Here is a 56,673-nt window from a genome sequence, read left to right as displayed (position 1 = left end):
CGACCTGCAGGTCGCGCATGATGCGCAGTGCACCGCGGGCGCCGGCGTGCAGCGGCGTGACGGCGACCGGGGGCTCCATCACCGACGCCGCGGTGAGCACGCGCGTGCGGTCGACATCCTGCACGAACTGCGCGACGTAGTCGTTGGCCGGGTCGGTGAGGATCTCTTCTGGCGTGCCGTTCTGCACGATGCGACCGTCGCGCATCACCGCGATGCGGTCGCCGAGGAACATGGCCTCGTTGAGGTCGTGGGTGATGAAGACGATGGTGCGGCCGAGCTCCTGCTGCAGCTCGATGAGCTGCTCCTGCATCTCGCGGCGGATGAGCGGGTCGAGTGCCGAGAAGGCCTCGTCCATGAGCATGATGTCGGTGCCGGCGGTCAGGGCGCGGGCCAGCCCCACGCGCTGCTTCATGCCGCCGGAGAGCTCGTCGGGCATCGCCTCGGCGCGGTCGCCGAGGCCCACCTTCTCGAGGATCTCCTGCGCCTTCGCCCGGCGCTCATCGCGGCCGACGCCCTGGATCTCCAGCGCGTAGGCGGCGTTGTCGATGACCGTGCGGTGCGGCAGGAGAGCGAAGTGCTGGAAGACCATCGAGATCGAGCTGCGGCGGATCCGGCGCAGCTCGGCGTCGGAGGCCTTCGTCACGCTCTGCCCCTGCACGAGCACGTCTCCGGCGGTGGGCTCGAGGAGTCCGTTGAGCATGCGGATGATGGTCGACTTGCCCGAGCCGGAGAGGCCCATGATCACGAAGATCTCGCCGGGCCTCACGTCGAAGCCGGCGTCGATGACCGCGGCCGTCGCACCCTGCGCCGCGACCTCGGATCGACTCGCACCGTTCTTCAGTTTGTCCACTGCTCCGCGCGCGTTGCGCCCGAAGACTTTGAAGAGGCCTTTCGCCTCGATGGCTAGATCGGATGTCACGTTCGTACCTCAGCGACCGCGCGGTCGGTGCCCACGCATCGGCTTTCGGTTACGTCCGGGTGACGGTCATCGGCGCAGAGCGCAGTACAAGGAGCACCTGCGCAACCGGCGACTCACATCGGGTTCGTCACCAAGACCGTCGACCATACGCTCTGCGCGGGGATTCCCCAGGAATCGACCTGCGCCGACCGCGGACTGGTCGTCATCGGGGCACGAGGCCCGACAAACAGCCTAACCCCAGCCCCCGGGGTGGGGCAAAGTCGAACAGCAGAAGGTAACCCCATCGTTATTGACAGGTCACCTCAATCTGTTGCATGGTTAGTTAGTCAACTAATGAACCGAGGGGGCGCAAGTGATCGAAGAAGGCAGGGCGCTGTTCCTGCAGATCGCGGAGAGCGTCGAAGACTCCATCGTCGACGGCAGCCTTCCCGAAGAGGGGCGGGCGCCGTCGACGAACGAGCTCGCCGCCTTCTACCGCATCAATCCGGCCACCGCCGCGAAAGGAGTGAACATGCTCGTCGACAAAGGGGTGCTCCACAAGCGCCGCGGAATCGGCATGTTCGTCGCGCCCGGAGCCCGCGAACGGCTCCTCGACGAGCGCCGCACCGCCTTCGCGGACCGTTACGTCGAACCGCTCCTCGTCGAGGCGCGCAAGCTCGGCCTCGGGCCCGACGACCTCGGCCGGCTCGTGCGCGAGCGAGCCGCCGCATCCGACCAGACCATCGCGACCGACCGAACCGAAACAGGGGGAACCACACCATGACCGCCGTGATCGAGGTCAACGGCCTCACGAAGCGCTATCGCGACACCGTCGCGGTCGACGACGTGAGCTTCACCATCGAGAAGGACACCATCTACGGGCTCCTGGGCCGCAACGGCGCGGGAAAGACGACGGTGATGTCGATCCTCACCGCGCAGAACTTCGCCACGTCGGGTGACGTGACCGTGTTCGGCCAGCAGCCCTACGAGAATGCGCACGTGCTTCAGCGCATGTGCTTCGTGCGCGAGAGCCAGAAGTATCCCGACGACGCCACACCGCTGCACGCGTTCCGCGCCGCGAAGCTGTTCTTCCCGAACTGGAGCCAGGCGCTGGCGGACGAGCTCGTCGCCGCCTTCCGCCTGCCTCTCAAGCGACGCATCAAGAAGCTCTCCCGCGGCCAGCTCTCGGCGGTGGGCGTCATCATCGGTCTTGCCTCGCGCGCCGAGATCACGTTCTTCGACGAGCCCTACCTGGGGCTGGATGCGGTGGCGCGGCAGATCTTCTACGACCGGCTCGTCGCGGACTACAGCGAGCATCCGCGCACGGTCGTGCTCTCCAGTCACCTCATCGACGAGGTCTCCCATCTCATCGAGCGCGTTCTGGTCATCGACGAGGGCCGGATCCTGATGGACGAGAGCACCGACGACGTGCGGGATCGTGCCGCCAACATCGTCGGCGATGCTGCGGCCGTCGACGCCTTCGCGGCCGGCCGTGAGGTGATCCACCGGGAGAGCCTCGGCCGGGTCGCGAGCGTGACCGTGCTCGGCGCCCTCACCGACGACGACCGTCGGCGTCTCGCCGAGGCCGATCTCGAGGTCGCCTCGGTCTCGCTCCAGCAGCTGATCGTGCGTCTGACGCAGCACGCGTCGAGCACCGCATCCCCGGAGGTGTCGCGATGAACCGCACCCTGAATGTCATCCGTCTGCAGCTGGTGAATCGCCAGACCTACGTCTGGGTGCCTCTCATCGTGCTCACGGGCGCCTTCGTCGTGACCCTCGCGATCTACGCGCTGCTGAGCAGCTCGGGCCTTCCGGGACCGTTCTACGGCGGTGGCGCGCAGGCGCCGCTGTGGTACTTCCTGTTCGTCGGTATCCAGGCGCTGACGATGACCTTCCCGTTCTCCCAGGCCCTCAGCATCACGCGACGCGAGTTCTATCTCGGCACCCTCGCCACCGCGACGATCACCGCGAACCTGCTCGCGACGGTGTTCGTGATCGGCGGGTTCCTCGAAGACGCCACCGGCGGCTGGGGCATGAACGGATACTTCTTCCAGCTGACCTGGATCTGGGAAGCGGGATGGTGGGCCGCGTGGCTGTTCTACTTCGCCTTCACGGTGCTGGTGTTCACGATCGGCTTCGCCTCGGCAACGCTCTACAAGCGCTTCGGGCCCCTGTGGGTGGCGCTCGTCTACACGGCGCTGGCACTGCTGCTCGTCGGCGTGATGTGGGTCATCGGGCGCCTCGATGCCTGGGGCAGGTGTTCACCTGGTTCGCGGATCAGGGGGCGGTCGGAATCACCCTGTGGGGACTTCTGCTGACCGTGGTGCTCGCAGCGGGATCGTTCCTGACCCTTCGTCGCGCGACACCCTGAGGCCGTCCGCCACGATCCGTCCCTCTGCGCCGGCTCCGGTCAGCGCAGGGGGACGGCGACGTCGGAGCCGCCTTCCTCGGTCAGGCGCGCGCCCATCTGCACCAGCACGGGCGAATCGACGAACCCGCCCGCGAACAGGGCCTGCCCCTGCGCGAACGCCGACGAGCGCTCCAGCATCGACGCCGGCGCGTAGCCGAAGACGTCGGCGAGCTCGGCGAGGTCCTTCGGCGAGCTCATCCGCATGAGGGCGAGGTTGTCGCACTGCGACAGGGCGTTGATGTGCACCTTCGACGGGCGCTGCGTCGACAGCAGCAGCCACAGTCCGTACTTGCGGCCCTCGGCGGCGATCTGCACGATCCGTTCCGTGAGCAGCCGCTCGACGGGGGTCGACGGGTCGGGGCGGCAGAGGTTGTGCGCCTCGTCGATCACGATGAGCCGTCCGACGCGCTCCTCGCGGTGCTCCCACAGATGGTCGAGCACGGCGAGCGCGGCAGCCCGCGACTCCGCCGGTGTGGGGAACCCGCCGAGGTCCAGGACGGTCGCATCCGCACGCTCGTCGAGGTGGTCGCCGACGTTGCGTCCGCCCCACGCCCACAGATCCCACTCGCTGATCCCCAGGTTCTCGAGGCGATTGGCGAGCTTGTCGTGCACCGCCGACCCCTTGGCCCGGAGGTGGGCGACGAGGTCGCGGTCGTCGATCGAGTGCACCTCGTCTTCGAGGCGCAGCAGGTGGTTGTACTCGTCGGCGTCGAGGATCGGATCGATCTGGGCGACCGCGGCCTTGGACTTCAGCGGCAGGTTCGTGAACTGCACCCGAAGGTCGTGGTCGCCGTTCCTGCCGAGCACGCGCACGTCGCGCGAGCGCAGCTCGTCGGCGGATGCACGATCCGCGCCCGCCCGCATCTCCCCGAGACGCACGTAGTCCGAGTTCGGGTCGAGGATGACCAGGGGAAGCTCGGTCTCGAGCATCACCTGCTCGAGCAGCACGCCGAGCGCGTAGGTCTTGCCCGACCCGCTCTGGCCGCACCAGAACGTGTGGCGGTTGAGCTTGCGGGCGAGCACGTGCGCGTGGGCGCCGTCGCTCGATTCGAGCAGGGTCCCGATGGGGAGTTCGGCGGCCATCGTGGTCAGCGGGCGTCGGCGGCGGCCGTGTGGTGACGGATGACCTCGGCGACGACGAAGTTGAACCACTTCTCGGCGAAGGCCGGGTCGAGGTCGGCCTCTTCGGCGAGGCGTCGGAGGCGCGCGACCTGCTGCTCTTCGCGCGAGGGGTCGGATGCGGGCATCCCGTGATCGGCCTTCAACTCACCCACCTGCTTGGTCGCACGGAAGCGCTCGGCGAGCACGAAGATGAGCGCCGCATCGATGTTGTCGATCGTGGCGCGCAGCCGCAGCAGGGTCTGCTCGGGCGTCTCGGTCATGTCGTCCTCCTCGGCGCGGCGGGCTCAGCAATAGAGTGTGAGCATGACCGAGGTTACCGACTCGCCCGACGACGCCGCGACGCCACCCGCGGCGCCCCCGAAGGAGAGCGAACCGGCGCGCTGGTTCGGACTGCGCAATCCGTTCGCCGTCGGCTTCTACGCCGTGCTCGGCGGCCTCGTCGCGCTCGCGCTGGGCATCGCGGTGACCAACATCGTGACCGTCATCGTGTACATCGCGTTCGCCCTCTTCGTCGCGCTCGGCCTCGACCCGGTGGTGCGCGCGCTCGAGCGCAAGAACGTGTCGCGGGTGTGGAGCATCGTCATCGTCTACTTCGGGTTCGCCATCGTGCTCGCCGGCGTGCTCCTGCTGATCCTGCCCACGGTCGTCGAGCAGATCGCCCAGTTCATCACCGACATCCCCACCCTGATCAACAACTTCATGCAGAGCGACGTCTTCCTCTGGGCGGAGGACAACTTCGGCGACTCGCTCGGCGACATCCTCGGCGAGGTCGAGAGCTTCGTGACCAATCCGAGCAACATCGCCGCCATCGGCGGCGGCGTGCTCCAGGCCGGCATCACGCTAGCCACCGGCATCTCCGGCGCGATCATCGTGATCGTGCTGAGCCTGTACTTCCTCGCGTCGCTGCCGACCATGAAGCAGGCCTTCTACCGCCTGGCTCCGGCACGCAACCGCTCCGGGATCGCCGACCTCACCGAGCAGATCACCGACTCCGTCGGCGGCTACCTCATGGGAATGGTGATCCTGGCGTTCTTCAACGCGACGTTCACGTTCATCATGTACCTGATCCTCGGGCTGCCGTTCCCGGCCCTCCTCGCGGTCACGTCGTTCTGCATCACGATCATCCCGCTGGTCGGTCCGGTGCTGTTCTGGATCATCGGATCGACCGTCGCGCTGTTCGCCGACCCCCTCCTGGCCCTCATCTTCGCCGCGGCGTACCTCGTCTACATGCAGATCGAGGCCTACGTTCTCACCCCGCGCGTGATGAACCGCACGATCTCGATCCCCGGGTCGCTCGTGGTCATCGGCGCCCTCGTCGGCGGCACGCTGCTGGGCCTGCTGGGTGCCCTGGTCGCGATCCCGGTGACGGCCTCGATCCTGCTGATCATCAAGCAGGTGCTGATCCCCCGGCAGGACGCCAAGGTGTAGGTCGCGGAGGGCCTTTCGCCGCTCGCTCGATCGGGCCATGATCGAGGCGAAAGGAGCATCATGACCTCCACAGAGCCCTCGCCCACCATCGCTGCCGAGCACGCGCGGCTGACGAACACGCTTCCGTTCCACGACTCCCGCGACCACGAGCTCGCCGACCGAGGCTTCCTCGGCACGATCGATCCGATGATCATCCGCAACGAGGCGGGCGATGTCGTCTGGGACGGCCAGAGCTACGACTTCCTCGGCGGTGAAGCCCCGACCTCGGTGAACCCGAGCCTCTGGCGCCAGTCGACACTGGTCGCCAAGCACGGTCTCTATGAGGTCGTCGACGGCATCTACCAGGTGCGCGGATTCGACCTGTCGAACGTCACCTTCGTCGAGAGCGACTCCGGCGTGATCGTGATCGACCCGCTGATCTCGGCGGAGACCGCGGCCGCCGCGCTGGCGCTGTATCGGCAGCACCGCGGGCATCGTGAGGTGCGGGCGGTCATCTACACCCACAGTCACATCGATCACTTCGGCGGGGTGTTCGGCGTGACCACCGAGGAGGAGGTGGATGCCGGAGCCGTGGCCGTCATCGCGCCGGACGGATTCGTCGAGCACGCGGTGGAAGAGAACGTCTACGCCGGCACCGCCATGGGGCGTCGCGCCGGTTACATGTACGGCGCCGCCCTGGCCCGCGGACCCGAGGGCCAGGTGGGCGCGGGTCTGGGGCAGACCACGTCGCGCAACGGCACCGTCGGCCTCATCCCGCCGACCCTCACCATCACACGGACCGGCGAGAGTCACGTCATCGACGGCGTGCCGATCGAGTTCCAGATGGCGCCCGGAACCGAGGCCCCCGCTGAGATGCACTTCTTCTTCCCCGGCTACCGCGCCCTCTGCATGGCGGAGAACGCCACCCACAACCTGCACAACCTGCTCACGCTGCGCGGTGCGCTCGTGCGCGATCCGCACGTGTGGTCCCGCTATCTGACCGAGGCGATCGACGTGTTCGCCGACCGCGCCGATGTGGTCTTCGCGTCGCACCACTGGCCAACGTGGGGACACGATGAGATCGTGTCGTTCCTGTCGACCCAGCGCGACCTCTACGCCTACCTGCACGATCAGACGCTGCGGATGCTGAACACGGGCCTGACCGGCACCGAGATCGCCGAGATCATCCAGCTTCCGCCGGCCCTCGAGAACGCCTGGAACGCGCGCGGCTACTACGGCTCGGTCAGCCACAACGTCAAGGCGGTCTACCAGCGGTACATGGGATGGTTCGACGGCAACCCCGCTCGACTGTGGCCGCATCCTCCCGCCGAGCAGGCGAAGCGATACGTCGACGCGATGGGCGGCATCGATCGTGTCGTGACCCTCGCACGCACCGCCTTCGACGGCGGCGACTACCGGTGGGCGGCGACGCTGCTCGATCACGCGATCTTCACCGACGCCGACCACGCCGCAGCCAGGGAGCTGTACGCGCAGACGCTGACGCAGCTCGGCTATGGCTCCGAGAACGGCACGTGGCGCAACTTCTTCCTCTCCGGAGCGACCGAGCTGCAGTCGGGGAGCTTCGGAACACCCCAATCGACGAGTGCGCCGACGATCGTGGCGCAGCTGACGCCGGAGCAGCTGCTCGACGCGTTCGCCATCACTGTCGACGGGCCGAAGGCGTGGGATCTCGACCTCGTCACCGACCTGACCTTCACCGACCTCGGCCGCAGCTTCCGGGTGACGCTGCGCAACGGCGTGCTGATCTACCTCGAGAGGGAGCCGGGATCGGATGCCGCGCTGCACCTGTCGCTGACGAAGGCCCGCATGATCGCCCTCGCCGCCGGTGACACGTCGTCGCCGGGGCTGCAGATCGACGGCGATGCAGGAGTGCTGGAGTCGCTGTTCTCGGTCCTCGACCCCGGCGATCCCGACTTCGAGATCGTGCTGCCTTAGGAGGGGTGCCGGCCCGCGCCGAGCTGTCGCCCGTCCCCGAGGACATCCAGCGCCAGCGAACCCAGACGCCGCCGCTCCCGCGGCTTTCGCCTTGACCCATTCACCTGTCACGCGATGTCGCATCCCCGCCCCATACCGACAACCCTCGGCAACCGAAGCCCCGCCTGCCTTCGTCTTGACCCATTCACCTGTCACCGGATGTCGCATCCCCGCCACATATCGGCAGCCAGCGTCAACCGAACCCGCGCAACCGACGTTCACCTGTCACGGGATGTCGCATGCACGGTCCGAGACGACAACACCCGTCAACCGAAGCCCTTCCGGCCGTTGAGCGAGGAGCGGAGCGACGAGACGACACGCGGGCCGCGGATCAGCGCACCGGCAGCAGGTGCGTCGGCGAGGGCACCGTCGTGCGGTGCCGGATGCGCCCGGGCACTCCGGTACGCGGATCGAGGGTGAACGAGACCACCTCGTGCGAGCGCTCCCCCTCCACCAGCAGCGTGTCCCGCACCACGACGTGGTTGCGTGGCCACACCACGCCGGTCTCGACAAGCGCCACCGGCTCGAGCGCATCGCCCCCACCCCGCACGCGGAGCACGGCCATCGTGTCGCTGCCACGCAGGCCCGCATAGACGAAGGCGGCGTCGCGCCCCAGCGCGATCTCCGCTCCCGTGTCGCCGGCGAGGCCGCCGAGCGGCACGCCGCCGAGGACGCGCCACGCTCCGGTCGCATCCGGGGCGAGCACGAAGACCTCGCGCGAGAACTCGGTGACGACGTACAGGTGCCCGCTCGGATGCCAGACCGTGTGCCGGGGGCCGGAACCGCGAGGAAGCGCGACCTGCTGATGCGCACGCAGTCGCCCGTCGACCGGCCGCCACACCCGCACGAGATCGAGGCCGAGGTCGGTCGTCACGACCGTGCCGTCCGGAAGATAACGGGACTGGTGCGCGCGGGAGGGACGCGCCGAGGGCACCTCACCCGCCTCTTCGGCCGTCGCCCCGAGGACCTGAGTACGGATGGCGTCGACGTCGGGTTCGGCGTCGTAGGGGTCGGATGCGGCAGGCGCACGACGCGGGTCGGTCGGGCGGCCCTCCGCGTCGAGCGTCATCCGCACCACCGAGCCGTCGCCCCAGCAGGCGGCGAGCAGGCTGCCACCGTCGGGCGCGACCGCGACGTGACACGTCGCTGCGCCGGCCGGAACCGCGGCGCCGAGCGGCACGAGCGTGGATTCACCGGTGCGGGCGTAGGCCTGCACGGCGCCGGTCTTCTCCAGCGCCGCATAGATGACGTCGCGGGTGGGATGCGCCGCGAGCCACGACGGAGAGTCGGCCGCCACCACGTCGCCGCCGAACCCGAGGGCGCCGTCGACGTAGGCCGTGTCGGCCGAGCCGGCGTGCAGCATCCCTATGCCGGTGGCCTCACCGCCCATGTCAGCGGTGTAGCCGCCCGTGAAGAACCGCATGCGGCGAGCCGTCAGACGAGGTCGTGCCGCACGACGACCGCGTCTCGAGCCGGCCCGACGCCGATCACCGAGATGCGGGTGCCGCTCATTGCCTCGAGCGCGAGCACGTAGTCCTGCGCGTTCTGCGGCAGATCGTCGAAGTTGCGGGCGCCGGAGATGTCTTCCTTCCACCCGGGGAAGTACTCCAGGATCGGCTTCGCGTGGTGGAAGTCGGTCTGGTTCACGGGCACTTCGTCGAAGCGCGTGCCGTCGACGTCGTACGCGACGCAGACCGGGATGCGGTCCAGGCCGGTGAGGATGTCGAGCTTGGTGAGCACCAGGTCGGTGATGCCGTTGATGCGCGTCGCGTAGCGGGTGATGGGCGCGTCGTACCAGCCGACGCGGCGCGGGCGGCCGGTGGTCGTGCCGAACTCGAAGCCGCGCGAGCGCAGGAAGTCGCCGTTCTCGTCGAACAGCTCCGTGGGGAACGGCCCCGAGCCGACACGGGTCGTGTACGCCTTCACGATGCCGACGATGCGGTCCAGGCGCCCCGGTCCGACGCCCGATCCGGTCGCGGCTCCCCCGGCGGTCGCCGACGACGAGGTCACGAACGGGTAGGTGCCGTGGTCGACATCGAGCATCGTGGCCTGGCCGCCCTCGAAGACGACGACCTCGTCGCGCTTCAGTGCCTCGTCGAGCAGGAGGCCGGTGTCGGCGACCATCGGGCGCAGCCGCTCGGCGTACGACAGCAGCTCCTCGACGACCTCGTCGCACGTGATCGCGCGGCGGTTGAAGACCTTCACGAGCAGGTGGTTCTTCTGATCGAGCGCGCCCTCGACCTTCTGACGCAGGATGTTCTCGTCGAACAGGTCCTGCACGCGGATGCCGACACGGTTGATCTTGTCGGCGTAGGCCGGGCCGATCCCGCGCCCGGTGGTGCCGATCTGCCGCTTGCCGAGGAAGCGCTCGGTGACCTTGTCGAGGGTGCGGTGGTAGTGCGTGATGATGTGCGCGTTCGCGCTGACCTTCAGACGCGATGTGTCCAGGCCCCGGGCCTGCAGGGCGGTGAGCTCGTCGAAGAGCACCTCGAGGTCGACGACGACGCCGTTGCCGATCACGGCGTTCACGCCCGGGGAGAGGATGCCGGAGGGCAGCAGGTGCAGCGCGTACTTCTCATCGCCGATGACGACGGTGTGGCCGGCGTTGTTGCCGCCGTTGAACTTCACGACCCAGTCGGTGCGGTCACCGAGCAGATCGGTGGCCTTGCCTTTGCCCTCGTCGCCCCACTGGACGCCGACGATCACGATGCCTGGCATGGGAGAGCCCCCTCGAATGGCGGTCCGACGCCGCACGACGCCGGCAGGACGCGCACCGGCGGTGCCACCGTCCCGTCCCAGTCTAGTCAGCCGCACCGACGCGCCCCGCGGCGCTGTCAGGCAGGACCGATGCAGATCTCGCGCTCGGCGCGCGAGACGCAGGTGATGAGCTGGTCGGAGCGTTCGTGGTTTTCCAGCACGATGTCGCGGTGCTGCGCGGTCCCCGAGATCAGGCGCACGCGACACGTCCCGCACGTTCCCGACCGGCACGAGCTCGGAACGGCGATTCCGTTCTCGGTGAGCCGGTCGAGGAGGGACTGGTCACTGCCGACCGACACGCGTTCGCCGGTCGGCTGCCACACGGCGGTGAAGGGCTGGGCGAACGGGTCGACCGCGCAGACGCCGACGAAGTCCTCGAAGTGCAGCCGCGCGGGACGCCAGTGCATCGTCAGGGCCTGCACGGTGCGCATGAGCGGCGCCGGTCCGCAGCAGTAGACCTCGCTGTCGGTGGGGTCGGCCAGGAGTGGCCACAGGTCGAATCGTCGCCCATCGTGCTCGCGGGTGGCGTGCACGACGACATCGGGCGCATCGAGCTCGTCGAGGTAGGCCGCAGCGGATCGGTCCCTCACGAGGTAGACGAGAGTGCTCGCCACCCCCGCCTCCTGCAGGTCGCGTCGCATTCCGCGCACGGCGGTGATTCCCACTCCGCCGGCGATGAGAACCGCCCGGCGCGTCGTCGGATGAAGGTCGAACCCCGTGCTCGGAGAGGAGATCCGCACCGGCGAGCCGGTGGCGGCACGGTCGTGCATGCTCACCGAGCCGCCCTCGCCGTCGGCACGGCGATCCACCGCGATCGTGTACGCCCGCGGACGAGCGGCGGTCGGAGCGCACAGCGAGTAGCTGCGTCGATGGCCGCCGGGAGTCTCGACGTCGATGTGCGCCCCGGCCTCGAATGCGGGCAGCGCACCACCATGGGCCGCGGCGAGGGTGAACTCGTCGATCGTCGGGGCCAGACGGCGGCGGCCGGTGACGACGACCGGGATGTCGGTCTCACCGCGGGTCATGCGCACCCGGCTCCGATCCCGGCGGGAACCGCGACCGGCAGTCCCGGCGCCAGGTCGCCGCCCGAGAGGATGTTCGCGTAGATGCCGAGGTCGGTGTGGCCGTAGTGCTGCTTCAGGAGGCGGGGGATCGGCAGGTCGCGCTCGGTCGTCTCGAGGTTCACCTCGGTCGCCGCGCACCGCGCGGCCATCATCTCTCCGCGCAGCACGACCTCGCCTGCGCGGAACTCCTTCCCGATGAGGTCGCGCTCGATCCACGGCTCGCCGAGATCGACGTAGAGGTTGGCCCGGAAGCGTCGCGGGTCCACCTCGTGCGCGATGCGCTCTTCGAGATCACGGATCGACGCGAGGTTGACGAGGTGGCACGCCCACGTCAGATGCTCGGAGACCGAGGCCGTGTAGGAGAAGTTGAAGGTGCGATTCGCGCGGCGCACCAGGCGGGGTCGGTCCGCCTCGTCGAGGTCGAGCACCCGCGCGAAGAAGCGCTCGGCCTCCCGCACGTCGGTGTCATCTCGCAACGACACATCGAGCACGACGTGCTCCTGCACGTGCACACGCAGTCTCTCGGTCTCGGGATCCAGATGCGTCGAGACGCCTGCCAGACGCGGGAAGACCGTCAGCCCGTAGGCCTCGGCAGAGGTGAGCGGTCGGTCGCCTGATGCGGCCTCGGCCGCCTGACGCTTCGGCAGCGCCCAGCACCGGTCGAAGGGGAATCCCCGATCGGGGTCGACGGTCACCCGCTCGAGTCTCTGTCCGGACAGACCGCGGATCGGATAGATGTACAGGTCGCTGACCGCGCCGGCATCGACAAGGTCAGGGGTCGCGGCTGACTCTTCCACCGTCAAAACGGATGAACACCTCGCAGTGATCGACGTCGCCACCATTATCCCGGCATCGGCGCGATGCTCGCGTGCTCGCCGCGACGGCCGGAGCCGCGTGGGACGCGGATGGGAATACCCGGCGCTCGCGCCGCATTACCACCCGTGACGGCCGATGTGCCGTTCACCGCCGCACGCGAGAGAATCATCCCTGAACATGTCTGCCTCCGACCATGCCCGCTGGCTCGACCAGCGCGCCCGCACCGTGACCGCCGCCACCGGAAACCTCGCTCTCGTCGAGACCCGCTGGAGCGGCGCCACCCGCCCCGACGTCGACGCCGAGCGGGCCGTCGCCGGCCCGACCGTGACCGTCACCGAGCTCTCGCGCACGTCGATCGACACGGGTGAACCGGAATACGGGCTGCGTCGCTGGGATGCCGATTCCGCGGCGATCCGCGCTTTCGAGCACATCGATGCCTTCGGCTACGACCCGGACTGGGTCATCGAAGGCCGCTTCACCCCGGTCGAGGGCGACGGGTCCGCCCGCACGGTGCCCTTCGAGCACATCCGCGACAACGGCGGCACCCGCGATCTCGTCGTCCCCGGCGACATCCATGTGACGATCCGCGGCGAGGAATTCACCCTCGCGGCCTTCGACGACGGCGGCACGCTGCTGCTCGTGTTCGCCGACGCGACGAACGGGTCGGAGACCTACGGGCCCGGACGATTCCTCTTCGTACCGCGCGATGCCGACGCGGCGGGCGATGCGGGAACCGTCGTGCTCGACTTCAACCGCGCCTTCGTCCCGCCGTGCGGGTTCTCGGCGCAGTTCAACTGCCCCCTGCCTCCGGCGTCCAACCGGTTCCCCTTCCGGGTGCCCGCCGGCGAGAAGAACGTCGTGTTCCGCGACGGCTTCGACATCTCCGCGGCCTGAGCCGCATCCTCCCCCGCACCACAGCATGCACAGCACTGGAGTATCCGTATGAGAAAGCCCCTGCTCGCCCTGTCCGCCGTCGCCGTCTCGGCGCTCGTGCTCGCCGGATGCAGCACCGGTGGCGACGCCGCCGGCGACGCCTCGTCGGACGACGCCACGATCTCCATCGGCTCGCTGTACGAGCCGCAGAACCTCAGCAACACCCAGGGCGGCGGCCAAGGCGTCACCGAGGCGCTGAACGGCAACGTCTACGAGGGTCTGTACAAGCTCACCGACGACGGCGAGGTCGAGCCGCTGCTGGCCGAGTCGGCCGAGCTGAGCGAAGACGGCCTCACCTACACCGTCACGCTGCACGAGGGCATCACGTTCCACTCCGGCGCGCCCCTCACCTCCGCCGACGTGAAGACCAGCGTCGAGGCGGTCATCGCCGAGGACTCCCAGTCGGCGCGCAAGTCCAGCTTCGGACCCATCAGCGAGATCACCACCCCCGACGACCAGACGGTCGTGTTCGAGCTGTCCGAGCGATCGATCTCGTTCCCCTACAACCTCAGCTACGTGTGGATCACCGGTCCCGAGGCGAGCGCCGAGACCACCGACGGCACCGGTCCGTACACGCTCGACGAGTGGCGCCAGGGCTCGACCCTGACCCTCCTCCGCTGGGACGACTACTGGGGCGAGGCCGCGGCGAACGCCGAGGTCGTCTTCACCTACTTCACCGACGCGACGGCCGAGAACAACGCCCTGCTCAGCGGCGAGATCGACCTAGTCACGAGCATCCAGAACCCCGACTCGCTCGCGCAGTTCGAGGACAACGCCGACTTCACCGTCAGCGAGGGCACCTCGACCACCAAGGAGCTGCTCGCCTTCAACGACCGCGTGGCCCCCTTCGACGACGCCCTCGTGCGCAAGGCCGTCTACTCCGCGATCGACCGTGAGCAGCTGCTCACCTCGATCTGGGGAGACTACGGCACGCTCATCGGCTCGATGGTCCCCCCGACCGACCCGTGGTACGTCGACCTGACCGACGTGAACCCGTACGACCCCGAGCTGTCTCGCGAGCTTCTGGATGCCGCCGGCTACGCCGACGGGTTCACCTTCACCCTGGACACGCCGAGCTACGACCCGCACCCGGTTGTGGCCGAGTTCCTGCAGGCGCAGCTGGCCGAGGTCGGCATCACCGTCGAGATCAACACGATCAGCGCCGACGAGTGGTACACCAAGGTCTTCGCCGAGCGTGACTTCGAAGCCACCCTGCAGGAGCACGTCAACGACCGCGACGTCGTCTGGTACGGCAACCCCGACTTCTACTGGGGCTACGACAACGCCGACGTGCAGCAGTGGGTCGCCGAGGCCGAGCAGGCCGAGACGGTCGAGCAGCAGACCGAGCTGCTCACGCAGGTCAACGAGCAGATCGCCGAAGACGCCGCGAGCGTGTGGCTGTACCTGTACCCGCAGATCGTCGTCGCCGACAGCGACCTGTCGGGCTACCCCGTCAACGGCCTGAACTCGCAGTTCTTCGTCTACGACATCGTCAAGAACTGACCCGCCGCCGGTGCCGGGCGCACGCGCCCCGGCACCGGCGCATCCTCCCCTCATGCTCATCTACCTGCTGCGCCGTTCCGCCCTGCTCGTACTCTCGCTCGCGGTGGCGATGGTCGTCATCTTCGTGCTGCTGCGCCTGCTGCCCGGCGACCCCGCGAACGCGCTGCTGTCGGTGGACGCGACTCCGGAGCAGATCGCGGCGGCACGCGCGCAGGTCGGCTCCGACCAGCCGGTGTGGCAGCAGTTCGCCACGTGGTCGGCGCAGCTGCTGCGGGGCGACCTCGGGGAGTCGTTCATCAGCTCGCGCGAGGTCGGCCCCGAGATCTCCGCGCGGCTGGGGGTGACCATCCCGCTGACGCTGCTGTCGTTCGCCCTCGCCCTCGTGCTCTCCCTGGTGATCGGCGTCACCGCGGCGATGAAGGCCGACCGGTGGTACGGCATCGCCCTGTCGGGCTTCTCGCAGCTCGGCGTGGCCGTGCCGGTGTTCTGGGTGGGCGTCATCCTCGTGTGGATCTTCGCGCTGCAGCTCGGGATGCTCCCCTCCGGCGGCTTCCCCCGCGACGACTGGGAGGACCCGGCCGACGCCCTCCGCTCCCTCGCCCTGCCCGTGATCACGATCGCGTTCGTCATGAGCGCGTCGCTGTCGCGCTACGTGCGCTCGGCGACGGTCGACGTGCTGGGCAGCGACTACCTGCGCACCGCCCGCGCCGGCGGGGCGAGCATGCGCGAGGCGCTGCTCCGGCATGGTGTGCGCAACGGCGCCGTGCCCGTGATCGCCGTGCTCGGCATCGAGCTGTCCACGACACTGCTGGGCGCCGTCGTCGTGGAGAGCGTGTTCACCCTTCCGGGGCTCGGGAACATGCTGCTGACCGGTATCGAGCAGCACGATTTCGCCAACATCCAAGGCGTGCTCGTGGTCAGCACGCTGTTCGTCGTGCTGGTCGGCTTCGCCGCCGACATCGCTCAGCGCCTCATCGATCCGCGTCTGCGTACGAGCATCTCGGGGAACCTGCGATGACCGCGCCCGTGCAGACCGCTTCCGGACCGGCCTCCACCGCGCCGCGAGCCGCTGCCGCGCGCCCGCCGCGGCGCCGGCGCGCGACCCTCGTCATCGGCCTCGTCCTCACGGCGACGGTCGTCGTGGTCGCCCTCGTGTCGCTCGTGTGGCTGCCCTATCCCCTCACCGACATCAGCGGCGGACGCCTGAGCGCTCCCAGCCCCGCGCATCCGCTCGGCACCGATCGCCTCGGCCGCGACCTGCTGTCGCAGCTGATGGTCGGCGCCCGCATCGCCCTGGCCGTCGGGGCCGGCGCCGTTGCGATCGCCGCCGTCCTCGGCACCGCGATCGGCCTCGCCGCCGCCTTCGCGCGGCCGTGGCTCGATGACACCCTCTCGGCCGGGCTCGACGTCGTGATCGCCTTCCCGGTGCTGCTGCTGGCGATGCTCGTCGTCGCCGTGCAGGGTCCGTCGCTCGGCTCCGCGATCCTCGCGATCGGCCTCGCGATGTCGGCGGTGATCGCTCGCCTCACGCGCATCCTTTCGCGCCGCGTGCTGCAGGAGCAGTTCGTGACGGCCGCGCGCACGAGCGGCACGCGAACCGCCGGAATCGTGTGGCACCACATCCTGCCGAACATCGCGCCCACCCTCGCGGTGAGCCTCGCGCTGCAGTTCGGCGTGGCGGTGCTCGCCGAGGCGAGCCTGTCGTACCTCGGCCTGGGGGCACCTCCGCCGAACGCGTCGTGGGGCCGGATGCTGCAGGAGGCGCAGGGCACCGTGCTCACCGCCCCGGTCGGGGCCATCGCGCCCGGCGTCGCGGTGATCGTGCTCGTGCTCGGGGTCAACTTCCTCGCCGACGGCCTGCGCGATGTCGCCGATCCGACGAGACGGAGGGGCCGATGACCCTCCTCGATGTCTCGCACCTCGCGCTCCGCGCCGGCGACACGACCCTCGTCGACGACGCGACCTTCGCCCTCGGCGCCGGCGAGCGCGTCGGCCTGGTCGGCGAGTCCGGCTCGGGCAAGTCGATGACCGCTCTAGCCGTCCTCGGCCTCCTTCCCGATACCGTCGTCGCGACCGGATCCGCCCGGCTCGACGGACACGAGATCGTCGGATCGACGGATGCCGCAACGCGCCGCCTGCGCGGCCCCGTCGCCGGGATCGTCTTCCAGGAGCCGCTGTCCGCCCTCGACCCGCTCATGCGCGTGGGTCGACAGATCGCCGAGCCGCTCCGCCGTCACCGCGGACTGCGCGGTGCCGACCTGCGCGAGGCCGTCTCCCGCTCGTTGGCCGACGTCTCACTCGTCGACGCGCGGATCGCGCGGGCCTACCCGCACGAGTTGTCCGGCGGGCAGCGCCAGCGCATCGCGATCGCAATCGCCCTCGCGGCCGACCCGCGTCTGCTGATCGCGGACGAGCCGACCACGGCGCTGGATGTGACGGTGCAGAACGACGTGCTCGCCCTCCTCGAGCGCCTGGTCGCCGAGCGCGACATGGCCCTGCTGTTCATCAGCCACGACCTCGCCGTCGTCTCGCGCATGGTCGATCGCGCCCTCGTGCTGCAGCACGGACGCGTGGTCGAGGAAGGCGCCGTGAGCCACGTGCTGCGCGACCCGCAGCATCCATACACGCGGGCGCTCGTCGACAGCGCCCGCTATCTCGACGCCGCACTCGATGCGACCCCGGGGGCAGGAGGCGAATCGCCATGACCCTTCTCGCCCTCGAGAACGCGGCGTTCGGCTACGGCGCCACCCCGGTGCTCGACGACGTCTCCCTCTCGGTCGGAGCCGGCGAGGCGGTCGGCCTCGTGGGAGAGTCCGGTGCCGGCAAGTCCACCGCGCTGCGCCTGCTGCTCGGCCTCGACTCACCGGACGCCGGCCGCGTCGTGTTCGACGACGCTTCGCTCGATCGCCGCGACCGTCGGCTCATGCGTCGTTTCCGTCGCACGGTGCAGCCGGTGTTCCAGGATCCGTACTCGTCCCTCGACCCCCGCCAGCGCATCGACCGCATCGTCGGGGAGCCGCTGCGCTCCCTGCGGATCGCGTCGGGCGACCGTGCGCGCGCATCCGTCGCCGAGGCCCTCGCCTCGGTCGGCCTCGACGCCGACACGATGCGGCGATACCCGCACGAGTTCTCCGGGGGTCAGCGTCAGCGCATCGCGATCGCGCGCGCCCTGGTCTCGCGCCCGCGCGTGCTGCTCGCCGACGAGCCCGTCTCGGCGCTCGACCTCACCACTCGTGTTCAGGTGATCGACCTGCTCGCACACCTGCGCCGCGAGACCGGGCTCGCCCTCGTGCTGGTCTCGCACGACCTCAGCGCCGTCGCCGCCGTCTGCGAGCGCACCGCGGTGCTGCGCGACGGGCGCATCGTGGAGCAGGGAGCGACGGTCGACCTGCTCACCGCGCCGCGCACGGCGTACGCGCGGCAGCTCGTGGCCGCGGTCCCCCGTCTGCCACGCTGACCTCGCGCACCGCGCACCGCGCACCACGCACCACGCGTTTCCCCTGTCACCATCGGTCGCTTCAGCGCGCTGTGGGGGCGTTCGGTGACGAGCGAAGGCGAACTCGCCGCCTCAGCGGCCCCGCGGCGGGATCTGATCCACGCCGTGACGGTTGGGCTTGTCGGGCTCGGCGGCGGTCTCGGGCGAGACACCGGCCTCGCCCTCAGGGGCGCCGCCGTCGGGATACGTCTCCTGGGGAACGTCGTGCTCGCGCTCGTCGCGCGGCGGGAGGTGGTCCTTCGGCTGTGGGAGGTCGTCTTCATCGCTCATGCCGTCACGATCGACGACCTTCCGCTTCGGTGCCAGGGGGTTGCGCGCGCCCAGCTCCCGTGTTTTCCTCGCGCGTCCGGCCAGGTGCTCAGCCGGCATCGGCGCGGGAGCGGGCACGCACCGTGATGATCTGGGCGACGAAGATCACCGCCGCGACCGCCGCGGCGATCACGACCGTGAGCAGATCGCTCTGAACCTTGAAGATCGTGAACGGGACCAGGATCGCCAGGTCGAGGATGATCGTGATCGCCGGCAGCCACGGCTTCGCGTCGATCTCGTCGCGGAGATGACGGATGACGCCCCACTGCACGGCGATGTCCATCGTCAGGTAGAGGAACGCACCCATCGATGCGATCTGCGTGAGATCCAGGAAGGCCGTCGCCACGATCGCGAGGCCGGCGGTGATGAGAAGCGGCTGCCGCGGGATGCGATCGGGCAGCGCGGGCGCCTGCCGCATGTCCTGCAGCATCGCGTACAGGCGCGACACGGAGTACAGGCTCGCGAGCAGACCGGAGAGCGTCGCGACCACGGCGATCGCGACCGTGATGCTCACGCCCCACGCGCCGAACAGCGGCTCGGCAGCCTGTGCGAGCGCGTAGTCGCGCGCATCCACCGCCCCCTCCGCGCCGATGCTCGCATCCACCGACAGCGTGATGAGCAGGTAGAGCACGGTGCAGATGAGGATCGACAGCACGATCGAGCGGCCGAGGTTCCTGCTCGGGTCGCGGATGTCATCGCCCTGGTTCGTGATCGTGGTGAACCCCTTGTAGGCGAGCACGCACAGCGTCGACCCGGCCAGCAGGCCCCACAGGCCTGATGACTCGCCCGAGCCCCCGCTCGAGAAGAGGCCGCCGGACGCGGCGGCGCCGATGAGCCCGGCGACGGCGAGCACCCCGATGCCGAGGATCTTCAGCACCGCCGTGGTGGTCGCCGACCCCTCGACGAAGCGGTTGCCGACGAGGTTCACGATCGTCGCGGCGACGATCGCGGCGATCCCGAGCACGGGCACGAGGACGGGGGAGTCCTGCAGCCCGAACGGACGCAGCAGATAGGTGCCGAAGGTGCGCGCCAGCAGGCTCTCGGCCACCACCATCGAGACGTACATGAACAGCGAGAACGACCCGGCGATCACGCCCGGGCCGTACGCGCCCTTGAGCAGCATCGCGATCCCGCCCGACGACGGGTTGACGCTCGAGTACCGGATGTAGGAGTACGAGCTGACGCCGGCGACGACCGCGCCGATGAGGAACGCCAGCGGGAACCACGGACCGACGATGCCCGCCACCTGTCCGACGAGGGCGAAGATCCCCGCGCCGATCATCACGCCGGTTCCGAGGGAGATCGATCCGACCAGCGAGATCTTCTTCGTGTCCGCTGCCATGGATTCCTCTCGCGTCGGGTGCCGTGCACGCGGAACTCATGCCGCGCCGCCGGCCACGCTAACGTGCGGGAGGCGGTCGGGCGGACCCCCTTGCGCGCAGTCAGGCACCGCGTGCTACAGAAAGGGGGCGCGGTGGCGGCGCCGGTCTGGCAGGGTGTGAGCGGGTGCGCAACGAGCGCGCCCTTCTCATGAGGGGGTTTCATGGAAGTCGCCGGACTCGTCGGCATTCTCATCATCGTCGGGATCGCGGTCGTCGCGGTCATCATCGTCGGCCTCATCCTGCTGCTGTTCGCACGCAGCTGGATCAAGGTCGCCCGTGCCGACGAGGCGCTGGTCATCTCGGGTCGCAAACAGAAGGTGCAGAGCACCGTGCTGGATGCCGACGGCTCCAGCCGCTCCGAACTCTCGGAGTCGCCGGTGACGGTCATCGTCAACGGCAAGTCGCTCGTGAACCCGATCACGCAGCGGCACGAGATCATCTCGCTGCGATCGCGGCAGGTGATGCTCAACGCCGAGGCGCAGTCGCTCGACAATGTCACGTTGAACGTCGACGGCGTGGCGATCGTGAAGATCGGCTCGGATCCCTTGTTCGTGCGGCGGGCCGCCGAGCGCTTCGCCTCGCAGGACGCCGCGATCGAGCAGTTCACGACCGAGCAGCTCGAGGGAGCACTCCGCGGCATCGTCGCGACGCTGTCGGTGGTCGAGCTCATGCGCGAGCGCAAGAAGTTCTCGGATCAGATCGCCGCCGACGTCTCGCACGAGCTGGCCGAGCAGGGTCTCATCCTCGACTCGTTCCAGATCAAGGGCATCACGGACTCCGTCGGCTACATCCAGTCACTGGGCTCACCGGAGATCCAGGCCAAGCGTCAGGCCGCCGAGATCGCCCAGACCAACGCCGACCGCGCGATCAACCAGAAGAACATCGCCAACGACGAAGCGAACCTCATCGAGCAGACCGCGCTCGACACCAACACCGCCAACGCGGCGGCAGGTGTCGGTCGCGCCCGCGCCGAGGCGGAGCAGGCCGAGCAGCTGGCGCGCGCGAAGGCCGAGCAGGCGGTGCTGCAGCAGCAGGCCGAGAACAAGCAGGCCCAGCTCGACGCCGACGTCAAGCGCGTCGCCGATGCGCAGCGCTACGAGGCGGAGACCCGCGCACAGGCCGACCTCTACACGCGCGAGCGCTCGGCCGAGGCCGCCGCGATCGAGCAGGTCAAGCAGGCCGAGGCGCGCACGCGCATCGCCGAGCAGCAGGCGGAAGCCGACAAGGCACGCGCCGCCGGTGAAGCAGCGGCCGCCGAGGCGAAGGCCGCCGGTGAGGCCGGCGCGCTGCGCGCCCGCGCCGATGCCGAGGCCGAGGCGCGTCGCCTCACCTCGCAGGCCGAGGCCGGAGCGATCCGTGCCGAGGGTGAAGCCCGTGCCGCGGCCGTCCAGGCCGAGGCGGAGGCCATCGCGTCGAATCAGGAGGCCTTCCTGTCGCAGCGCGTGCTCGAGGTGCTGCCGGCCATCATGACCGAGTTCGCCAAGGGCTACGCCGCGATCGGCAACGTCTCGATCATCGGCGGCTCCGGCGACGACGGCGCATCAAGCGTCATCGGCGGCGACAGCGCAAAGGCGATGCGATCCGTCTTCGACAGCGTCGAGGCGGCCACCGGCATCGACCTCGCCGCGCTCATCCAGGGCCAGACCTTCGGCCGCGGCGTCGGCGAGGGCCTCGCCGAGGCGACGAGCCGCGAGCAGGCCGCACCCACCCGCACGAAGCCCGCGGACGCCGGCGCCGAATGACCCTGGCCGGTGACCCCGGCCTGTGACCCCGAGGTCGGAGAATCGGCCCGATGTCGGAGGATTCCTCGCAGATCCTCCGACATCGGCGCGATTCTCCGACCTTGGCGGGCCGCGAAGCGGATAGCGTGACGCCCATGTCACCCGAACGCGTCTGGACGGTACTGCGCGGCGTGATGGCCGTGGTCATCCTCGCCGCCGTGGTGCGTCAGCTGGCCGCATCCATCGCATCCGCCCTGGAGTACGGCCGCGACCTCGGCGTCACCGTCGCGAACTTCTTCAGCTTCTTCACCATCCTCTCCAACGTGTCGTCGGCGATCGTGCTGACGTGGGCGGTCGTCTGGTTCCTCACGCGCGGGAGGGATGCCGGCGGCGAGCGCCGCCGCGAACCGCGCGCCCTCGCGATCGCCCTCGTGTCGGTGACGACCTACATGGTGATCACCGGCGTCGTCTACAACATCCTGCTGCGCGGCGTGGAGCTGCCGCAGGGGTCCGAACCGGTGCCGTGGTCCAACGAGGTGCTGCACGTGGTCGCTCCGCTGTTCCTGCTCGCCGATGCGTTCGTCGCAGTGCGGCGCCGCCCGCTCGCCTGGCGCGACACCCTGTGGGTGCTCGGGTTTCCGATCGCATGGGTGATCTACACGCTCGTGCGCGGTCCGCTCGTGACAAACCCGACGATCGGCCCGGGGTACTGGTATCCCTACCCGTTCCTCAACCCGAACAACCCCGGCCTCGTGCCGCCCGGATACGCGGGAGTCGCGGTGTACGTCGTCGGGATCGCCGCAGCGATCGTCGTGGTCGCCTACGGCGTCGTATGGGTGGGCCGGCGCCGCGCACGCGTGGATCGGCCGGTGCACGCGGATCGGTAGGGTGGAGGACATGTCGAAGGTCCTCCAGTCCCTGCCCGTCGGCGAGCGCGTCGGCATCGCCTTCTCCGGTGGTCTCGACACCTCCGTGGCCGTCGCGTGGATGCGCGACAAGGGCGCGATCCCCTACACCTACACCGGCGACCTCGGTCAGTACGACGAAGACGACATCGCGTCGATACCGGGCCGCGCCACCGAGTACGGCTCCGAGGCCTCGCGACTGCTCGACTGCAAGACGATGCTCGTCGAGGAGGGCTTCGTCGCGCTCGCGTGCGGGGCGTTCCACATCCGCTCGGGCGGACGCACCTACTTCAACACCACCCCTATCGGCCGCGCGGTGACCGGCACGATGCTCGTGCGGGCGATGAAGGAGGACGGCGTCGACATCTGGGGCGACGGCTCCACCTACAAGGGCAACGACATCGAGCGGTTCTACCGCTACGGTCTGCTCGCCAACCCCGCGCTGCGCATCTACAAGCCGTGGCTGGATGCCGACTTCGTCACCGAGCTCGGCGGCCGCCAGGAGATGAGCGAATGGCTCGTCGAGCACGGCTTCCCGTACCGCGACTCCGCCGAGAAGGCCTACTCCACCGACGCGAACATCTGGGGCGCCACCCACGAGGCGAAGACCCTCGAGCACCTGAACGTGTCGCTCGAGATCGTCGAGCCGATCATGGGCGTGAAGTTCTGGGATCCGTCGGTGCAGATCGACACCGAGGAGGTCACGATCGCTTTCGACGCGGGCCGCCCGGTCGCCATCAACGGCGTCGAGTACTCCGACCCGGTCGACCTCGTGCGGGAGGCGAACACCATCGGCGGCCGCCACGGCCTCGGCATGAGCGACCAGATCGAGAACCGCATCATCGAGGCGAAGTCGCGCGGCATCTACGAGGCGCCGGGTATGGCGCTGCTGTTCATCGCGTACGAGCGCCTGGTCAACGGCATCCTCAACGAAGACACCCTGGCGACCTATCACGAGCAGGGCCGTCGGCTCGGGCGTCTGATGTACGAAGGACGCTGGCTCGAGCCGCAGTCGTTCATGCTGCGCGAGTCGATCCAGAAGTGGGTCGGGTCGGCGATCACCGGCTCCGTCACCCTGCGTCTGCGCCGCGGCGAGGACTACACCATTCTCGACACGTCGTCTCCGATGCTCTCGTACGCCGCCGAGAAGCTGTCGATGGAGCGCGTCGGGGATGCCGCTTTCGGCCCGACCGATCGCATCGGCCAGCTCACCATGCGCAACCTCGACATCGCCGACTCGCGCTTCCGTCTCGAGCACTACGCCGCCGCCGGGTTCATCGGCGGCGCGACCGGAGAGCTGGTCGGCGAGCTGGAGAAGGGCGGCGCGCAGGAGATCACGGAGCACGCCGTCGACTACGACGCCGACCGCGAGGAGCTCGCCGAGGCCGTCGACGAGGCCAACGAGGCCGCGTCGTTCGATTTCGGCGCCGACTGACGCCCGCATCGTCCGACTGATCCGCCCCGCGACGTCGGACTGCTCCACCTGCGACGTCGGAGATTCGGCCCGATGTCGGAGGTTTTCGGCCGAATCCTCCGACATCCGCGTGATTCTCCGACATGCGTGCGGGTGTGATGCCCGCATGGGCCCGGGCCGGGGATGGCGCTCGGGCCAGGGGCGGCGCTCGGGTGGATGCCGCTCGCGCGGGTCAGCCGCCGGCGCCGGGGGGCGTCTGGGTCGACCCGCCGAGCTCGTCGACGATCAGGCCGGGCTCGTCGACGGTCCCGTTGCGATAGGCCTGCCGGCCGATGACGTGGGCCGACAGCGGAGACGTGGCCATCTGGATGAGCACGACCGGCAGCAGGAAGGCCACGACGGGCCACGAGCGCAGCGACAGCGCGACGGCGATGCAGATGAGGATGAGGCCCAGCACCTGCGGCTTGGTCGCCGCGTGGAGGCGGGAGGGCACATCCTTCAGCCGCAGCAGGCCGATCGCGGCCGTCAGGCACAGCCCGGCGCCGACGAGGATGAGCACGAGCGCGACGACGTCGATCCAGCCGTCGGCGGGGTAAGCCGATCCCACCGTCTCGGCGGCAACGGCGAAGGGCAGCGACGTCGTCATCGTTCCACGTTGTCCCTTCTCGCGACGAAGCGGGCGACCGAGATCGACCCGAACACCCCGACCGCGGCGATGATGAGCATGACCGGCAGCGAGCGCGTGTGGCCGTTGAGCGCCATCTCGGCGCCGAGCACGCACAGGATCTCGGTGAGCAGCACGTCGGATGCGACGACACGGTCGAGGATCGACGGGCCGACCACGATGCGCCACAGCGCCAGCAGCGCAGCGGCGGTGAAGACGGCGTAGATCGCGAACAGCAGGATGTCGGTCATCGTCCCTCCCGGTTCCGGGCCGGGCGGGCCGCCTCCGCGGCCGTGCGCTCGGCCTCGCGGATCTGCTCGACCTGGGCGCGCGATCCGACGGCGCGGACGATGCGCCGCTCCCACACCAGCACGTGCTCGCGCTGGTGCTCGACGTCGGCGAGGTTGTGCACGCCGAGCACGTGCAGATACATCACGCGTCTGTCGCGGTCGATGTCGATCACGAGCGATCCCGGGATGAGCGAGGCCGTGATCGCGGTGTGCGTCATGATGAGGTCGTCGGCCACGACCGAGGGCACGGCGATGATCGCCGACCGGGGCACCGGCCGAGGCGAGATCACCTGCCACGCCACGGTGAGCGAGCCGCGCACCAGGGCGGCGAGGAACGTGACGATGAAGATCGCGCCGTACCAGAGGTTGACCCGGCCCGACAGCTCGACAGCCGGCAGCCGGAAGACGCGCGTCACCAGCAGTGCCGCGACGAGGCCGGTGAGGAACGCCAGGAGCGTGAACTGCCCCCACAGCAGCATCCAGACTGCGACCAGCCACAGCAGGAACGGCAGCTGACGCCAGGCCCGCGCCAGGGCGCCACGGCGGGCCGTGCGTCGATCCACGGGTGTCGAGGTCATGACTCCGACTCCTGCTCGTCCTGCTCGAGCTGCACGAGCGTCATCGGCTCGAGGAGGGCCGATCCGATCCGCGTGCAGACGTCGTAGATGGGCCCGGCGAACACCGTCAGCGCGACGGTGATGGCCACCATGCCCGTCGTCGAGGCGGTCATGATGCGCGGGATGACGCGTCGCTCGGTCTGCACGGACGCCTCCGGGGCGGCATCCAGGTACGAGATGCGCGCTTCGGTCTCGGCCGAGTCGTCCTCTTCCCGCCAGAACGACAGGTTCCACGCCCGCATGAGGGCGTAGAGGGTGAGCAGGCTGGTGACGATGCCGCCGACCATCATCACCATCATGATCGGGGTCCCCACCTCGGCGGCGGCGTCGAAGAGCGCGAACTTGCCGATGAATCCGGAGAACGGCGGAAGGCCGCCGAGGTTGATGGCCGGGATGAAGTAGAGCGCCGCGATCAGGGGCGCGCCGCGCATGAGGCCCTTCACGCGCAGGATCGAGGTCGACCCCGCCTGCCGCTCGACGAGGCCGACGGCGAGGAACAGCGTGGTCTGCACCACGATGTGGTGGACCATGTAGTAGATCGTCGCGCCGATCGACAGCGGTGTCGCGATCGCGAGTCCGAACACCATGTATCCGATGTGGCTGACGAGCGTGAACGACAGGATGCGCTTCAGCTCGGCCTGGGCGAGGGCGCCGAGGATGCCGACGATCATCGTCGCCAGCGCCGCGATCAGCAGCAGCAGGTTGAGGTCGTTGTCGAGGAACAGCTGCGACTCGGTGCGGATCATCGCGTAGACGCCGACCTTGGTGAGGAGCCCGGCGAACACCGCCGTCACCGGGGCGGGAGCGGTCGGGTACGAGTCGGGGAGCCAGAACGACAGGGGGAAGACAGCGGCCTTGATCGCGAAGGCGAGGAGCAGGAGCAGGTGGAGCACCGTCTGCGTCTCCTGAGGCAGCTCCCCCATCCGCTCGGCGATCTGCACCATGTTCACGGTGCCGAGCGCGCCGTAGATCATCGCGATCGCGGAGAGGAAGAGGATGGAGGACACCAGCGACACGACGATGTAGACGACGCCGGTGCGGATGCGGGATTCCGTGCTGCCCAGCGTGATCAGCACGTACGAGGCCACCAGCAGGATCTCGAAGCTGACGTAGAGGTTGAACAGGTCACCTGCGATGAACGCGTTGAAGATGCCCGCGGCGAGGATCAGGTACGACGGGTGGAAGATCGACACCGGGGTGTCGTCGTCGCCGTCCGCCGCGCCCTGACCGACCGAGAAGAGCAGAACGGCCAGCAGCACGATGCTCGAGACGACGATGAGCAGCGCCGACAGCCGGTCGACGTAGAGCACGATCCCGAAGGGGATGGGCCAGCCGCCCACCGAGACCGCGAGCGGGTTGCCGCCGATGTCGACGACGACCAGCAGCACCGCCGCGATCGCACACACCACCGTGAGCGTGACGACCGAGACCCCCACCTGCACGCGGCGATGCTTTCCCGCGATGAGCGCGATCGCCGCGCCGAGCAGTGGCAGCGTGACCAGGAGCGGAACGAGGGCGATCATGCGCCGTCCTCGCTCTCGGATGCCCGCGAGGGGTCGGCGGGGCCGCGCCGCGGGCGATCGACGGGGGCGTCGTCGCGCACGCCCGGGAAGTCGCGGCTGTGCACGACGCGGATGGGTGAGGTCGCGGTGCCGATGAAGTCGGTCGTGGCGTCGTCGTCTTCGAGCTCGGTCTCGTCGTCCATGACCTCTTCGGCCTCGGCGTCGCGGGCCCGCACGGCGAGGTCGGCCTCGTCGTCCTGCACCGTGTCGGCCTGCCCGAGCTGCCAGGAGCGGTAGATGAGGGCGAGCAGGAAGGCCGAGATCGCGAACGTGATGACGATGGCCGTCAGCGTGAGGGCTTGCGGGAGGGGATCCGACATCTGGTCGGCCTCGCCCGCGCCGTAGAACGGGGCGATCCCGGGCTGGCCGATGACGATCAGCAGCAGGAGATTCGCCGCGTTGCCCAGCAGCAGGAAGCCGATGAGCACACGGGTGAGGCTGCGCTCGAGCATCGCGTAGACGCCACAGGCGAAGAGCACGGCCATGATGACGATGAGGACGAGCGAGACGGTCACCGGACGCTCACCGCCTCGCTGCGCTGGGCGGTGGCCTGCCGGTCGACCTCGGCGCCGAGGCTGCGGAGCACATCGAGCACGAGTCCGACGACGACGAGATAGACCCCCACGTCGAACAGTGTCGACGTGACGAACTCGACGTGACCGAGCAGTTCGGTCTCGGCCTCGATGAACCAGCGGGTGAGCGGCGGCGCGCTGAACACCAGGGGCAGGATGGCGCACCCGACCGCGATGGTCATGCCGATGCCCAGCAGGCGTCCGGCGTCGGTCGGAGCGGCGGCGCCGAGTTCGTACCGTCCTCCCGCGACGTATCGCATGACGAGGGCCATGCCCGCGACGAGCCCGCCGGCGAAGCCGCCGCCGGGCAGGTTGTGCCCCGCGAAGAGCAGGTACAGCGACACGATGATGATCGTGTGGAAGAGGATGCGGACGACGACCTCGAGCATCATCGAGCGGTTCTCCGCCCGCACGCGCGTGCCGCCGAGCAGCCAGGCCAGGCGGCGGCCCTCGGAGCTGTCGGTGCGGGGCTTCACGCCCTCGTCCGTCTCGATGAGGGGCTGACGCCGCGCGTCCAAGCGCGGCAGCGGCTCGGTGAACTCCGACAGCGTGTCGGAGCGGTGGGTGACGAAGACGAGCGAGGCGACACCTGTCGCCGCGAGAACGAGCACCGTGAGTTCGCCCATGGTGTCCCACCCGCGGATATCGACCAGCGCCACGTTGACGACGTTGCGACCGTGCCCGATGTCATAGGCGAGGTCGGGCCACTCGCGCGAGATCGGGTCGGCCACGCGCGACGCTGTCGCGACGATCGCGATCGCGGCCATCGTCACGCCCACCCCGGCGGCGAGCACAGCGCGCGCGATCGGCCGGACCGAGGCGTTGTGCTGCCCCAGACGCGAGGGGATGCGGCGCAGCACGAGCGCGAAGGCGACGAGGGTGACCGTCTCGACGAGGATCTGCGTGAGGGCGAGGTCGGGCGCACCGCTCGAGGCGAACAGGAGCGCCATGCCGAAGCCGGTGACCGATACGAGCGCGACGCCGGTGAAGCGTTTGCGGGCACGGACCGCGATCAGCCCCGCGATGATCATGATGGGCGCGACGAGCAGCTGCACGGGGGTCTGGAACGCGTCGAGCTCCGCCTGCCACTCCGATCCGGCGAACAGCGCCACCGCCTCACCGACCACCAGTACGACGAAGATGGTGCCGACGTAGATCGGGAGCGAGCCCCGCTGCGTGAGGCTCGTGACCTCCACCGAGAGCCGTGCCACGCCGCGGAGCGCGGCGTTGTAGACATCCGGCGCGCTGAACGGCAGCATCCGCGAACCCCAGGGTCGGCGCTTCGTGCTCCAGAACACCGGGGCGCCGAGGGCGAGCGTGCCGAGCGAGAGGAACAGCGCCGGCTCGAGCCCGTGCCACAGTTCGAGATGGTAGGTCTCCTCGGGGGCGGTGAGACCCGGGGCGGCCGCCGGCGCGGTGTCGGCGTAGGGGGCGAGCACGGCGTCGAGGAGGGGGGAGGCGAACCCCGCGACCACGGTGAGCACGGCCAGCACGACCGGCACGGCGACGAAGCCGATCGGCGGGCGGGGCCACTCGACGGGCGTGAGCGCGTCGCCCTCGGCGTCGCGCTTGGTCCAGAACGCTCCCCAGATGAAGCGGATGCCGTAGGCGACCGTGAACACCGAGCCGAGTGTGACGCCGGCCAGCGCGATGATCGCGAAGGGGGCGCCCTGCAGGGCATCGTTCAGCAGCGCAGTCAGCGCGGCCTCCTTGGCGACGAAGCCGAGGGTCGGGATGACGCCGGCCATCGAGGCGATCGTGACGATGCTGACCGTCGCGAGCACGGGCGTCTGACGTCCGAGTCCGCTGATCTCGCGGATGTCGCGGGTGGACAGCTGGTGGTCGATGATGCCGACGACCAGGAACAGCGCCGACTTGAACAGCGCGTGCGCGAGCAGCAGGGCGAGACCGGCGAGGATCGCGTCGCGCGTGCCGTATCCGAGGACGACGGTGAGGAAGCCGAGCTGACTGACGGTTCCGAAGGCGAGGATGCGCTTGAGGTCGGTCTCGCGGAGCGCCTGGAATCCGCCGAGGAGCATCGTGAAGACGCCGAGTCCGATGACGATCGGCTGCCAGACGGGTGAGAACGCGAACACGGGTGCGAAGCGGGCGATGAGATAGATGCCCGCCTTCACCATCGCCGCGGCGTGGAGATACGCGCTGACGGGCGTGGGGGCGGCCATCGCGCCCGGCAGCCAGAAGTGGAAGGGGAAGATCGCGGACTTCGACAGGGCGCCCACGAGGAGCATGACGACCGCGGCGTCGACGATCGGCCCCGTCGGGGCCTCGGAGAGGATGGTCGAGATGCTCGAGGTGCCGGCGTCGACCACGAGCAGCACGACGCCGATCAGCATCACCAGACCGCCCAGCGTGGTCACGAGCAGCGCCTGCAGGGCGGCGCGACGGCTGGACGCGCGCCGGTTGTAGTACCCGATCAGCAGGTACGACAGCACGCTCGTGACCTCCCACAGCATCACGAGCACCACGAGATCGTCCGTGAGGACGAGCCCGTACATCGCCCCGGCGAAGGCGAGGAACACGGCGCTGAACTGCCCGAGCCCGGAACCGCCGTCGGCGAAGTACCACCGGCAGTAGACCAGCACGAGAGCACCGATGCCGGTGACGACGAGGGTCATCAGCCACGACAGCGTGTCCATGCGCATCGACAGGTCGACGCCGAGCGGCGGGATCCACGCGACGGATTCGAACGGGATCTCTCCCGACATGACCGGCACTGTCTGCGCGGCGGCCTGCACGAACGCGGCGGTCGGGAGCAGCGCGGCGATGAGGAACGCGCGCGCCCCGAGGCGGTGTACCAGCCACGGCATCACCAGCGGGACGACGGCGAACGCGGCAAGGAGGACCAGCATGGCGGCCTCCTCGAAAGTCGTCAGCCGGGAACGGTGATCACCGTCGGCTCGGGCGATAGGGGGTCTGTACGTCCACTCTACCGGGAGGGGAGGCGCGCGTGGCCTCGTCGAGCTGCCGACGTCGCGCGCCCGTCGACCAGCTCAATCCCGGAACGCCGCCGGCTCGGCCGTAGTATTCCCGACGCGGAATTCGCACGTGAACGTGATCGTCGGCGGCGATGCGTCCTCGAGCATCGCGGCGACCGCGCGACCGGCGGCACGGCCCTTCTCCAGCGCAGGCTGCACGAGTGTCGTGAGCTCATGGGGTGCGAGACCGTCCACGGCGACGCCGTCGAACCCCGTCACGCTGACGTCGAAGGGCACCCGGAGCCCCAGGTCTTCGGCCGCCCGTACCGCCCCGGCGGCGAGCAGGTCGCTCTGAGCGATGATGGCCGTGGGGCGGCGATCGATGGGTACGTTCAGGATGTCGCGGGCGGCATGGAAGCCCTCGTCCATCGAGCTGGCCCCCGCGGCGTACACCGACGCGTCGGGGAACACATCCCGCGCGCCGGCGAGGCGGTCGCGCGTGACGTCGACCTCGACCGGCTCGTCGGCGGCCACCCATCCGCGCGGACGCTGAGACCGCGTGGGAAGCGAGAGCACCACGACGCGGCGGTGACCGAGCGAGCGCAGGTGACTGGCGGCCTGGCGCTGCGCGTCGCGGTTGTCGAGCATGATGCGCGGCACGCTCTCGCCCGCGTCGCCCTCGATCACGACCACGGGGAGGCCGCGGGCGGTCACGGTCGCAAGCGATTCGCGCAGCATCCCGCTGCAGCCGATCAGCACGGCGGCATCGATCGGCGCCGTCGTCAGCGACGGGCCGGCGCCGGAGGGATCGTGGTCGCGGAGCAGCAGCAGGCCCGCGCCGAGGGGCGCGACCTCGTCGGTGAGCCCATCCATCATGAGGGTCTTCACCGGGTCGAGGAAGGCAGTGCCGAGGTGCTCCTCGAACACCACCGCGACGATGCCGCTGCGCCCGCGCCGCAGGGAGGCCGCGCGGGGGTCGGGTCCGGCGTAGCCGAGGCGGGCTGCGGCGGAGCGCACCTTCGCCCGCGTCGCCTCGGTGACCGGGGTCTTGCCACTGAAGACGACGGAAGCGGTCGACGGCGAGACGCCCGCCTCGCGGGCGACGTCGGCGATCGTGGCTCTGCGCGCGCTCATCCTGCGTCGATCGTAGCGCTCGGCCTCTCCCGTCTCGAATCGTTTCGATGCGAATCGTTTCACCGGTACCATGAACGTCATGGATCTGCCCCTGACCCGCGCGCAGTACGTGCGCTGGCGCACCGCCGTCTTCGCGATCTTCCTCGCGAGCGGACTGAGCATCGCGACGTGGGCGTCGCGCGTCCCGGACATCAAGATCGCGCTCGGGATCGAGAACAGCCAGATCGGTCTGCTGCTGCTCGGAATGGGCGTCGCATCGATCGTCGGGCTGTCCCTGGCATCCGTGATCATCGCCCGCTTCGGCACCCGTCGCGGCATGTTCGGCGCGATGCTCGTCTTCGCCGCCGGCGTCGTCTTCATCGGCCTCGGCACCGACGTCTGGGGATCCTTCCCCGTGGTCATCATCGGGCTCGCACTCTTCGGCTTCGGCAACGGCGCCGTCGACGTCATGATGAACGTCGAGGGAGCCGCGATCGAGACCCAGTCCGGCAAGACGATCCTGCCGCTGTTCCACGCGTTCTTCTCCTTCGGCACCGTGATCGGCGCGGGACTCGGGGCGCTGGCCGCGGGCCTCGACGTGACCGTCGCCGTGCATGCCGCCGTGATCGCGGCGATCGTGGTCGTCATCGCTGCAGCATCGTTCGCCAACGTGCCGCGGCGCGAGGTCGCGGGCGATCCCGCCGTCGACGACCGGCCCGGCTGGCGGGCGCGGCTCGCCCTGTCCCTGTCGGCGTGGCGCGAGCCGCGCACCTACGCACTGGGCGTGATCATGCTCGGGATGTCGTTCGCCGAGGGCGGCGCGAACGACTGGCTGGCCCTCGGCGTCAGCGAGGAGCACGGCGGCGGCGCCACGCTCGGGGCCGCCGCGCTGGCGGTCTTCTCCGTCTCCATGACCGTCGTGCGCGTGTTTGGCGGCCCGCTTGTGGATCGCTTCGGCCGGGTGGCGACCCTGCGCGTGCTCTCGGCGACGGCCGCCGTCGGCATTCTGCTGTTCATCCTCGCCCCGAGCCTGCCCCTCGTCTTCGTCGGCGCGGCGCTGTGGGGTCTGGGCGCCTCGCTCGGGTTCCCGCTCGGGATGTCCGCCGCCGCCGACGACCCCGCCAAGGCCGCGGCCCGCGTGAGTGCGGCGGCGACGATCGGCTACGTGGCGTTCCTCGCCGGTCCGCCGGCGCTCGGATTCATCAGCGACCACATCGGACTGCTGAACACGCTGTTCATCCTGGTCGCGCTCGTGGTCGCCTCGGGTCTCGCGTCCGGTGCCGCCCGTCCCATCGCCGGCGCCACCGTCGGAGCAGGCCACCCGCATGAGGGTGCGGGTCGGGTTTAGGCTCGTCGGGTGCGTCTTGTCATCGCCCGCTGCTCGGTCGACTACACCGGGCGCCTCACCGCCCACCTGCCCCTCGCGACGCGCCTGCTCGTCCACAAGGGCGACGGCAGCCTCCTGGTGCACTCCGACGGCGGCTCGTACAAGCCGCTCAACTGGATGAGCCCCCCGTGCCGTCTCGAGGTCGAGGAGCCCGACGAGGAGTCCGCGCGCGCCGGCGTTCTCGAGCACTGGCGGGTCACGCACGCCAAGAGCGGTGACGCCCTGCTCGTGCGGATCTACGAGGTGCTGCACGACACCTCGCACGAGCTCGGTCTCGACCCGGGCCTGCAGAAGGACGGCGTCGAGGCGGATCTGCAGCGCCTCCTCGCCGAGCAGGTCGACGTGATCGGTGACGACCTGACGCTCGTGCGCCGCGAATTCCCTACCGCGATCGGCCCCGTCGACCTGCTGCTGCGCGACCCCGCAGGCGGCACGATCGCTGTCGAGGTGAAGCGGCGCGGCGACATCGACGGCGTCGAGCAGCTCACGCGATACCTCGAGCTCCTCGGACGCGATCCGCACCTCGCCCCCGTCACCGGCGTGTTCGCCGCGCAGGAGATCAAGCCGCAGGCGAAGGTGCTCGCGACCGACCGCGGCATCCGCTGCGTCACCCTCGACTACGAGGGCATGAAGGGCATCGAGTCGGGCGCACCGCGGCTGTTCTGAGCGGTCCCGCGCGCCGGCTGCCGACGCGAGGCCGCTTCCCGGCCCCGTAGTCTGGGAGCATGGCGACACGCTCCCCCTGGACCTGCATCCTCTGGGATGTCGACGGCACCATCGTGGATGCGTCCGACGGCATCCTGCGTCGCCTCACCGTGGCCCTCGAGCACTTCGGCAAGCCCAAGCCGACCCGCGCCGAGCTGGTGCACTGGATCGGCCCTCCCATGTACGAGTCGTTCCAGACGAACGTCGGCATGAGCCCCGAGCAGGCCACCGAGGCCGTCGCGTTCTACCGCACGCTCGGCAAGGCCGACGGATACACGACCGGCGCGAAGCTCTTCCCGGGGGTCGGTGAGCTGATCCAGGAGGCGCACGCGTGCGGCATCCCGCAGGCGACCGCCAGCTCCAAGCCCGAGAACCAGGTCGCGGCACTCATGGACCACTTCGATCTGGCCCCGTGCTTCACCGCCACGGTCGGGTCCACCCCCGACGAGAAGACGCTCGCCACGAAGGCCGACATCGTCGCCGAGGCGCTGCGGCGGCTCGCGGCGGCCGGTGTCGACACGTCGCGACCGGTGCTCGTCGGCGACCGGCACCACGACGTCGAGGGCGGGGCGGCGCACGACGTGCCCGTGATCTTCGTCGGCTGGGGCTTCAGCTGGCCGCACGAGGCTGAGGGTGCCCAGGCCGCCGTCGACGACGTGGCTCAGCTGCGCGACCTGCTGCTCCTCACCGACGCCGATGGATGACGTCGCAGGCACGGTGATCGGCTGGGTCATCCCGGCTGTTGTGGTCTTCGGCGTCGCGGCGCTGGCGGTCGCCGTGCTGGTGTGGGGAGTGCGCCGCGCACGCCGCTCGCCCGCCGCGCGGAAGCGCGCGGAGGCGGAGCGCCTCGAAGCGGGCGCGGTTCTGGTGCGCCTGGACGACGCGATCGCCGAGCTCGAGCTCGAGGTGGGACTGTCGGGCGCGCTCTACGGCGGTGACGCCCCGGCCTCGCTGCGACGCGCGCGCCTGACGGCGCAGCACACCCGCGACGCGGGTTTCGACCTGTACCGCACGATCTCCCTGCCGGCCGCGACGCCGGTTGAGGTGCGCCGTGGCGCCGCGCGCATCCGCGAGCAGGCCGACAAGGCCGCCACGGCCATCCGCCACGCCCGTTCCGACCACGTCGAGTGGATGGGTCGCCACGTCACCGCGGGCTCTCAGCTGGCCGCCACGCGGCGACGCCTCGACGATCTGCGCGCCTCGATGGGCGACCCCGCCCCGCTCCTGGATCAGCTCGCGGCGAGCTTCGCCGAGGATGAATGGCGCACCGCGTCGGATGCCGCGACCAACGCCGTCACCGAAGCCGCCGAAGCGCAGGTGCGACTCGATGCGGCGGCCGCGGCCGCCGAGGACCCGTCGCGCAACGCCCTGGCCGACATCGCAGCGGCGGAACGCGCGTTGCGCCAGGCCGAGGCCGACGCCCGCGCCTTCGAAGAGTCGTATCGCCTCATCTCGCAGGCCTCGCAGGCCCTCTCGGGCGAGTTCGAGGCCACGCGCACGGCGATGCGGCAGGCGGTGCTGTCGCGAGGATCGCTGCCCCCCGACGACGCCGATCGCCTGGCCGATGAGGTGAGGGCGATCGAGGCGGACCTGAACGCCCTCGAACGGGATGCCGCCCGTCGCCCGACGTGGACGATCGACCGTATCGCCCGGCTGCGCGATCGACTCGACCTCGCGCTGGGCGATGCCCGCACGGCGCAGCAGCGACTCCGTGGCGCGCGCACGGCCCTGCCCGGAACCCTCGCGGCCGCCCGCAACGCGGTGGCGATGGCCGAGGCGGTCGCCACGCACACCCACGGCAGCGCGGACGCGCGATCGCGGCTCCGCTCCGCGCAGCGCGAGCTCGCCAACGCCCGCGCATCCGCCGACCCGGTCGCCGCGCTCGACGCCGCGCGCCGCGCCATGCGCGAGGCCGAGGACGCGAAGGCCCTCGCCGACTACGACCGCCTGCACGGCCACTGATCCGAAGGCCTGATCCGCAGCCACGCGCGCCGCATCCCGCTCGATAGGGTGAGGGCCATGAGTGAGGCCTCGACGAAAACGTCCCGCCCCGTCTTCGCCGTCATCCGGCGCATGCCCGCCACTCTCACCTTCATCGGCGTGATCCTCATCGTCGGCGTGGTGTGGGGCGGACTGTGGTCTCCGTTCGAAGAGAACGACCTGTTCGATGCGGTCGCCTACGGCCTGCCGGCGTTCGCCGAGGGACGATGGTGGACGGTCGTGACGGGCACGTTCTTCGTCAACCAGCCGTGGGTCTACATCTTCACGATCTCGAGCTTCGCCGGCATGGCCTACCTGGAGTACCGCCGCGGATCACGCGTCGCACTCCTCTACTACGCCATCGGGCAGGCCTTCGCGGTGCTCGCGACCGCGCTCGTGCTGTGGCTGGCCGCGATGGCTCCGTGGGAATGGGCGCAGACGCAGGCCGCCGCGCTCGATGTCGGCGCCTCGGGCGGCACGATGGCCTGCATCGCCGCGGCCGTCGGTCTCTTCGTCTCTCCCTGGCGAGTGCGCGCGTGGCTGCTGCTGATCGCGCTGTCCTTCCTCGCGCTGCTCTTCTGGGGCCAGATCGCCGATGTCGAGCATCTGCTCGCCGTGCTGCTCGTGCTGTTCGTCGATCGGTCCCTCACCGTCCAGCGCTCCAGCGTGCGGGAGCAGCGGTTCCTGGCGTTCTTCGGCATGGTCGTCATCGGCGCCGTGCAGGTGGTCGTGCTCCTCGTTCCGACCGACGGGATGTTCGGTCCCACCGAGCCGGCATCCGGCGGCTACCTCGATGCGGCGATCGACGTCGTGATCATCCTCCTGGTCGCCAACGGCATGCGCCGCGGCCGGCGATGGGCGTGGGTGGTGAGCATCGTGCTGGCGTCGCTGAACGTGCTCACCGGCGCCCTGGTCCTCGCCGTCATCATCGTCGCCAGCGAAGCGCAGCTCGAGGCCGTCATCGACGCCGAGACCGAACTCGCGATGACGAGCGCCGTCATGTGGCTGCTGATGCTCGTCTACATCCTGTGGGTGCGTCGCGCGTTCGCGGTTCGCCGGCGCACCGGCCTCGGCACGGCGACCCCACCCACCGTGGCCGAGGTGAAGGACGTGATCCGCACCGACGGCGGCGGCACACTGTCGTGGATGACGACGTGGTCCGACATGTCGTACGCGACGATCGCCGGCGGTGTCGTCGGATTCCAGAACCGCCGCGGTGTCGCCATTGCGCTCGGCGATCCCCTCGGTCCGGAAGCCGGTCGCCCCGATGTGGTGCGGGGCTTCATCGACGCGGCCGAACGCGCGGCGCTCACACCGTGCTTCTTCAGCGCGGGAGAGGCGACGCGCGCCGCGATCCCCGCCGGGTGGCGCTCCCTCGTTGTCGCCGACGACACGATCGTCGATCTTCCTGGTCTGGAGTTCAAGGGCAAGGCGTGGAACTCGGTGCGGTCCTCCCTGAACCGCGCGGGTCGCGAGGAGATGACCTTTCGGATGTCGCGGTACGGCGACGAGGCGTGGGGGGTGCAGCAGCAGATCCGCGCGATCTCGGAGATGTGGGTGGGCGACAAGGGCCTTCCCGAGATGGGCTTCACGCTCGGAACCCTCACCGAGGCCCGGGATCCCGAGGTGCGGCTGGCGCTCGCGCTGTCGCCGAAGGGAGATGTCGACGGGTTCCTGTCCTGGTTGCCGGTGTACGGCCCGGACGGTGTGGTGCGCGGGTGGACCCTCGATCTCATGCGCCGCCGCGAGGGCGGCTTCGGGCCGGTGATGGAGTTCCTGATCGGCTCGTCCGCCAAGCACTTCGCTGAGGAGGGGGCGCAGATCCTGTCGCTGTCGGGAGCACCGCTCGCGCACGAGAATCCCGCCGACGCGGGCCTCATCGCCGACCTCACCGACCGGCTCGCCGAGACGCTGGAGCCGGTCTACGGCTTCCGGTCACTGCACCGCTTCAAGCAGAAGTTCAATCCGCGGTACGAGACCATGTATCTGCTTTACCGCGACGAAGGGGATCTGCCGGCCATCGCCGCCGGGCTCACGAAGGCCTTCCTGCCCGACGCGACGCTGCGTCAGTTCGCCGGCGCGGGCCTGGAGCTCGTGCGCGGCGAGCGCGACTGAAGCCCGGTCCGAGGATACGGACCGGGCTCCGCCGCGAATCCGCGGACGGGCCGCGGATTCAGGTTCAGAGGGGTCGGATGGCCTCAGCCTGGAGACCCTTGGGCCCCTGGGCGATCTCGAACTCGACCCGCTGGTTCTCTTCGAGGGAGCGGTATCCCTTGGACTCGATCGCGGTGTAGTGGGCGAAGACGTCTGCGCCGCCTTCATCGGGAGCGATGAAGCCGAAGCCCTTCTCCGCGTTGAACCACTTGACCGTACCCTGCGTGCTCATGACGTGCCGTTCTTACTGGGTGTCCGCGCACGTTCGGCGCGAATCACGGTACACGCTACTGAACGTGGCCCTCCGGCACACCCCCCGTTTGAGACAGTGACCCAAACGTTGCGAAGGCAGGGTCGCTCTCAGACCCGCGGCCTACACTGGCCGACGACATGTCCGAGTCGCTCCGGCCCTTCGATCCTCGCGGCACCGTCCTCGGTGACGAGGTGTACGCGCGCGTCGGCGAGGCCATCATCGACGGCACCCTCGCACCGGGCGAGCGCCTGCGAGATCACGAACTCGCCCGACGCCTCGGGGTCTCGCGCACCCCCGTGCGCGAGGCGCTTCAGCGCCTGGAGCGCGTGGGCCTGGTCGAGGTCGCGCCGAACCGCTACACCCGCGTGTCGATCCCCTCGCAGAAGAGCCGCGAAGACGTCCGGGAGTTCCTGGTGCTCTCGGCCGCGAACGCCGCGCGATTCGCGATGAAGCGCGGGAGCGACGAGGACATCGCCACCTCCGTCGATCTCGCCGACGTCGTCGTCGAAGCCTCCGCCTCCGACGACTACCCGGCCATCGTGCAGGCGTCGTGGCGCCTGTTCTCACACCTGATGTTCACGGCCGGCAACGTCATGCGATTGAAGGTGATGAAGGAAGCGCAGCTGGCGATTCGCCGATACACCAGCCAATGGCAGCCGTACTTCACCGATGTCGAGGAGCGCACCGCGAAGTACCGCGAGCTGCGCGACGCCCTTCTGGCTCGCGACGGCATCCGCGCCGAGCGCGCGGTTCGCGCCGTCTACGGACTGGACTGACGCGCGACCGCGTGGTCGATGCGGTCGGGGACTAAATTGGTGTCGTGGCTGCACACGTGGAACTCCGCGACCTCGGCGACGACGACCTCGACGCCGTCTTCGAGATGATGCGCACGCCCGATGCGGTCGATATGGCCGCCTTCACCGCGGCCGACCCGAGTGACCGGGAGGCCTTCGACGCCTGGATCGCCCGCGAGCGAGCCGCCGACGGCGTGCAGATGTACGTCGTGACCGAGAACGGCGGCTTCGCCGGGACGGCGGCGCTGTTCACCGTCGACGGCGACCGCGAGGTGACCTTTTGGATCGCGCATCACGCATGGGGACGTGGGGTCGCGAGCGAGGCGCTGCGCCTGCTCATCTCGCGGGAGCCCGAGCGCCCGCTGTTCGCCCGCGCGGCCGCATCCAACACCGCCTCTCTGGCGGTGCTCGCCAAGGCCGGCTTCACCGAGGTGTCGCGCACGATGTCGTTCGCACCTGCCCTCGGACGCGAGGTCGAGGAGATCACGCTCACCCTCGCTCCGGTCCTCGAGTGACCCGCCCGCGACCACAGCGAGAAACCACATTCGGCCCGAGAAACCACGCGTCGCGCGGTGTCTCGCGCGGAAAGGCGTTTCTCGACGGGCCGGGCCGGTCGGGCCGGGGCGGGAACGACGGGAGGCGGGAACGCGAAAACCCCCGGGGAACCGGGGGTTTCTCTGGGTGCGGGTCCTGCAATCCCACTGCAATCGAGAGCGGGCCACAAAGCAACTGGGGTCGCTGCTTCGGCGAACCCGGAAAGAGAACGTGGTGCGCACGCTTGGAGACGCCCCTCGCAAGGGCCCGAAGCGCCTCAGTGCTGAGATAAACGCCCAGATTGTGGCGGATTACCAATCCGGCATGAAAGCGACTGACGTTGCCAGGAAGCACGGCATCAACGAATGGACTGTTCGTCACCGCCTGCGTCGCTCTGGTGTCCCACTGCGCCCGATCTCGATGAACGACGAGGAAGTTGCCCTGACGTTCACGCTGCGCGCCGAAGGGCTCTCTTATGAGCGCATCGCCCAGCGGGTCGGGTTCTCCGAAGGAACCGTCCGGAACGTACTCAAGCGCGGCCGGTGAGCCCGGACATGAAAAGAACCCGCCTCCGCGGGCGGAGGGCTCGATGAGAAGCTCTCTCCGCCCGCAGTCGCGGGCTACTACGTATCCGCTTCGGGATCCGTGATGAGGCCGAGCGCTCTCGCCTCGGAAGCCATTTCTGGTGTTGCCAGGTAGCGGTCGAGACCGTCGATCTGTCGCTGGATCTACTCCGGCGTCACCCCGCCGCCGATACCCACCAGGTCCGGTGACGTCTCGTAAATCGCCAGAATCTCCCGGAACCGGTCACGCTGCTCGTGCAGCGCCTTCGCGACGGGGGCGCTGTGCGGAATCGCGTACGCCATCGCCAGCCCCTATCCGCGAAAGGCCTCGTCGGGCTCGCCGATCGTGCTTCCCGTGGCGTCGAGGGCGTCACCCCGGCTGGCCGCGAGGTCGATCATGCGGTCGAGGCTGTCAACGCCCCTACGGACACCTTCCTGGTCATCGATAAGCTGATGCGGCTCGAGATCAAGCTGGTGTCGATGACTGCCACCATCGCGGGAACACGCTTCTCCTCGGTGATGCCGGCATGAGGCTCCGACTTCGCTTCGAGCGTGATCCAGCGCTCGTCGGCCCAGCACCAGACGGAATCGGCTCTCGCGTCCCCGTCTGGCTTCCAGGCCTCGGCGCCGAGCAGCTCGCCGAGAGTCGAGAGCGCCGGTTCGTACGTCTTGTGCGAAACGGAGGCCAGCCCGGCGTGCGTTTCTGCGACCCTAGCGTCGTGCTTGGTTGTCTTCGTCACCGCCGCGACCAGGACGGAGAACCACTCGACTGCAACCAGGTCAGCGCCCATGCGGCCCCTCTCTGGCTCTTGCGGAAGAGGCAGAGAGGGATCGCATCCACGTGGCGGGCGTTGCCGCGAGGACAGACTGGTTCGCGAGGCTCGCAGCGGCTTTGACGAGTGTCTCGTCGTCGATCGAGCGCCCGGCGACGTTCGTGTAGACGGCGGACCGAAACATGAGCATCGCTCGTTGTCGGCGCGCGGACTGCGCCGTCGCCAACGATTCGGCCGCAGCGAACAGGGATTCCCCCGGCGCCTCGATAGTCCTGCGTCCAGGCGCTTTCGATGGCTTTCAGCTCATGCTCCGTGGAGGCCGCGAGCGCGTCCCAATCGGCGGGTGAAGTCCGAGCGGCCTTTGCACGGTACTCCGCGATAGCGTTCTCCACCTCTCACCACGCCTCGCCCTGCTCGATGAAGATCTGAATGTTCTCTAGGAAGTCCTCTTCGGTCGTGAGCGACTGATCCAGTCCGAACCTGACTTCGGCCTGAAGGTCTGCGTCGAGCGTCGCTTGAACGGAGCCCTGCGCAAGATAGCCCTCATGTCTGCGTCGGCGTGAGATTTTCTCTTGACCCTCGAAGTGGTGGTACTCCACACTCTAAGGAACGTGTCACACGGAGTTCAGGGGGGACTTGACATGCAGACCACAATTGACGATCTCGCGATGATCAGCGAGGCATGGGTGCTCGGCGAACTTGAAGCAGAGTTCGCGTCGCCGATCCCGCGTATCGACACAATTGATGCGACTGCCATCGAGATGCCATCGATGGCCTCCGCCCAGTGCCCCGGCCCATCCCTGAGTTGCTGGACGTCGGCGATGTCGCGTTGCTGCACGACCTACACCTGCGGCCCGGTCGGTACGACCTCGATGTGCGGGTGCTAGGCCGCTAGGTGTGATGTTCCGGCAGGGTGATTCTCGACCCTGCTAGTGGGTGGGGTTTCGATTGTGGAGCCGTACCTGTGATGACTTTAGAAGCACAGCCAGCCCGGAAGCGCATCTCCCGGGAAGGTTTCTGAGGAGATGGCCTGGCGTGGGCCCATCCGTCGGCGAGTGACTTCGGTGGAAGCGCTCAATCTCTCCGCCGGTCTGGGGCTTGCAGGGGAGGGTTGTTCGCTGTGATCCCGAGCCGTGAGCAGGCGGCGCGCCATGCGTGAGACTTATATGCCGAGCCGTTGTTCGAGCACGCGCTCGATGTCAAGAGTTGGCTCAGAACAGATCTACGCGCAGGCGATGCGGGAGTAGTCGTCGATGGCGGTACGTCCGACGATCCGCCGCAGCCGGGCTGAGGCTTCGGGATCTGACGAGAAGACAGAGACGCAATCGGAGTCCTGCGTTACGCAGCCTCCTGTGCATGAACGCGGTGCCACGGCGCGGCTGGTAGCGGCGAATCCTGCTCGGTTGGCGGTGTCGGTGGATTCCGCTATCGCTCGCGCGCATCAGCACGTGACGAACATCACACGCATCACAGGGGCAGGATCGAGTGTCAAGAATCTGACGCTCGATCCGCCTGACCATGGCCTCGGTCGCTCACGAGGCGGGGTGTCGACGAAAACCCACCAGCTCGTCGATAGCCGCGGGTTGCCGCTGGCGACCGTGGTCACGCCCGGCGAGGCTGGCGTCTCATCCGCCGTGAGATTTTCTCTTGACCCTCGAAGTGGTGGTACTCCACACTCTAAGGAACGTGTCACACGGAGTTCAGGGGGGACTTGACATGCAGACCACAATTGACGATCTCGCGATGATCAGCGAGGCATGGGTGCTCGGCGAACTTGAAGCAGAGTTCGCGTCGCCGATCCCGCGTATCGACACAATTGATGCGACTGCCATCGAGATGCCTATGAATTCTTACTCCTCCTTCCACTGCTGGACGTCGGCGATGTCGCGTTGCTGCACGACCTACACCTGCGGCCCGGTCGGTACGACCTTGATGTGCGGGTGTTAGGCCGCTAGTTGTGTCGGCACTGACACGCCCGAACGAGAGTGACGAAACGCTTGCGCGGCGCGCAAGGAGCCTGCCACCCGAAATTCCTCGATCAGGCACACCGTTGGTGACGAACTCCCTCCTCGCGGACGGGGGGCGCGCGTTCGTTGACTATGTCGTTCGGGTGACGGGGCGCGACTTGTCACGCATGGGCGATATCGATATCGCCCTAGAACGAATCAGCGCAGAAGTGGGGATGCGACTCGCGCGCTGCATCGTCATCGAGATCAACCTCGCTCGCATTGGCAAACGATTCGCGAACGCGAACGGGGCTAGCAACTACGCGGACTTCATCGAAGCGGTTCGCAGCGGCTACCTAGAGTCACACTTCTCTCATAAATACCCCGCGTTGTGGCATCGAGAGTGGGCCCGTGTGGAGGATTACCTCGGCAACCTGGTCCTGATGGCGGACAGGCTCGAGCTTGATTCCGACCTGCTTCGCGAGTCATCACTTGCGATCTACGATGCGGAAATTTCCGAGGTCCACGTTGCCGGCGACTCGCATCATGGACTTGCTACGTGCATTCTCACGATGAGATCTGGAGATCGCCTTGTCTATAGGCCACGATCTGCTGGCCCTGACACACTCTTCAAGGCGATCCTCGACGTCGTAAACGACGCGCGCGCGCCACTACCGAGCGCAGACGTAGTCGACCGGTCGACCTATCACTGGCAAGAGTTCGTTTCGGAATCACCGAGTAGTGAACTGGCGGCTCCTGTCGTTCGGCAGCTTGGGAGCTTGCTAGCGATTTCCTACGCGATCGGCCTTTCGGACCTCCACCATGAGAACGTCCTCCTCACGGAGCGCGGACCCGTTGTGGTCGACCCTGAATGCGGTCCAGCACCACCCGAGCCCGTCGGCTGGTTTCCGGACCTGCCAACCGACCACCTTGGTGGCGTGGCTATCCTGCCCTTCCACGTACGAGTTGACGAAAAGGGCATCGGCGCGAATTGGGGCGTCATCGGCTATCAGGAGCAGTTCGCCATGCCGTACGAAGTGCATGCGCCCGTCAACGACGGTACGGATCGCCTCTATCTGTCTCGCGAAGCACCAAGACGCGCGACCGTCGAGACGAACTTCAGCACTGGGAGATGGCACCCCTCGCTCACGACCGAGTTCTTGAGCGGGTTCGAATCGACTGGGCGGGCACTGCTTGATGCTCGCGAAACGATTCTCGCACTTCTCGAGCACGCAGAAGCTTCGGCGCGACTAGTGCTACGTCCGACTCAGTTCTACGCAGATCTGCTCCGACTCACGAGCTTCCCGAACTTCGCCGTCTCGGATGACCGTACTCGGGATTTCATCGGAAGCCGGCTTACTGCCGAGCATGGGCCAGAGTTCACGACGATCATTGAAGTCGAGCTCCGCGAGTTGTCCCGTGGATCGATACCGCGCTTTGAAGCTCCGATCGCTGGTTGCATTGAGGTCCAGGACAGTGAGTTGGAAACGCGGTCTGGTCTCGCTGGTGTGGCGGAGCGCATCGAATCCTTCGCGACGAAGTCAGAACGCACTCGGATGCGTCGTGCTTGCGTGAGACGCCTCATGACCGAGTTTGGAAACCAAGCCTTGCCGATCGGCGGGCAGACGGCGCGCTTTACATCAGCCGATCAGGTTGTGCGGCACGCCATTGGTCAACTTGTCGAGGACGTGACCCACCATGGAGATCAGCCCCTGTGGGAAAGTCTCGTGTTGAGTGACGTCGGTGGTTACCGTGTTCAGTCGTCCGTGTTAGATCTGTACGGTGGGGCGACTGGGACAGCTCTAGCGCTCCTATCAGGCCTTCATGCGTTTGACATTCGCGATGGTCGAGCCAGCGCATTGATCTCGCAAGTCTCGGATGCGGTGATCAGCACGGTCGAGACGGATGGCCAGCTTCCGGTTGGCCTATTCAACGGTGTAGCCGGCGCGGCACTTTTTGCGGCATCAATGATGTCTTTGGAACCAGATGAGCCCAGGTATCGCCAGATTTTGGAGACGTCGCTGCATCGTGCAGCTCGAGACCTAGATGCGAGTGTAGGCACCGACATAGTCTCCGGCGCTGCCGGCGTGCTCGCACTCGCGAGCAACTTGCGTCGAGCAGGGTTCACTGACACGGCCGCGATCTTGGCTCTGCGAAATCGCTCGATCCAGATTCTTGAGTCCGCGGCGAAGGAGCAGGAGGGCTACGGGGCGACGTGGCCGGATCAACATGGCGAGTGGCTCGGTGGATTCAGTCACGGCGTCGCCGGGATCGCGTGGGCACTGGCGCGCTCCGAATCCGACATCGGTCTCGCGCTTGCGCGCCGGGCATGGCAGGCGCAACGCGCACTGTTCGATGCAGAAACTGGTATGTGGAAGGACCTCCGAACGGGGCAGAACGCCCCTGAGGGAGACTTCCATGCATGGTGTCACGGCGCCGACGGGATCCTGATTAGCGCTATCGATTCGGGCCTGAATCTTCCTCGCACTGAAAAAGACATGATCCTAGGTTGGGCCCGCACACCGCCGCCGGATTCAGCCACTCTTTGTCATGGACGCGCCGGGCGCCTGGCCACTCTCGCGTGGATCCGGTCTCGACACTCCGCGAACGTTGACACGCTCTCCGACCAGCTGCACAGCTACCGGCAAGCCGTACTTGAAGACCTGGGTATGCGGTCCTACGCCGACGATGCTTTCAGTCTAAACAGCGGGCTTCTGCTTGGACGGGCTGGCGCTCTGTATGCGCTCGCTTTTGCCGAGCGTCCAGCCTCTGTGCCTTTCGTCTTGCTGTCTTCTGTTCCTAGCTAACCGACGAGAGAGGCGCCACTCGCGTGCACTGGCATATCCGACTTCCTTACGCCGCGGCGCTTGATATCGCGCTACCGATAGTCTTCGCGTTGCTAGCCGTGGCCGTACTGGCGTTGCCGCCGCGGGTGCAACCCGAGATGGTACTTGCTCCGGCAGCGCTAACATTCTGGGTCGTGTGGTTCCTGTGGGCTTACCCGTCCGTTAGCTATCGAAATGGTGAGTACTTGATCCGCAACCCATTTCGAGCATTCAGCTTCTCTGGCTCAAGTCGCATTCGTGTCACGGGCCAGCACGCGCCCACGTTCCATCTGGGCAAGCAGAAGATTCGACCGATTGCAATGCTCTCAGGCTCCGCCAGCATCGTCGCAACAGCGCACGCATCGACGGGGGTGGATCGCGGAGTCAATGTCGTACCTATGGAGCATCTCCGGCCCGGCCACGAGGATGGCGTCGAGGCCGCCGGGAGTGCCAACGCCCTACAGGCCGAATGCGATAGAGCAGGCGACAGGGCTCCTCTTCTTCGCCGAAGTTGGAATACGTCCGGCGCGACGCTTACTATCGCTCTCGCAACGTGGGCAATTACAGCCCTCGTCTGACGGCAATTGACGCAGCTAGCGTGGACTATCTCGCCTACGTGGGTGCGTCTGCCATTCGGGTGGTCTCGGGGCGGTTGGCCATTTCAGAGCGGGGACTCGAAGGGAACGGAACACAGAGCATTCAACCTATCGTTACCATCCAAGCCGTCACCATCGCGGCCAAAGGGTTGTCTCCCGTTGACCTGCTCCGATCCTTCATCCTCATTGCCGGAGCGAATGGGGAGGTCACGTCCGCGTGGCTATCGCTCGAGGACAACGATGCCTGGGTGACCGTGTTCCCTCACCTCCAACGCGTAGCGACATCGTGGGGCCGTGAACTCGCCGAGTCTCACCGGAAGACCGGCAACCATTGCTTGGACCAGCCTCCTATGGTCGGGCATGATGGTTCGTCAGTCTCGGCGGGAGTCGCTGTTGGGGTGCCGGCCTCCGAAATGAACGTCACCTTCATCTCCACCCCGCTCGCTCTGTAGGTGCGGAGAATGACGAGTCGGACAAGTGATTCTGATGCGTGACCGCGTCGGTACTGTGAGGACTATTGCCGCAGTGCGTGCGCGCACACACGTTGGTCTTCTGGCTTGTCTCACGTCGACCGTGGCTCTGTCCGTATGCACGGTGGTCGTCGCACTGACGTGGTTCAAGAACGTGGGAGCGCGTGTGGTAGCCGTGTCCGGTCTTGACGCGACCGACCTCACGACGCAAACCCGCGGGGCCACGGCACTGGTGGTGCTCGTCGCACTGCTCGCCGGCGCGGGCGTATGGCAGCTGGCCCGGCTGCTGGCAGTCGCGCGCACACACGAGACTGAAACGCTCCGCGCTCGGGGCCTATCGCGAGTTCAGGCATGGGTGGCAGCCTCTACCGAGGGAGCCACCGTCGCTTTGATCGGAGGCCTCATTGGTACGGGTGCGGGCATGGCCGCTGGCAATGTTGGTGCGGCATCCGCGCCGCGGTTCTTGGGCTGGGCGGCGGCCACCGCCGCCCTCCTGGCAATTGTCCACACGGTGTCCTCTCGGCGCGAGGAAGCCGCGCGTGTCTCGACCAGGTCAACCCGCGCGATCAACCTGACCGTTCCTGTTGTCGTGCTAGCGGTCGCCGTCATCGCCGTCTGGCAGCTCCCAAAGGCGAGGGGTAAGGGCTTCGACCCAGTGGTCGCGATTGCCCCGGCCGCAGTGTTGCTGACCGGGGCGCTGGGGGTGCTGCTCGTGTTTGGCATCCTCGCGGTAGTGCTTTCCCGTGTGGCCGCCTCCCGCTCCGGTCTATCCCCAGGGCTGCCGGCGCGACAAGTCTCCCGCAGGCTCGGCGTCTTCGCCGTCGCGATCCTTCTGGTCGCTCTCACGAGCGGGCAGGTGGTCTTCGCCTCCGCGTACGGGGCAACCTGGGAGCGGATGACCTCCGATTCCGCTGCGGCAGAAGCGGGCGCCGAACTGCGGGTGGACGCCGTGCCCTCGACCATCTCCCCCGGGGACGTAGCACTAGCGCGCGAGGTGGTCGGCGTCACTGCGGCTTCGGCTGCATTATCCGGGGCCGTCGAGATCGGGGAGACAACGGCCGACCTCGTGGCGCTGCCAGTCGCGATGGCCGAAGAGGTCATCTCGCCGGCGGGCGGGCTCGTAGACAGCGCCCTGCTAGCGCTAGCGGCCGACGAGCCCGGCACGGTCGTTGCCGAACCCCTAGCGCTCGGTGAGGCGGCGACCGGAGTTCGAGTGACGCTGTCCGTGACCGGCACGGACAGCGGGTCTGCTGACGTCCGTATAGGTGCCGTCCTCCTGGATGCCTCAGGAGCTCCCTTCTCAGTGTCGATGAAGGTCGTCCCTGATGCCGCCGACGGGCGCGACGGTGCCGCCATTGCGGAGACGGCGTTACCCGAGGGCGCCGACCCATGGCGCCTGCTTGCCGTGACGACGAGCCTGTCGCCGAGCCTCGGCGGCAGCTCCGCCACGGTCGCCCTTCGGTCAGCAGCGGGAATCGGCGGCGCGGTGCTTCCGGTGAGCGGCGAAGTCACGCTAGACGAACCGGGCGGCGACGGCGTCCTGTGGGTCGCGGACGGTGGAACCGGTGGCGTATCGACGGCTGCCCCGGTCGGGGCGGTCGTCAGCGCAGACCTCGCCGCGCGGCTCGGGCTTGGGGTCGGCGAGAGGGCGGAGTTCCGGTATGCCGGCTCGGGCCGTCGTGGCGAGGCTATCGTGTCCGCGATCACGGACGTCATCCCCGGGACTGGTTCCGGCGCAGCAATCATGCTCCCGCTCGAGCAGCTTCTGGTCTCGCAGTTGCAGCGTGGAAGCTCGACGACACCCACCAACGCTGTGTGGGCGGCAGGGCGGGCCGCAGCCGCCGACACTCTGGGCGATGTTCTAGGCGGGCTTCCCGTGGTCACCGCCGAGCCGAACGCGGCGGTCGAGGTTGTCGGCGCGCTCAGGGGCGGATGGTGGATCGCGACCGCTGGGGCGGTTCTGCTGACACTCGTGGCCGCCTTCGCCATCACCCAGACGCTCGCCAGTTCCCGTCGGCTTGAGATCGCTGTGCTTCATGCTCTCGGGGTGAAAGCGCGCGAACTGGCGCGCATGCGCGCCGTTGAGCTCGGAGGGGTGTTTGCCATGGCGGTCGGCGGAGGTGTGACGGCGGGAATCGTCGCGGCGGCGCTGATCGTCCCGACCTTCGTTCTGGTGGTCACACCGGGTGTCCTGCCAGCGGCTTCGCACCTCGCTTTCGACGTCACTTCGCTGGCGGTCACTCTCGGCTTCTTCGCCGCCGGTCTCTCCTTAGTGGTCGCGTTCGCCGGCGTCGACGTAACACGCCGCGCTCGGGCTGCAACGGTGGTAGAGGACATCAAATGACTAGACACGTGGGCGCCGTTGCCCTGACTGTACGTCATCTGCGGTCGCACGGCGCGGGCGGCGGTATCGTGGTCGCCCTCCTCGTGGTGGTACTGGCATTTCTGGCAACAGCCGCACCGATGCTGCTGGCGATCCTCGCCGACTTGACGATCCGCGACCGACTTGACCGACTTCCCCCTACACAGACGGACGTTGTGAGCGAGACCGTGGGCTATCCGCTGTCTATCCTCGACTCGCCGGCGGAGCCCTGGACGACCGAACAAGTATGGGGACCGTTCGCGTCGGCCGTCGAGCAGATACGCGATGAGGCGGGCTCACCCGTTCCTGCGATACTGCAGCCGGCCCGCATGGTCACACGCAATCTCGACAACCCCATCGCCGGATCGGGGCGCACACAAAGCCTCACTGTCGCTTTCGATCCTGCGTATGAAGCCGAGATCGAGCTCATCGAGGGCCGCCTGCCGGTCGCTGCGGCGGGGTTCGCCTCGTCGGCCTGGCCGCCTCTACCGGCTGGTGTGGCCAATCGCATCGAGGTGGTGATATCCCGCGACACGGCGCGTGAACTGTCCTGGGGAATCGACGAGACGCGCGTAGTCGGGACGGCCCCGGCCGTCGAGCTCGTCCTTGTGGGCGTATTTGAGGCCGCTGAACCCACCGCGGATTACTGGCAGCACGTCACATCTGTGCTGAGCCCTCAGATCATCGACGACGGAAATGAGCCCCGCAGGGTCACCGGAACCGCCTTCGCTCATCCGGCGTCGCTCGTGACATGTTGTCTCACCGGACGCGGGACGACTCTCGCGTGGTATCCGCTCGTGGCCGACGAGGTCACGGGTCGAAACGCCGCGGCGACGGCCTCTTCTCTGCGCTCTTTCACAGCTGTCTCGCACCCCACCGGCGATGATGGAGCCGGCTATGGCGCGGAACAGATCCGTTTCGACGCGCCGATCCTGCCCGAGCTCGATGCCGCCCGCGCACAGGTCACGGCGATGGTAGGTGTGCTCGCGATGATCATCGCAGGACCGGCCGGTGCGGGCGCGGCAGTGCTCCTGCTGGGCTGCCGCGCAATTATCGAAGGTCGACGTAGGAGCCTGCGGCTACTGTCCGCGAGGGGTGCCTCACGGAGCCAGGTGAGAGCGGTGGCGGGGATCGACGGAACCATCGTCGGCGTCGCGCCGGCCGCGCTCGGTGCCGCGGCGGCGCTCGCGCTGGCTAGCGCGTTGCGCGTCGAGACAGTTCAGCCCGTCTGGTTCCTTGCCGCGTTGCTGATCGGTGCGGCGCCACCGATTCTGTTGGCAGTGATGGCGCCGTCGGTTGCAAAGCCTCGGACCCGTACCGACATCCAGGCACGAGGCACCCGGGCTCGCGTCGTGGTGGACGTTCTCGTGGCTTTCCTCGCCGTACTCGCCTTGACGCTGCTGCTTCTACGGGGGTATAGCGTCGGCGTCGACGTGCTGCTCGCGGCGACGCCTCTGCTACTCGCGCTTGCAGCGTGCCTGGTGACCTTGCGGCTCTACCCGATCCCGCTGAGCGGACTTTATCGTTGGGCGCGGCGACGGCCGGGGCTCGACAGCTTCCTTGGTGCCGCGCGGGCGATGCGCGAACCCTCGCTAGGGCTCATCCCGGTTTTGGCGCTCGTGGTGGGTGTCTCAGTGGCTGTGCTGAGCGGTGTGTTGCTCTCGATCCTGCAGTCGGGCGCGACGGAAGCTTCTCGGGCGCAGGTCGGATCGGACATGCGCGTCACTGGCGGTGTTTTCGTCGGTGACGTACTGGGGGCGGTTCAGGATGTCGATGGAGTCGCGGCCATGGCGGCGATCTCCGGTGCCGAGCCGGTCACAATCGCGTCGGGAGAAGACGAAGGCGCAACGATGGTTTTCGTCGTCGATGCGGGGACCGTGCGCGCTGTGCAGGGTGAGGGTCCAGGCCTGTTGCCGCCGAAAGTCTCCCTCGGCTCGGCAGCCACGGGAGACGTGACCATCGTCGCTTCGGCCAGCGCGGCGCGCACCATCGAGGACAGCACCGATACGAGCCTGAACGGAGTGCCGGTGCGGATTGTGGGGGTCGTCGACGGACCGGTGCCGATAGGCACTCGGCAGAATTGGGTGGCCGTCGACGTCTCGGCCGCCGAGCAAATCCTCGGTGGTGTCCCGGTGGCGCGTACCCTGCTGCTGTCGCTCGAGCCCAACGCAGCCGCCGTGAACGTTGCCGACGGCGTGCGTGAAGTGCTCGGCGACGCGGTGCAGATCGACACCGCCGACGAGATCAACGCACAGACCGCCTCTGCGCCTGCCGTCCAGGGGGTCAGGATCGCTCTCTTATTGGCCACCGGGCTCTCGGCGGTGCTGAGCTCCCTTGCCCTCGTTCTTACCCTCACCCTCGGCACGCCCACGCGGGTTCGGCTCGTGGCGCTGCTTCGCACGCTCGGAGCATCGCGCCGAGCGATGAGGTCTGTCGCGGCGTGGGAGGTGGGGCCGCCCGCTGTCGCTGCGGTCGTGGTCGGAGCGGCGTTCGGCGCTGTGGTGCCACTCGTCGTGATGGCTGCGGTCGATCTGCGACCTTTCACCGGATCCACGATTAGCCCCTCCTACGCGCTGGACCTCGGAATCCTTGGGCTGACACTTGTCGGGTTCGTCGGGCTCGTTGCCACCCTCACGACCATCGCCCTGCTTGTCGCGAGACGGGCGCGCTTGACCAGTGCGCTTCGTTCAGTAGAGGAAGGATAGGGACATGACCGCGCTTGAGCCAGACATCCTCTGCGCTGACCTGGTACGCATCTTCCGCGTGCCCGTGCGAAGCGGACCCGGCGTCGAAGTTCAGGCGCTTCAGGGGCTTAACCTGAACGTCGAATCGGGAGAAATAGTAGCTCTGGTCGGCGCTTCGGGGTCCGGTAAGTCGACGCTGCTGTCGATTCTGTCGAGCTTGGACACCCCGAGCGCGGGCATCGCCCGTGTTGCGGGCCACGATCTGCTTACGATGAAGGAGAAGGAGCGGGTGCGGTTCCGTCGTCACAGTGTCGGCTTCGTGTGGCAGCAGAGCTCCCGTAACCTATTGTCCTACTTCACGGTCGCCGAAAACATTGCCGCCGCGCTCGCGGTCGCCGGCCGGGTCTCCGCCGTCGAGCGACGTAAGCGGATCGCGGATCTCCTCGATCTGCTCAATGTGTCGCACTGCGCTGAACGACTGCCGGAGGCGATGTCGGGCGGCGAGCAGCAGCTCGCGGCCATCGCCGTCAGTCTTGCGAACCGGCCGCGGGTGCTGCTTGCGGACGAACCGACTGGCGAACTTGACGACGCCACGAGCGCGCAGGTGCTCGAGGCTATGCGGTCGGTCAATCGCGAATTGGGTGTGACGACCCTCATCGTCACACACGACCCGAGCGTTTCCGATCACGTCGCACGCACGGTGCAGATCCGCGATGGCCGCACCTCGACAGAGGTACTGCGCTCGATGCGTCGCGACGAGGCTGGCACGGAGGAGCAGATCGCCGAGGAGTATGCCGTGCTCGACCGCGTGGGCCGCCTGCAGCTACCGGATGAGTTCGTCGCAGCGCTCGATTTGCGTGATCGCGTCCGCCTAGCTCTCGAACCCGACCATGTCGGGGTGTGGCCGGCCTCATCGTCGTTGCCTCAGCGCCGAGGGGAGAAGCTGTGAGGGTGCCCAGGGCTGAACTCGTTGCGCTACGGGGCGAAAATCTCACCCGCACCTTTCCGTCGGCAGCAGGCGACGTACACGCCTGCGTCAACGTTGATATCGACGTGGGGGAGGGCCAGCTTGTCGTCGTGCGCGGAGCCTCGGGGGCAGGCAAGACGACCCTCCTGAACATGCTGGGGGGACTGGAGCGCCCCACGTCGGGTCGTGTGCTACTAACCGGGACAGACCTCGACACCCTCGACGAAGACGGGCTCGCTCGAGTGCGTAGAGAGACGCTCGGGTTTGTTTTCCAGTCATTCGGGCTTATCCCGATTCTCTCTGCGGCCGAAAACGTCGAGCTACCGCTGCGGATCACCCGAACCTCGGCCGCCGAGCGCGACAAACGTGTCGCAGACGCACTGCGCCTCGTCGGACTGTCCGCGCACTCCGCGCAGCGCCCCGGCGAGCTTTCTGGCGGTCAACAGCAGCGGGTGGGTATCGCCCGGGCTATTGTCGCCCGACCCCGGGTACTCATCGCCGACGAGCCAACGGGCCAACTCGACACCCGCACCGCTGCGGCCGTCATGGACCTCCTCGGCGACCTCGTGCGCTCGCAGGGGCTCGCGGCGGTCGTCTCCACTCATGATCCGCTGCTCGTGCAACGCGCCGACCACGTGATCGAACTGCACGACGGACAGGTCACCCGGCAGGAAGCGTAGCTCGTTCGTAAGAGCACGCCGTCTCGGCTAGTGGTAGAAGGTCGGGGCTCACGTCTCGGCACATCGGAGCGCCCCTCATGGGCGTTGTAAAATCTACGGCTCGTCAACGGAGGGTCGAGCGTGCATAGTAAGGGCATGGACAACAAGTACGACCCAAACTGGACGCGTTCAACCGACTATGGAAGAAACTGATCCTGCTTTCGGCGAACGAGACCGAAGCGAGTCTTCTCGGCGAGCCGACGTTGATCGGCACGATGCTGAGCGCCAGACTGGTCTCGTGATGGCGCGCGCGCTCCGCATTTTCGGCCGCCCCTCGGCTCGCTCAACTAGTGAGTCTGACGTTGAACGCGACCTGGTTCGCGAAGAGGCAGCCAAGACATTCGCGGTGTTCGATGACTTCCTCTCCGACGTCCTCGACGGCCGTCCACCTGCAGTCCTCGGTTCGGAGTTCGCGCACGAGCTCACGACTCAGCCCGACTTCCAGTGGAGCATCGTCGAACGGTGGCGCATAGACAACATCGACCGCTACGAGGCCGTCGTCCAGAACATAGACACGATTCGTACATTTGCTAATGAGGTGTACCCCGAGAACTACCGGCGCGTAATCCAGGACGCTCAAATACTCATGTCAGATCTCGCCCAGGAGCTGCACCCTTACGGCTGATCTTCTGTCGAGCAGTCGTCGACCGCTTCTCTACGATTTCGTTCACGGAAGACTCCAGGTCAAGACGACCGGTCCTCACGCTGAGCCGCACTCGTCCTGACCTACCGGATGCGAAAATGGCGATCGATCCGAAGAACGCTGCGATCACGATGAGGCCGGCCCCGAGCCAACTCACATCAGCGCGATCACGCAGAACACCCGCCACCACGACGGCGACTCCTGTCAGAACGATCACTACGGCCATCACGGCGAACGCGTGGGTCAGGAACGTCCCTCTCAGCTCATGTGCGCTGCGCATTCCCATGATGACCTCCTTTCGACCGAACTATCGCTCTCCTAGCACAAGGGTAAGTAGCCTGCCGCGGCGGCGTCGATGCCAAGCACGTATCGATGGTTGCCTGCCACGCTCCGACTCTTGGGTCTACTTCTTATCCTTGAAGCGGGGTTTCGACTCTGTCGACAACGATGCGAAAAGTGCAGTATGTTTCTGCAATGGATGAATTCGCTCGGCAACTCGGCGAAAGGCTCCGTAGCGCCTTGGCAACGCGCAAGAAGAAGCAATCGGCCCTCGCGTCCGAACTCGGCATGAGCGCGCCACGCCTAAGTAAGTTCGTCAACGGTCATCAGCCGTGGACCGAAGACCTCGCGCGTCAGATCGACAACAGTCTGGGGGGAACTGAGTTCTCAGACGCGTTGAAGCGGATGCGCCAGCGCTTCGATCTTTACCTCGCGACTCCCATCACCGGGGTGGCCGAGGAGGCAATCCCGCGTGCGCATTCCGCGGTGAACGTGCTTTATGAAGCACTCGTCGAGAACGGCTACAGCGTGCACTGGCCTGGTCGCGCTATCACGAGCATTGATCAACTGATCGCACCCAGCATTGCTACGGCAAGCAACATCAGGAATCTCGTCAACTCGCAGGCGCTCGTCTATGTGCAACTCGAGGAGGTAGTCAAGCCGTCAGGTGCGCTAGTCGAGCTAGGAATAGCCCTGGGTCGCAAGATGCGGACGACGGTGATCGCTCGATCAGGGCTTCACTTACCGTTCATGCTCAGCAACGGTTTCGATGGTGTCGCTAACGCGTCGCCCGAACTTCCTGACGCCAAGATTCACGTGTTTTCAACCACAGAAGAGGCCCTCCGGCAAATCGGAAACACGGGACCAGCGTTCTTTGGCTTGAGCGAACTTGTGGACGGCAGCTGAGGTTCTAGAGTGTTCCGAGGCGTCTCCGGCGCGACTCGCTCGACCCCTGTACGACGATAGATGACGCGCCCGATCGCGTAAGCATCAGGTGCCTTTTGAGCAGTTCCCGCTCCGCTCGCCGCTTGGTGACGGTTCGTCCGGCGCGCTGCGGCGAGCACACGTCAGAGGCGGATACGGCGGAGCGGTGCGCCAGCAGGTCCGCGTCGCCCCGCTTCTCGCCAAGACGGAAGTATTCATGAAGCGCCCACTGTTCCGAAGCGGACAGCAGGAACAAGGCGGTGGAATTAGAGCTCCACACTCCGGCCAGCTCGCGTCGGAGCTGGAGTAGGCGGAGTTCGTTAATCTCGGCATCGTGACGGTCACTATGACCCTGTGGGATGGGACGGTCAAGCGTGAGCGGGATCAGCTAGTGGGCCGAAGGTAGTTGACGTAGTCGAAGGCAAGACGACTGTTGAACTCCACGAAGACGTTCGTCGTCGTCAGGACGTTGAATGTGAGACTTCCCAAGTCCTGAGGCTGGCAAAGAAGGCCAAAGTTGCGGAGCCCGGCGGACCACTGACCGAATTGCTTGGGCAGGAAATGCGCGTTAGCCACTACGATCACGCGGTCGGTACCGATGGCTTCGGCGAGCGATTTGAGGTCGACTCCTATGGTTTCAGGCGTGGCGACGCCGGTGGGGTCTACCACGACCAGGACGTCTCCCTGCGCGTGGAGTGGGGCACCCTCGATGCGGAAATCAGAACCCTCGTCGAACCCGAACTCCGTCGTCATCGGCAGCACCCACTCGTACGTGAGAAGCAGGCTGCCTTGCAGGACCGTTGCGTCGTTTACGCTGAGCGCGTTCTCGAGCGACCTGCCGGTTTCGGTGAGGCGGAAGTCATGTGCTGTAAGGAGCCGACCGATGATGTCGACGAATAGCCCAGGGTCCATCGGTGCAAGGACGCTTCGGAGCGGGTCGAACCCGTGCCCGAGTGGACGCCCGCGCCATGCGGGACCATCGATCCGCATGGATCGGTGTCTCGGCATGTGCTCGAGAGCGCTCTCCAGGGTGTCTGCCTTGAACAGCTTGAATGTCGTGGTTTGCTGATCTGGTTTCCCGAGGTTGGCAAGTCCTCCTTGCTCGTCGACAAGTCCGCGCATGTCTGCGGCTAGGAACGCGTCGGCGGATTCGACGTACAGCGCTAGGTAGACCGGCTCGGGCGCGTTGTACCAGTACCGGATATGGTCGAGCTCAAGCGACGGCGTCG

General features: G+C 67.9%; 51 protein-coding genes and 1 pseudogene (1 of these 52 only partly in view). 31 read left to right on the top strand and 21 right to left on the bottom strand.

All coding sequences use genetic code 11. The features are described 5' to 3' along the window. Positions 1–919, bottom strand: partial view of a glycine betaine/L-proline ABC transporter ATP-binding protein gene (locus ACGG9C_RS13520; protein ID WP_228480877.1) — the 5' portion only. Its footprint begins 392 nt before the window's first position; only the first 919 of its 1,311 coding nucleotides appear in the window; the start codon lies at positions 917–919; its stop codon lies beyond the left edge, outside the window. A gap of 352 nt (positions 920–1,271) precedes the next feature. Here ACGG9C_RS13520 and ACGG9C_RS13515 point away from each other — a divergent pair, with 352 nt between their 5' ends. The 3 genes from ACGG9C_RS13515 to ACGG9C_RS13505 are packed head-to-tail and all read left to right on the top strand — an operon-like array spanning position 1,272 to position 3,216. Further along, positions 1,272–1,682 carry a GntR family transcriptional regulator gene (locus ACGG9C_RS13515; RefSeq protein ID WP_071044261.1) on the top strand — a complete coding sequence of 137 codons (411 nt, stop codon included), beginning with the start codon at positions 1,272–1,274 and terminating at the stop codon, positions 1,680–1,682. Beyond that, positions 1,679–2,578: an ABC transporter ATP-binding protein gene (locus tag ACGG9C_RS13510; RefSeq protein WP_194384166.1), complete on the top strand. Its 900-nt coding sequence runs from the start codon at positions 1,679–1,681 to the stop codon at positions 2,576–2,578. Before ACGG9C_RS13515 ends, ACGG9C_RS13510 begins: the two co-directional genes overlap by 4 nt. Further along, complete coding sequence (locus ACGG9C_RS13505) at positions 2,575–3,216, top strand: hypothetical protein (protein ID WP_336510680.1); 642 nt, start codon at positions 2,575–2,577, stop codon at positions 3,214–3,216. The genes ACGG9C_RS13510 and ACGG9C_RS13505 overlap by 4 nt, the downstream gene beginning before the upstream one ends. A 92-nt stretch (positions 3,217–3,308) precedes the next feature. On the opposite strand, the gene ACGG9C_RS13500 is transcribed toward ACGG9C_RS13505, so the two are convergent. Both ACGG9C_RS13500 and ACGG9C_RS13495 read right to left on the bottom strand, forming a co-directional pair. Further along, the gene (locus tag ACGG9C_RS13500; RefSeq protein ID WP_194384165.1) at positions 3,309–4,391 is read right to left on the bottom strand and encodes an ATP-binding protein; all 1,083 of its coding nucleotides are present in this window, start codon (positions 4,389–4,391) and stop codon (positions 3,309–3,311) included. 5 nt (positions 4,392–4,396) lie between these two features. Continuing rightward, positions 4,397–4,690, bottom strand: coding sequence for a chorismate mutase (locus tag ACGG9C_RS13495; protein WP_071044258.1), 294 nt, complete (start codon positions 4,688–4,690; stop codon positions 4,397–4,399). A 43-nt stretch (positions 4,691–4,733) separates the two neighbouring features. On the opposite strand from ACGG9C_RS13495, the gene ACGG9C_RS13490 reads away from it, so the two are divergent. Beyond that, complete coding sequence (locus ACGG9C_RS13490) at positions 4,734–5,858, top strand: AI-2E family transporter (protein ID WP_194384164.1); 1,125 nt, start codon at positions 4,734–4,736, stop codon at positions 5,856–5,858. Positions 5,859–5,918: 60 nt separating this feature from the next. Then, positions 5,919–7,793, top strand: a complete 1,875-nt coding sequence (locus tag ACGG9C_RS13485) for an alkyl/aryl-sulfatase (protein WP_194384163.1) — start codon at positions 5,919–5,921, stop codon at positions 7,791–7,793. A 370-nt stretch (positions 7,794–8,163) separates the two neighbouring features. Here the strand turns inward: ACGG9C_RS13485 and ACGG9C_RS13480 are convergent, their stop codons facing one another. The 4 genes from ACGG9C_RS13480 to ACGG9C_RS13465 all read right to left on the bottom strand — a co-directional run bounded on the left by ACGG9C_RS13480 (position 8,164) and on the right by ACGG9C_RS13465 (position 12,450). Next, positions 8,164–9,255, bottom strand: a complete 1,092-nt coding sequence (locus ACGG9C_RS13480) for a beta-propeller fold lactonase family protein (protein ID WP_194384162.1) — start codon at positions 9,253–9,255, stop codon at positions 8,164–8,166. A gap of 11 nt (positions 9,256–9,266) precedes the next feature. Then, entirely contained in the window at positions 9,267–10,550 is a 1,284-nt protein-coding gene (locus tag ACGG9C_RS13475) for an adenylosuccinate synthase (RefSeq protein WP_194384161.1), read from the bottom strand. A gap of 116 nt (positions 10,551–10,666) precedes the next feature. Then, positions 10,667–11,614, bottom strand: a complete 948-nt coding sequence (locus ACGG9C_RS13470) for a PDR/VanB family oxidoreductase (RefSeq protein ID WP_194384160.1) — start codon at positions 11,612–11,614, stop codon at positions 10,667–10,669. Beyond that, positions 11,611–12,450, bottom strand: a complete 840-nt coding sequence (locus ACGG9C_RS13465) for an MOSC domain-containing protein (protein ID WP_194384159.1) — start codon at positions 12,448–12,450, stop codon at positions 11,611–11,613. The genes ACGG9C_RS13470 and ACGG9C_RS13465 overlap by 4 nt, the downstream gene beginning before the upstream one ends. A 196-nt stretch (positions 12,451–12,646) precedes the next feature. On the opposite strand from ACGG9C_RS13465, the gene ACGG9C_RS13460 reads away from it, so the two are divergent. Genes ACGG9C_RS13460 through ACGG9C_RS13435 form a run of 6 tightly spaced genes read left to right on the top strand, consistent with a single transcriptional unit; the run spans position 12,647 to position 18,362 of the window. Beyond that, positions 12,647–13,363, top strand: coding sequence for a DUF1684 domain-containing protein (locus ACGG9C_RS13460; RefSeq protein WP_194384158.1), 717 nt, complete (start codon positions 12,647–12,649; stop codon positions 13,361–13,363). 48 nt (positions 13,364–13,411) lie between these two features. Continuing rightward, on the top strand, positions 13,412–14,905 hold the full coding sequence (locus ACGG9C_RS13455; RefSeq protein WP_194384157.1) for an ABC transporter substrate-binding protein: 1,494 nt from the start codon (positions 13,412–13,414) through the stop codon (positions 14,903–14,905). 52 nt (positions 14,906–14,957) lie between these two features. Continuing rightward, on the top strand, positions 14,958–15,923 hold the full coding sequence (locus ACGG9C_RS13450; protein WP_194384156.1) for an ABC transporter permease: 966 nt from the start codon (positions 14,958–14,960) through the stop codon (positions 15,921–15,923). Next, positions 15,920–16,804 (top strand): ABC transporter permease, encoded by an 885-nt coding sequence (locus ACGG9C_RS13445; RefSeq protein WP_194384155.1) that lies wholly within the window; start codon positions 15,920–15,922, stop codon positions 16,802–16,804. The genes ACGG9C_RS13450 and ACGG9C_RS13445 overlap by 4 nt, the downstream gene beginning before the upstream one ends. After that, a complete protein-coding gene (locus ACGG9C_RS13440; protein WP_194384154.1) occupies positions 16,801–17,610 on the top strand; it encodes an ABC transporter ATP-binding protein in 810 nt (269 codons plus the stop codon). Before ACGG9C_RS13445 ends, ACGG9C_RS13440 begins: the two co-directional genes overlap by 4 nt. After that, a complete protein-coding gene (locus ACGG9C_RS13435; RefSeq protein WP_194384153.1) occupies positions 17,607–18,362 on the top strand; it encodes an ABC transporter ATP-binding protein in 756 nt (251 codons plus the stop codon). The genes ACGG9C_RS13440 and ACGG9C_RS13435 overlap by 4 nt, the downstream gene beginning before the upstream one ends. 111 nt (positions 18,363–18,473) lie before the next feature. Here the strand turns inward: ACGG9C_RS13435 and ACGG9C_RS13430 are convergent, their stop codons facing one another. Both ACGG9C_RS13430 and ACGG9C_RS13425 read right to left on the bottom strand, forming a co-directional pair. Further along, positions 18,474–18,671 carry a hypothetical protein gene (locus ACGG9C_RS13430; RefSeq protein ID WP_071044347.1) on the bottom strand — a complete coding sequence of 66 codons (198 nt, stop codon included), beginning with the start codon at positions 18,669–18,671 and terminating at the stop codon, positions 18,474–18,476. Between the two features lie 88 nt (positions 18,672–18,759). Beyond that, the gene (locus tag ACGG9C_RS13425) at positions 18,760–20,052 is read right to left on the bottom strand and encodes an APC family permease (RefSeq protein WP_194384152.1); all 1,293 of its coding nucleotides are present in this window, start codon (positions 20,050–20,052) and stop codon (positions 18,760–18,762) included. A gap of 201 nt (positions 20,053–20,253) precedes the next feature. Between ACGG9C_RS13425 and ACGG9C_RS13420 the strand changes: the two genes are divergently transcribed. From ACGG9C_RS13420 to argG, 3 genes are all read left to right on the top strand, one after another. Continuing rightward, positions 20,254–21,834, top strand: coding sequence for an SPFH domain-containing protein (locus ACGG9C_RS13420; RefSeq protein WP_194384151.1), 1,581 nt, complete (start codon positions 20,254–20,256; stop codon positions 21,832–21,834). Positions 21,835–21,968: 134 nt separating this feature from the next. Further along, positions 21,969–22,700, top strand: a complete 732-nt coding sequence (locus tag ACGG9C_RS13415) for a Pr6Pr family membrane protein (protein WP_228480876.1) — start codon at positions 21,969–21,971, stop codon at positions 22,698–22,700. Between the two features lie 10 nt (positions 22,701–22,710). Then, positions 22,711–24,153 (top strand): argininosuccinate synthase, encoded by a 1,443-nt coding sequence (argG, locus tag ACGG9C_RS13410; RefSeq protein WP_194384150.1) that lies wholly within the window; start codon positions 22,711–22,713, stop codon positions 24,151–24,153. Positions 24,154–24,364: 211 nt separating this feature from the next. Here argG and mnhG read toward each other — a convergent pair whose 3' ends face one another. The 7 genes from mnhG to ACGG9C_RS13375 all read right to left on the bottom strand — a co-directional run bounded on the left by mnhG (position 24,365) and on the right by ACGG9C_RS13375 (position 31,907). Beyond that, complete coding sequence (gene mnhG, locus ACGG9C_RS13405; RefSeq protein WP_083336458.1) at positions 24,365–24,778, bottom strand: monovalent cation/H(+) antiporter subunit G; 414 nt, start codon at positions 24,776–24,778, stop codon at positions 24,365–24,367. Continuing rightward, a complete protein-coding gene (locus ACGG9C_RS13400; RefSeq protein ID WP_071044245.1) occupies positions 24,775–25,047 on the bottom strand; it encodes a monovalent cation/H+ antiporter complex subunit F in 273 nt (90 codons plus the stop codon). The genes mnhG and ACGG9C_RS13400 overlap by 4 nt, the downstream gene beginning before the upstream one ends. Continuing rightward, entirely contained in the window at positions 25,044–25,664 is a 621-nt protein-coding gene (locus tag ACGG9C_RS13395; protein WP_194384149.1) for a Na+/H+ antiporter subunit E, read from the bottom strand. Before ACGG9C_RS13395 ends, ACGG9C_RS13400 begins: the two co-directional genes overlap by 4 nt. Next, complete coding sequence (locus ACGG9C_RS13390; protein WP_071044243.1) at positions 25,661–27,226, bottom strand: Na+/H+ antiporter subunit D; 1,566 nt, start codon at positions 27,224–27,226, stop codon at positions 25,661–25,663. The genes ACGG9C_RS13395 and ACGG9C_RS13390 overlap by 4 nt, the downstream gene beginning before the upstream one ends. Next, on the bottom strand, positions 27,223–27,780 hold the full coding sequence (locus ACGG9C_RS13385; protein WP_194384148.1) for a Na(+)/H(+) antiporter subunit C: 558 nt from the start codon (positions 27,778–27,780) through the stop codon (positions 27,223–27,225). Before ACGG9C_RS13385 ends, ACGG9C_RS13390 begins: the two co-directional genes overlap by 4 nt. Beyond that, positions 27,777–30,707, bottom strand: a complete 2,931-nt coding sequence (locus ACGG9C_RS13380) for a Na+/H+ antiporter subunit A (RefSeq protein WP_194384147.1) — start codon at positions 30,705–30,707, stop codon at positions 27,777–27,779. Before ACGG9C_RS13380 ends, ACGG9C_RS13385 begins: the two co-directional genes overlap by 4 nt. A 141-nt stretch (positions 30,708–30,848) precedes the next feature. Continuing rightward, positions 30,849–31,907 (bottom strand): substrate-binding domain-containing protein, encoded by a 1,059-nt coding sequence (locus tag ACGG9C_RS13375; protein ID WP_194384146.1) that lies wholly within the window; start codon positions 31,905–31,907, stop codon positions 30,849–30,851. Between the two features lie 79 nt (positions 31,908–31,986). On the opposite strand from ACGG9C_RS13375, the gene ACGG9C_RS13370 reads away from it, so the two are divergent. Genes ACGG9C_RS13370 through ACGG9C_RS13350 form a run of 5 tightly spaced genes read left to right on the top strand, consistent with a single transcriptional unit; the run spans position 31,987 to position 38,073 of the window. Beyond that, positions 31,987–33,234: an MFS transporter gene (locus tag ACGG9C_RS13370; RefSeq protein WP_194384145.1), complete on the top strand. Its 1,248-nt coding sequence runs from the start codon at positions 31,987–31,989 to the stop codon at positions 33,232–33,234. A 9-nt stretch (positions 33,235–33,243) separates the two neighbouring features. Beyond that, positions 33,244–33,939 (top strand): endonuclease NucS, encoded by a 696-nt coding sequence (gene nucS / locus ACGG9C_RS13365; RefSeq protein ID WP_071044240.1) that lies wholly within the window; start codon positions 33,244–33,246, stop codon positions 33,937–33,939. 59 nt (positions 33,940–33,998) lie between these two features. Next, positions 33,999–34,682 carry an HAD hydrolase-like protein gene (locus ACGG9C_RS13360; RefSeq protein ID WP_071044239.1) on the top strand — a complete coding sequence of 228 codons (684 nt, stop codon included), beginning with the start codon at positions 33,999–34,001 and terminating at the stop codon, positions 34,680–34,682. Beyond that, a complete protein-coding gene (locus tag ACGG9C_RS13355) occupies positions 34,675–35,940 on the top strand; it encodes a hypothetical protein (protein WP_390178729.1) in 1,266 nt (421 codons plus the stop codon). Before ACGG9C_RS13360 ends, ACGG9C_RS13355 begins: the two co-directional genes overlap by 8 nt. 57 nt (positions 35,941–35,997) lie before the next feature. Next, positions 35,998–38,073: a bifunctional lysylphosphatidylglycerol flippase/synthetase MprF gene (locus ACGG9C_RS13350; RefSeq protein ID WP_071044237.1), complete on the top strand. Its 2,076-nt coding sequence runs from the start codon at positions 35,998–36,000 to the stop codon at positions 38,071–38,073. 64 nt (positions 38,074–38,137) lie between these two features. On the opposite strand, the gene ACGG9C_RS13345 is transcribed toward ACGG9C_RS13350, so the two are convergent. Then, complete coding sequence (locus tag ACGG9C_RS13345) at positions 38,138–38,344, bottom strand: cold-shock protein (RefSeq protein ID WP_071044236.1); 207 nt, start codon at positions 38,342–38,344, stop codon at positions 38,138–38,140. A 158-nt stretch (positions 38,345–38,502) separates the two neighbouring features. Between ACGG9C_RS13345 and ACGG9C_RS13340 the strand changes: the two genes are divergently transcribed. The 3 genes from ACGG9C_RS13340 to ACGG9C_RS13330 all read left to right on the top strand — a co-directional run bounded on the left by ACGG9C_RS13340 (position 38,503) and on the right by ACGG9C_RS13330 (position 40,239). After that, positions 38,503–39,141: a GntR family transcriptional regulator gene (locus ACGG9C_RS13340; RefSeq protein ID WP_071044235.1), complete on the top strand. Its 639-nt coding sequence runs from the start codon at positions 38,503–38,505 to the stop codon at positions 39,139–39,141. A 44-nt stretch (positions 39,142–39,185) separates the two neighbouring features. Then, positions 39,186–39,674: a GNAT family N-acetyltransferase gene (locus ACGG9C_RS13335; protein ID WP_194384143.1), complete on the top strand. Its 489-nt coding sequence runs from the start codon at positions 39,186–39,188 to the stop codon at positions 39,672–39,674. Between the two features lie 343 nt (positions 39,675–40,017). Continuing rightward, positions 40,018–40,239, top strand: coding sequence for a sigma factor-like helix-turn-helix DNA-binding protein (locus ACGG9C_RS13330; RefSeq protein ID WP_390178728.1), 222 nt, complete (start codon positions 40,018–40,020; stop codon positions 40,237–40,239). 182 nt (positions 40,240–40,421) lie between these two features. On the opposite strand, the gene ACGG9C_RS13325 is transcribed toward ACGG9C_RS13330, so the two are convergent. The 3 genes from ACGG9C_RS13325 to ACGG9C_RS13315 form a co-directional block, all read right to left on the bottom strand. Then, a complete protein-coding gene (locus ACGG9C_RS13325) occupies positions 40,422–40,559 on the bottom strand; it encodes a hypothetical protein (protein WP_390178727.1) in 138 nt (45 codons plus the stop codon). A gap of 92 nt (positions 40,560–40,651) precedes the next feature. Beyond that, complete coding sequence (locus ACGG9C_RS13320; RefSeq protein ID WP_390178726.1) at positions 40,652–41,047, bottom strand: hypothetical protein; 396 nt, start codon at positions 41,045–41,047, stop codon at positions 40,652–40,654. A 377-nt stretch (positions 41,048–41,424) separates the two neighbouring features. Then, a complete protein-coding gene (locus ACGG9C_RS13315; RefSeq protein ID WP_390178725.1) occupies positions 41,425–41,628 on the bottom strand; it encodes a hypothetical protein in 204 nt (67 codons plus the stop codon). 774 nt (positions 41,629–42,402) lie between these two features. Between ACGG9C_RS13315 and ACGG9C_RS13310 the strand changes: the two are divergent. The 9 genes and pseudogenes from ACGG9C_RS13310 to ACGG9C_RS13270 form a co-directional block, all read left to right on the top strand. Beyond that, positions 42,403–42,657 (top strand): annotated as a pseudogene (locus tag ACGG9C_RS13310) (IS5/IS1182 family transposase); the annotation flags it as partial. Positions 42,658–43,082: 425 nt separating this feature from the next. Further along, positions 43,083–45,782, top strand: a complete 2,700-nt coding sequence (lanM, locus tag ACGG9C_RS13305; RefSeq protein ID WP_390178724.1) for a type 2 lanthipeptide synthetase LanM — start codon at positions 43,083–43,085, stop codon at positions 45,780–45,782. A 616-nt stretch (positions 45,783–46,398) separates the two neighbouring features. Then, the gene (locus ACGG9C_RS13300; RefSeq protein WP_390178723.1) at positions 46,399–46,848 is read left to right on the top strand and encodes a hypothetical protein; all 450 of its coding nucleotides are present in this window, start codon (positions 46,399–46,401) and stop codon (positions 46,846–46,848) included. A gap of 142 nt (positions 46,849–46,990) precedes the next feature. Further along, positions 46,991–49,210 (top strand): FtsX-like permease family protein, encoded by a 2,220-nt coding sequence (locus ACGG9C_RS13295; protein ID WP_390178722.1) that lies wholly within the window; start codon positions 46,991–46,993, stop codon positions 49,208–49,210. An 8-nt stretch (positions 49,211–49,218) separates the two neighbouring features. Then, entirely contained in the window at positions 49,219–51,933 is a 2,715-nt protein-coding gene (locus ACGG9C_RS13290) for an FtsX-like permease family protein (protein ID WP_390178721.1), read from the top strand. 4 nt (positions 51,934–51,937) lie between these two features. Further along, a complete protein-coding gene (locus ACGG9C_RS13285) occupies positions 51,938–52,861 on the top strand; it encodes an ABC transporter ATP-binding protein (protein ID WP_390178720.1) in 924 nt (307 codons plus the stop codon). Between the two features lie 2 nt (positions 52,862–52,863). Next, positions 52,864–53,559 (top strand): ABC transporter ATP-binding protein, encoded by a 696-nt coding sequence (locus ACGG9C_RS13280; RefSeq protein ID WP_390178734.1) that lies wholly within the window; start codon positions 52,864–52,866, stop codon positions 53,557–53,559. A gap of 277 nt (positions 53,560–53,836) precedes the next feature. Continuing rightward, positions 53,837–54,223 (top strand): hypothetical protein, encoded by a 387-nt coding sequence (locus tag ACGG9C_RS13275; protein WP_390178719.1) that lies wholly within the window; start codon positions 53,837–53,839, stop codon positions 54,221–54,223. Positions 54,224–54,715: 492 nt separating this feature from the next. Further along, positions 54,716–55,426, top strand: coding sequence for a transcriptional regulator (locus ACGG9C_RS13270; protein ID WP_390178718.1), 711 nt, complete (start codon positions 54,716–54,718; stop codon positions 55,424–55,426). 402 nt (positions 55,427–55,828) lie between these two features. Here the strand turns inward: ACGG9C_RS13270 and ACGG9C_RS13265 are convergent. Continuing rightward, a partial coding sequence (locus ACGG9C_RS13265; protein ID WP_390178717.1) for a hypothetical protein occupies positions 55,829–56,673 on the bottom strand: 845 nt, incomplete at its 5' end.

Origin of the sequence: Microbacterium sp. MTN4-26, from assembly GCF_042846595.1 — a bacterium.
Taxonomy (GTDB): domain Bacteria; phylum Actinomycetota; class Actinomycetes; order Actinomycetales; family Microbacteriaceae; genus Microbacterium; species Microbacterium luteum.
Note: the sequence above shows the minus strand (reverse complement) of the source record. Positions and strands in the feature narration are given on the sequence as shown.

What these genes read in the sequence shown, in the direction of transcription:
- ACGG9C_RS13510 (WP_194384166.1), top strand. Translation starts at nt 1,679, where the DNA reads ATGACCGCCGTGATCGAGGTCAACGGCCTCACGAAGCGCTATCGCGAC.
- ACGG9C_RS13505 (WP_336510680.1), top strand. Translation starts at nt 2,575, where the DNA reads ATGAACCGCACCCTGAATGTCATCCGTCTGCAGCTGGTGAATCGCCAG.
- ACGG9C_RS13500 (WP_194384165.1), bottom strand. Translation starts at nt 4,391, where the DNA reads ATGGCCGCCGAACTCCCCATCGGGACCCTGCTCGAATCGAGCGACGGC.
- ACGG9C_RS13495 (WP_071044258.1), bottom strand. Translation starts at nt 4,690, where the DNA reads ATGACCGAGACGCCCGAGCAGACCCTGCTGCGGCTGCGCGCCACGATC.
- ACGG9C_RS13490 (WP_194384164.1), top strand. Translation starts at nt 4,734, where the DNA reads ATGACCGAGGTTACCGACTCGCCCGACGACGCCGCGACGCCACCCGCG.
- ACGG9C_RS13485 (WP_194384163.1), top strand. Translation starts at nt 5,919, where the DNA reads ATGACCTCCACAGAGCCCTCGCCCACCATCGCTGCCGAGCACGCGCGG.
- ACGG9C_RS13480 (WP_194384162.1), bottom strand. Translation starts at nt 9,255, where the DNA reads ATGCGGTTCTTCACGGGCGGCTACACCGCTGACATGGGCGGTGAGGCC.
- ACGG9C_RS13475 (WP_194384161.1), bottom strand. Translation starts at nt 10,550, where the DNA reads ATGCCAGGCATCGTGATCGTCGGCGTCCAGTGGGGCGACGAGGGCAAA.
- ACGG9C_RS13470 (WP_194384160.1), bottom strand. Translation starts at nt 11,614, where the DNA reads ATGACCCGCGGTGAGACCGACATCCCGGTCGTCGTCACCGGCCGCCGC.
- ACGG9C_RS13460 (WP_194384158.1), top strand. Translation starts at nt 12,647, where the DNA reads ATGTCTGCCTCCGACCATGCCCGCTGGCTCGACCAGCGCGCCCGCACC.
- ACGG9C_RS13455 (WP_194384157.1), top strand. Translation starts at nt 13,412, where the DNA reads ATGAGAAAGCCCCTGCTCGCCCTGTCCGCCGTCGCCGTCTCGGCGCTC.
- ACGG9C_RS13450 (WP_194384156.1), top strand. Translation starts at nt 14,958, where the DNA reads ATGCTCATCTACCTGCTGCGCCGTTCCGCCCTGCTCGTACTCTCGCTC.
- ACGG9C_RS13445 (WP_194384155.1), top strand. Translation starts at nt 15,920, where the DNA reads ATGACCGCGCCCGTGCAGACCGCTTCCGGACCGGCCTCCACCGCGCCG.
- ACGG9C_RS13440 (WP_194384154.1), top strand. Translation starts at nt 16,801, where the DNA reads ATGACCCTCCTCGATGTCTCGCACCTCGCGCTCCGCGCCGGCGACACG.
- ACGG9C_RS13435 (WP_194384153.1), top strand. Translation starts at nt 17,607, where the DNA reads ATGACCCTTCTCGCCCTCGAGAACGCGGCGTTCGGCTACGGCGCCACC.
- ACGG9C_RS13430 (WP_071044347.1), bottom strand. Translation starts at nt 18,671, where the DNA reads ATGAGCGATGAAGACGACCTCCCACAGCCGAAGGACCACCTCCCGCCG.
- ACGG9C_RS13425 (WP_194384152.1), bottom strand. Translation starts at nt 20,052, where the DNA reads ATGGCAGCGGACACGAAGAAGATCTCGCTGGTCGGATCGATCTCCCTC.
- ACGG9C_RS13420 (WP_194384151.1), top strand. Translation starts at nt 20,254, where the DNA reads ATGGAAGTCGCCGGACTCGTCGGCATTCTCATCATCGTCGGGATCGCG.
- ACGG9C_RS13415 (WP_228480876.1), top strand. Translation starts at nt 21,969, where the DNA reads ATGTCACCCGAACGCGTCTGGACGGTACTGCGCGGCGTGATGGCCGTG.
- argG (WP_194384150.1), top strand. Translation starts at nt 22,711, where the DNA reads ATGTCGAAGGTCCTCCAGTCCCTGCCCGTCGGCGAGCGCGTCGGCATC.
- mnhG (WP_083336458.1), bottom strand. Translation starts at nt 24,778, where the DNA reads ATGACGACGTCGCTGCCCTTCGCCGTTGCCGCCGAGACGGTGGGATCG.
- ACGG9C_RS13400 (WP_071044245.1), bottom strand. Translation starts at nt 25,047, where the DNA reads ATGACCGACATCCTGCTGTTCGCGATCTACGCCGTCTTCACCGCCGCT.
- ACGG9C_RS13395 (WP_194384149.1), bottom strand. Translation starts at nt 25,664, where the DNA reads ATGACCTCGACACCCGTGGATCGACGCACGGCCCGCCGTGGCGCCCTG.
- ACGG9C_RS13390 (WP_071044243.1), bottom strand. Translation starts at nt 27,226, where the DNA reads ATGATCGCCCTCGTTCCGCTCCTGGTCACGCTGCCACTGCTCGGCGCG.
- ACGG9C_RS13380 (WP_194384147.1), bottom strand. Translation starts at nt 30,707, where the DNA reads ATGCTGGTCCTCCTTGCCGCGTTCGCCGTCGTCCCGCTGGTGATGCCG.
- ACGG9C_RS13375 (WP_194384146.1), bottom strand. Translation starts at nt 31,907, where the DNA reads ATGAGCGCGCGCAGAGCCACGATCGCCGACGTCGCCCGCGAGGCGGGC.
- ACGG9C_RS13370 (WP_194384145.1), top strand. Translation starts at nt 31,987, where the DNA reads ATGGATCTGCCCCTGACCCGCGCGCAGTACGTGCGCTGGCGCACCGCC.
- ACGG9C_RS13360 (WP_071044239.1), top strand. Translation starts at nt 33,999, where the DNA reads ATGGCGACACGCTCCCCCTGGACCTGCATCCTCTGGGATGTCGACGGC.
- ACGG9C_RS13355 (WP_390178729.1), top strand. Translation starts at nt 34,675, where the DNA reads ATGGATGACGTCGCAGGCACGGTGATCGGCTGGGTCATCCCGGCTGTT.
- ACGG9C_RS13350 (WP_071044237.1), top strand. Translation starts at nt 35,998, where the DNA reads ATGAGTGAGGCCTCGACGAAAACGTCCCGCCCCGTCTTCGCCGTCATC.
- ACGG9C_RS13345 (WP_071044236.1), bottom strand. Translation starts at nt 38,344, where the DNA reads ATGAGCACGCAGGGTACGGTCAAGTGGTTCAACGCGGAGAAGGGCTTC.
- ACGG9C_RS13340 (WP_071044235.1), top strand. Translation starts at nt 38,503, where the DNA reads ATGTCCGAGTCGCTCCGGCCCTTCGATCCTCGCGGCACCGTCCTCGGT.
- ACGG9C_RS13330 (WP_390178728.1), top strand. Translation starts at nt 40,018, where the DNA reads ATGAAAGCGACTGACGTTGCCAGGAAGCACGGCATCAACGAATGGACT.
- ACGG9C_RS13325 (WP_390178727.1), bottom strand. Translation starts at nt 40,559, where the DNA reads ATGGCGTACGCGATTCCGCACAGCGCCCCCGTCGCGAAGGCGCTGCAC.
- ACGG9C_RS13320 (WP_390178726.1), bottom strand. Translation starts at nt 41,047, where the DNA reads ATGGGCGCTGACCTGGTTGCAGTCGAGTGGTTCTCCGTCCTGGTCGCG.
- ACGG9C_RS13285 (WP_390178720.1), top strand. Translation starts at nt 51,938, where the DNA reads ATGACCGCGCTTGAGCCAGACATCCTCTGCGCTGACCTGGTACGCATC.
- ACGG9C_RS13270 (WP_390178718.1), top strand. Translation starts at nt 54,716, where the DNA reads ATGGATGAATTCGCTCGGCAACTCGGCGAAAGGCTCCGTAGCGCCTTG.